This is a genomic window from Micromonospora sp. NPDC049081, assembly GCF_040648835.1.
In the GTDB taxonomy this organism is placed as follows: domain Bacteria; phylum Actinomycetota; class Actinomycetes; order Mycobacteriales; family Micromonosporaceae; genus Micromonospora; species Micromonospora antibiotica.
In genome coordinates this window covers 1-55,682 of record NZ_JBEZEK010000007.1, presented here as the reverse complement: position 1 = coordinate 55,682, position 55,682 = coordinate 1, and the positions used below count along the sequence as shown (strand labels likewise).

Annotated in this window: 55 protein-coding genes (1 of these 55 running past the window's edge); 31 read left to right on the top strand and 24 right to left on the bottom strand. The window is 73.5% G+C overall.

Going from position 1 to position 55,682, the window contains the following annotated elements:
- A protein-coding gene (locus tag AB0B63_RS13025) for a DUF2975 domain-containing protein (RefSeq protein WP_357017765.1) crosses the window boundary here: on the bottom strand, positions 1-113 show its beginning. 367 nt of this gene lie to the left of the window's left edge; the window shows 113 of its 480 coding nt (coding positions 1-113); its start codon is at positions 111-113; its stop codon lies off the left edge, out of view.
- A 68-nt stretch (positions 114-181) separates the two neighbouring features.
- Positions 182-1,660 carry a glutamate--cysteine ligase gene (locus AB0B63_RS13020; protein WP_208566314.1) on the bottom strand — a complete coding sequence of 493 codons (1,479 nt, stop codon included), beginning with the start codon at positions 1,658-1,660 and terminating at the stop codon, positions 182-184.
- A 163-nt stretch (positions 1,661-1,823) separates the two neighbouring features.
- Here AB0B63_RS13020 and AB0B63_RS13015 point away from each other — a divergent pair, with 163 nt between their 5' ends.
- Positions 1,824-2,159 carry a DUF3817 domain-containing protein gene (locus AB0B63_RS13015; RefSeq protein ID WP_357017762.1) on the top strand — a complete coding sequence of 112 codons (336 nt, stop codon included), beginning with the start codon at positions 1,824-1,826 and terminating at the stop codon, positions 2,157-2,159.
- Between the two features lie 194 nt (positions 2,160-2,353).
- Here AB0B63_RS13015 and AB0B63_RS13010 read toward each other — a convergent pair whose 3' ends face one another.
- Complete coding sequence (locus AB0B63_RS13010) at positions 2,354-2,896, bottom strand: hypothetical protein (protein WP_357018173.1); 543 nt, start codon at positions 2,894-2,896, stop codon at positions 2,354-2,356.
- Between the two features lie 175 nt (positions 2,897-3,071).
- Here AB0B63_RS13010 and AB0B63_RS13005 point away from each other — a divergent pair, with 175 nt between their 5' ends.
- The 4 genes from AB0B63_RS13005 to AB0B63_RS12990 all read left to right on the top strand — a co-directional run bounded on the left by AB0B63_RS13005 (position 3,072) and on the right by AB0B63_RS12990 (position 8,958).
- Positions 3,072-4,190, top strand: coding sequence for a Vms1/Ankzf1 family peptidyl-tRNA hydrolase (locus AB0B63_RS13005; protein ID WP_357017759.1), 1,119 nt, complete (start codon positions 3,072-3,074; stop codon positions 4,188-4,190).
- Positions 4,183-5,946, top strand: a complete 1,764-nt coding sequence (locus AB0B63_RS13000) for a thiamine pyrophosphate-binding protein (protein ID WP_357017756.1) — start codon at positions 4,183-4,185, stop codon at positions 5,944-5,946. The genes AB0B63_RS13005 and AB0B63_RS13000 overlap by 8 nt, the downstream gene beginning before the upstream one ends.
- 134 nt (positions 5,947-6,080) lie before the next feature.
- The gene (locus AB0B63_RS12995) at positions 6,081-7,484 is read left to right on the top strand and encodes a hypothetical protein (protein ID WP_357018171.1); all 1,404 of its coding nucleotides are present in this window, start codon (positions 6,081-6,083) and stop codon (positions 7,482-7,484) included.
- Between the two features lie 334 nt (positions 7,485-7,818).
- A complete protein-coding gene (locus AB0B63_RS12990; protein ID WP_208566310.1) occupies positions 7,819-8,958 on the top strand; it encodes a SigB/SigF/SigG family RNA polymerase sigma factor in 1,140 nt (379 codons plus the stop codon).
- Positions 8,959-9,034: 76 nt separating this feature from the next.
- Here the strand turns inward: AB0B63_RS12990 and ctaD are convergent, their stop codons facing one another.
- The 4 genes from ctaD to AB0B63_RS12970 form a co-directional block, all read right to left on the bottom strand.
- Positions 9,035-11,041 carry a cytochrome c oxidase subunit I gene (ctaD, locus tag AB0B63_RS12985; RefSeq protein WP_208566309.1) on the bottom strand — a complete coding sequence of 669 codons (2,007 nt, stop codon included), beginning with the start codon at positions 11,039-11,041 and terminating at the stop codon, positions 9,035-9,037.
- Positions 11,042-11,130: 89 nt separating this feature from the next.
- Positions 11,131-11,859 carry an ATP-binding protein gene (locus tag AB0B63_RS12980; RefSeq protein WP_357017751.1) on the bottom strand — a complete coding sequence of 243 codons (729 nt, stop codon included), beginning with the start codon at positions 11,857-11,859 and terminating at the stop codon, positions 11,131-11,133.
- A gap of 112 nt (positions 11,860-11,971) precedes the next feature.
- Complete coding sequence (locus AB0B63_RS12975) at positions 11,972-13,129, bottom strand: glycosyltransferase (protein ID WP_219461098.1); 1,158 nt, start codon at positions 13,127-13,129, stop codon at positions 11,972-11,974.
- 100 nt (positions 13,130-13,229) lie between these two features.
- The gene (locus tag AB0B63_RS12970) at positions 13,230-14,210 is read right to left on the bottom strand and encodes a glucosyl-3-phosphoglycerate synthase (RefSeq protein ID WP_307799087.1); all 981 of its coding nucleotides are present in this window, start codon (positions 14,208-14,210) and stop codon (positions 13,230-13,232) included.
- Between the two features lie 252 nt (positions 14,211-14,462).
- On the opposite strand from AB0B63_RS12970, the gene AB0B63_RS12965 reads away from it, so the two are divergent.
- Positions 14,463-15,497 carry a Gfo/Idh/MocA family oxidoreductase gene (locus AB0B63_RS12965; RefSeq protein ID WP_357017748.1) on the top strand — a complete coding sequence of 345 codons (1,035 nt, stop codon included), beginning with the start codon at positions 14,463-14,465 and terminating at the stop codon, positions 15,495-15,497.
- Positions 15,490-16,578 (top strand): zinc-binding dehydrogenase, encoded by a 1,089-nt coding sequence (locus AB0B63_RS12960; protein ID WP_357017745.1) that lies wholly within the window; start codon positions 15,490-15,492, stop codon positions 16,576-16,578. Before AB0B63_RS12965 ends, AB0B63_RS12960 begins: the two co-directional genes overlap by 8 nt.
- Positions 16,579-16,644: 66 nt before the next feature.
- Here the strand turns inward: AB0B63_RS12960 and AB0B63_RS12955 are convergent, their stop codons facing one another.
- Together AB0B63_RS12955 and AB0B63_RS12950 are read right to left on the bottom strand one after the other, a co-directional pair.
- Entirely contained in the window at positions 16,645-18,531 is a 1,887-nt protein-coding gene (locus AB0B63_RS12955; RefSeq protein WP_357017742.1) for a KedN5 family methylcobalamin-dependent radical SAM C-methyltransferase, read from the bottom strand.
- A gap of 32 nt (positions 18,532-18,563) precedes the next feature.
- Positions 18,564-19,172 (bottom strand): LysE family transporter, encoded by a 609-nt coding sequence (locus tag AB0B63_RS12950; protein WP_208566302.1) that lies wholly within the window; start codon positions 19,170-19,172, stop codon positions 18,564-18,566.
- 649 nt (positions 19,173-19,821) lie between these two features.
- On the opposite strand from AB0B63_RS12950, the gene secA2 reads away from it, so the two are divergent.
- The 4 genes from secA2 (at position 19,822) to AB0B63_RS12930 (ending at position 24,612) form a co-directional block, all read left to right on the top strand.
- Positions 19,822-22,113, top strand: a complete 2,292-nt coding sequence (secA2, locus tag AB0B63_RS12945) for an accessory Sec system translocase SecA2 (RefSeq protein ID WP_357017738.1) — start codon at positions 19,822-19,824, stop codon at positions 22,111-22,113.
- 177 nt (positions 22,114-22,290) lie between these two features.
- Positions 22,291-23,031: a GAF and ANTAR domain-containing protein gene (locus AB0B63_RS12940; RefSeq protein ID WP_208566300.1), complete on the top strand. Its 741-nt coding sequence runs from the start codon at positions 22,291-22,293 to the stop codon at positions 23,029-23,031.
- Positions 23,032-23,246: 215 nt separating this feature from the next.
- On the top strand, positions 23,247-23,750 hold the full coding sequence (locus AB0B63_RS12935; RefSeq protein ID WP_208566299.1) for a DUF2231 domain-containing protein: 504 nt from the start codon (positions 23,247-23,249) through the stop codon (positions 23,748-23,750).
- 100 nt (positions 23,751-23,850) lie between these two features.
- Positions 23,851-24,612 carry a class I SAM-dependent methyltransferase gene (locus AB0B63_RS12930; protein WP_357017734.1) on the top strand — a complete coding sequence of 254 codons (762 nt, stop codon included), beginning with the start codon at positions 23,851-23,853 and terminating at the stop codon, positions 24,610-24,612.
- A 160-nt stretch (positions 24,613-24,772) separates the two neighbouring features.
- Here AB0B63_RS12930 and AB0B63_RS12925 read toward each other — a convergent pair whose 3' ends face one another.
- Positions 24,773-25,165: an ankyrin repeat domain-containing protein gene (locus AB0B63_RS12925; protein WP_208566297.1), complete on the bottom strand. Its 393-nt coding sequence runs from the start codon at positions 25,163-25,165 to the stop codon at positions 24,773-24,775.
- A 180-nt stretch (positions 25,166-25,345) separates the two neighbouring features.
- On the opposite strand from AB0B63_RS12925, the gene AB0B63_RS12920 reads away from it, so the two are divergent.
- The 9 genes from AB0B63_RS12920 to AB0B63_RS12880 all read left to right on the top strand — a co-directional run bounded on the left by AB0B63_RS12920 (position 25,346) and on the right by AB0B63_RS12880 (position 31,706).
- Entirely contained in the window at positions 25,346-25,798 is a 453-nt protein-coding gene (locus AB0B63_RS12920) for a cysteine dioxygenase family protein (protein ID WP_208566296.1), read from the top strand.
- Positions 25,799-25,890: 92 nt separating this feature from the next.
- The gene (locus tag AB0B63_RS12915; protein ID WP_208566295.1) at positions 25,891-26,382 is read left to right on the top strand and encodes a rhodanese-like domain-containing protein; all 492 of its coding nucleotides are present in this window, start codon (positions 25,891-25,893) and stop codon (positions 26,380-26,382) included.
- A gap of 138 nt (positions 26,383-26,520) precedes the next feature.
- A complete protein-coding gene (locus tag AB0B63_RS12910; RefSeq protein ID WP_357018167.1) occupies positions 26,521-27,024 on the top strand; it encodes a winged helix-turn-helix domain-containing protein in 504 nt (167 codons plus the stop codon).
- A gap of 282 nt (positions 27,025-27,306) precedes the next feature.
- A complete protein-coding gene (locus AB0B63_RS12905; protein WP_208566293.1) occupies positions 27,307-27,915 on the top strand; it encodes a winged helix-turn-helix domain-containing protein in 609 nt (202 codons plus the stop codon).
- 24 nt (positions 27,916-27,939) lie between these two features.
- Positions 27,940-28,608, top strand: coding sequence for a uridine kinase (locus tag AB0B63_RS12900; protein WP_357017729.1), 669 nt, complete (start codon positions 27,940-27,942; stop codon positions 28,606-28,608).
- A gap of 174 nt (positions 28,609-28,782) precedes the next feature.
- Positions 28,783-29,181: a TraR/DksA C4-type zinc finger protein gene (locus AB0B63_RS12895; protein WP_208566291.1), complete on the top strand. Its 399-nt coding sequence runs from the start codon at positions 28,783-28,785 to the stop codon at positions 29,179-29,181.
- A 486-nt stretch (positions 29,182-29,667) separates the two neighbouring features.
- Positions 29,668-30,096, top strand: coding sequence for a DUF2267 domain-containing protein (locus AB0B63_RS12890; protein ID WP_357017725.1), 429 nt, complete (start codon positions 29,668-29,670; stop codon positions 30,094-30,096).
- 153 nt (positions 30,097-30,249) lie between these two features.
- Positions 30,250-30,429, top strand: a complete 180-nt coding sequence (locus AB0B63_RS12885) for a hypothetical protein (RefSeq protein ID WP_357018198.1) — start codon at positions 30,250-30,252, stop codon at positions 30,427-30,429.
- A gap of 8 nt (positions 30,430-30,437) precedes the next feature.
- Entirely contained in the window at positions 30,438-31,706 is a 1,269-nt protein-coding gene (locus tag AB0B63_RS12880) for a cupin domain-containing protein (protein WP_357017722.1), read from the top strand.
- Between the two features lie 66 nt (positions 31,707-31,772).
- Here the strand turns inward: AB0B63_RS12880 and AB0B63_RS12875 are convergent, their stop codons facing one another.
- The 5 genes from AB0B63_RS12875 to AB0B63_RS12855 form a co-directional block, all read right to left on the bottom strand.
- Positions 31,773-32,432: a hypothetical protein gene (locus AB0B63_RS12875; protein WP_357017719.1), complete on the bottom strand. Its 660-nt coding sequence runs from the start codon at positions 32,430-32,432 to the stop codon at positions 31,773-31,775.
- A complete protein-coding gene (locus AB0B63_RS12870) occupies positions 32,429-35,113 on the bottom strand; it encodes an FtsK/SpoIIIE domain-containing protein (RefSeq protein WP_357017716.1) in 2,685 nt (894 codons plus the stop codon). Before AB0B63_RS12870 ends, AB0B63_RS12875 begins: the two co-directional genes overlap by 4 nt.
- The gene (locus AB0B63_RS12865) at positions 35,106-36,191 is read right to left on the bottom strand and encodes a hypothetical protein (protein WP_357017713.1); all 1,086 of its coding nucleotides are present in this window, start codon (positions 36,189-36,191) and stop codon (positions 35,106-35,108) included. The genes AB0B63_RS12870 and AB0B63_RS12865 overlap by 8 nt, the downstream gene beginning before the upstream one ends.
- A 9-nt stretch (positions 36,192-36,200) precedes the next feature.
- Positions 36,201-36,461 carry a hypothetical protein gene (locus AB0B63_RS12860; RefSeq protein ID WP_208566284.1) on the bottom strand — a complete coding sequence of 87 codons (261 nt, stop codon included), beginning with the start codon at positions 36,459-36,461 and terminating at the stop codon, positions 36,201-36,203.
- A 202-nt stretch (positions 36,462-36,663) separates the two neighbouring features.
- Entirely contained in the window at positions 36,664-37,041 is a 378-nt protein-coding gene (locus AB0B63_RS12855; protein WP_208566283.1) for a hypothetical protein, read from the bottom strand.
- Positions 37,042-37,163: 122 nt separating this feature from the next.
- On the opposite strand from AB0B63_RS12855, the gene AB0B63_RS12850 reads away from it, so the two are divergent.
- From AB0B63_RS12850 to AB0B63_RS12840, 3 genes are read left to right on the top strand one after another with little or no spacing between them, the layout of a single operon-like run.
- Positions 37,164-39,716, top strand: a complete 2,553-nt coding sequence (locus AB0B63_RS12850) for an ATP-dependent Clp protease ATP-binding subunit (protein WP_208566282.1) — start codon at positions 37,164-37,166, stop codon at positions 39,714-39,716.
- 13 nt (positions 39,717-39,729) lie between these two features.
- Positions 39,730-39,894, top strand: coding sequence for a hypothetical protein (locus tag AB0B63_RS12845; RefSeq protein ID WP_208566281.1), 165 nt, complete (start codon positions 39,730-39,732; stop codon positions 39,892-39,894).
- Complete coding sequence (locus AB0B63_RS12840) at positions 39,894-40,238, top strand: DUF3140 domain-containing protein (protein ID WP_357017708.1); 345 nt, start codon at positions 39,894-39,896, stop codon at positions 40,236-40,238. Before AB0B63_RS12845 ends, AB0B63_RS12840 begins: the two co-directional genes overlap by 1 nt.
- Positions 40,239-40,366: 128 nt before the next feature.
- On the opposite strand, the gene AB0B63_RS12835 is transcribed toward AB0B63_RS12840, so the two are convergent.
- From AB0B63_RS12835 to AB0B63_RS12825, 3 genes are all read right to left on the bottom strand, one after another.
- A complete protein-coding gene (locus tag AB0B63_RS12835; RefSeq protein ID WP_208566279.1) occupies positions 40,367-40,603 on the bottom strand; it encodes a hypothetical protein in 237 nt (78 codons plus the stop codon).
- Between the two features lie 19 nt (positions 40,604-40,622).
- Entirely contained in the window at positions 40,623-41,621 is a 999-nt protein-coding gene (locus AB0B63_RS12830; RefSeq protein WP_357017704.1) for a LysR family transcriptional regulator, read from the bottom strand.
- A gap of 85 nt (positions 41,622-41,706) precedes the next feature.
- On the bottom strand, positions 41,707-42,327 hold the full coding sequence (locus tag AB0B63_RS12825; protein WP_357017701.1) for a hemerythrin domain-containing protein: 621 nt from the start codon (positions 42,325-42,327) through the stop codon (positions 41,707-41,709).
- Between the two features lie 290 nt (positions 42,328-42,617).
- Here AB0B63_RS12825 and AB0B63_RS12820 point away from each other — a divergent pair, with 290 nt between their 5' ends.
- Together AB0B63_RS12820 and AB0B63_RS12815 are read left to right on the top strand one after the other, a co-directional pair.
- Positions 42,618-43,946 (top strand): M20/M25/M40 family metallo-hydrolase, encoded by a 1,329-nt coding sequence (locus tag AB0B63_RS12820; protein ID WP_357017698.1) that lies wholly within the window; start codon positions 42,618-42,620, stop codon positions 43,944-43,946.
- A gap of 47 nt (positions 43,947-43,993) precedes the next feature.
- Entirely contained in the window at positions 43,994-44,656 is a 663-nt protein-coding gene (locus AB0B63_RS12815) for a hypothetical protein (protein WP_357017695.1), read from the top strand.
- Between the two features lie 156 nt (positions 44,657-44,812).
- On the opposite strand, the gene AB0B63_RS12810 is transcribed toward AB0B63_RS12815, so the two are convergent.
- The 6 genes from AB0B63_RS12810 to AB0B63_RS12785 form a co-directional block, all read right to left on the bottom strand.
- Positions 44,813-45,004, bottom strand: coding sequence for a DUF5703 family protein (locus AB0B63_RS12810; RefSeq protein ID WP_088646215.1), 192 nt, complete (start codon positions 45,002-45,004; stop codon positions 44,813-44,815).
- A 172-nt stretch (positions 45,005-45,176) separates the two neighbouring features.
- Positions 45,177-45,746, bottom strand: coding sequence for a DUF3105 domain-containing protein (locus AB0B63_RS12805; protein ID WP_208566274.1), 570 nt, complete (start codon positions 45,744-45,746; stop codon positions 45,177-45,179).
- A complete protein-coding gene (locus AB0B63_RS12800; RefSeq protein ID WP_357017691.1) occupies positions 45,743-46,951 on the bottom strand; it encodes a hypothetical protein in 1,209 nt (402 codons plus the stop codon). Before AB0B63_RS12800 ends, AB0B63_RS12805 begins: the two co-directional genes overlap by 4 nt.
- On the bottom strand, positions 46,948-48,051 hold the full coding sequence (locus AB0B63_RS12795; protein WP_208566272.1) for a ThiF family adenylyltransferase: 1,104 nt from the start codon (positions 48,049-48,051) through the stop codon (positions 46,948-46,950). Before AB0B63_RS12795 ends, AB0B63_RS12800 begins: the two co-directional genes overlap by 4 nt.
- A gap of 70 nt (positions 48,052-48,121) precedes the next feature.
- Positions 48,122-48,244, bottom strand: coding sequence for a hypothetical protein (locus AB0B63_RS12790; protein ID WP_255470009.1), 123 nt, complete (start codon positions 48,242-48,244; stop codon positions 48,122-48,124).
- 572 nt (positions 48,245-48,816) lie between these two features.
- Positions 48,817-49,788, bottom strand: a complete 972-nt coding sequence (locus tag AB0B63_RS12785) for an aldo/keto reductase (RefSeq protein WP_208566271.1) — start codon at positions 49,786-49,788, stop codon at positions 48,817-48,819.
- 370 nt (positions 49,789-50,158) lie between these two features.
- Between AB0B63_RS12785 and AB0B63_RS12780 the strand changes: the two genes are divergently transcribed.
- The 6 genes from AB0B63_RS12780 to mshC all read left to right on the top strand — a co-directional run bounded on the left by AB0B63_RS12780 (position 50,159) and on the right by mshC (position 55,630).
- Positions 50,159-51,211 (top strand): LLM class F420-dependent oxidoreductase, encoded by a 1,053-nt coding sequence (locus AB0B63_RS12780; RefSeq protein ID WP_357017686.1) that lies wholly within the window; start codon positions 50,159-50,161, stop codon positions 51,209-51,211.
- Positions 51,208-52,044 carry an undecaprenyl-diphosphate phosphatase gene (locus tag AB0B63_RS12775; protein ID WP_208566269.1) on the top strand — a complete coding sequence of 279 codons (837 nt, stop codon included), beginning with the start codon at positions 51,208-51,210 and terminating at the stop codon, positions 52,042-52,044. Before AB0B63_RS12780 ends, AB0B63_RS12775 begins: the two co-directional genes overlap by 4 nt.
- 80 nt (positions 52,045-52,124) lie before the next feature.
- Positions 52,125-52,829, top strand: a complete 705-nt coding sequence (locus tag AB0B63_RS12770; protein WP_208566268.1) for a histidine phosphatase family protein — start codon at positions 52,125-52,127, stop codon at positions 52,827-52,829.
- A 104-nt stretch (positions 52,830-52,933) separates the two neighbouring features.
- A complete protein-coding gene (locus tag AB0B63_RS12765) occupies positions 52,934-53,512 on the top strand; it encodes a DUF3090 domain-containing protein (protein ID WP_208566267.1) in 579 nt (192 codons plus the stop codon).
- Positions 53,509-54,324 (top strand): SCO1664 family protein, encoded by an 816-nt coding sequence (locus tag AB0B63_RS12760; protein ID WP_208566266.1) that lies wholly within the window; start codon positions 53,509-53,511, stop codon positions 54,322-54,324. Before AB0B63_RS12765 ends, AB0B63_RS12760 begins: the two co-directional genes overlap by 4 nt.
- 67 nt (positions 54,325-54,391) lie before the next feature.
- On the top strand, positions 54,392-55,630 hold the full coding sequence (gene mshC, locus AB0B63_RS12755) for a cysteine--1-D-myo-inosityl 2-amino-2-deoxy-alpha-D-glucopyranoside ligase (RefSeq protein WP_357017681.1): 1,239 nt from the start codon (positions 54,392-54,394) through the stop codon (positions 55,628-55,630).
- Positions 55,631-55,682: the final 52 nt, after the last annotated feature.

The following is a 55,682-nucleotide window of genomic DNA, read 5'->3' as shown; positions in this document are numbered from 1 at the left end:
GCCAGGTGGGCGAACTGGCCGGGCAGCGACATGGTCTGGAACAGCACCAGCACCGCGAACAGGACCACGAGGAAGCCTCTGAGGGCGGTGACCGCCCAACGCGCTGTCGTCATGTATCGACTATCGCTCGGAAGCTATCGAAAGTCAATCGACTCGGCGGGTGGGCGGTGACCCGACACCGTCAGGGAACCGGCCACTCGTGGACCGGCTGGTTGCTGTGCATCAGCTCGACGTAGTGGCGGACCACCTCCCGCAAAGCCTCCGGGCGGTCGAGATGGTCGGCGGACTCCAACCGGTGCAACGTCGCCACCTGCCAGCTCGCGCCGTTGCGTCCGGTCAGGCAGCGCTGCTCGATGATGCCGAGCAGCCGGTCACGTTCGGCCGGATCCACCCCCCACCCGTCCAACCCCTGGTGCGCCAATGGCAGCAGCCGGCGCAGCACCAGCTCGGTCGCCGGCAGATAGCCCAGACCCGGCCAGTAGACCTGCGCGTCGATGCCGTGCCGGGCCCCGCTGGTGAAGTTCTCCTCCGCCGCGCTGAACGACATCTGCGACCACAGTGGCCGGTCCGACTCGGCCAGCGCCCGGACCAGCCCGAAGTAGAACGCGCCGTTGGCGATGGTGTCCACCACCGTCGGCCCCGCCGGCAGCACCCGGTTCTCCACCCGCAGGTGCGGGCGGCCCTTCCACACGTCGTACACCGGCCGGTTCCAGCGGTAGATGGTGCCGTTGTGCAACCGCAGCTCGGCCAGCCTCGGCACCCCACCGGCGGCCAGCGTCTGCGCCGGGTCCTCCGGGTCGCAGACCGGCAACAGCGCCGGGAAGTAGCGCACGTTCTCCTCGAACAGGTCGAAGACGCTGTTGATCCAGCGCTCGCCGAACCAGACCCGTGGGCGTACCCCCTGGGCCTTGATCTCCTCCGAGCGGGTGTCGGTGGCCTGCTGGAACAGCGGCACCCGGGTCTCCCGCCACAGCTCCCGGCCGAAGAACAGCGGGGAGTTCGCGCCCAGCGCCACCTGGATCCCGGCGACCGCCTGGGCGGCGTTCCAGTAGGCGGCGAAGTCGACCGGGCTGACCTGCAGGTGGAACTGGGTGCTGGTGCAGGCCGCCTCCGGGGTGATGGTGTCGGCGGTGGTCGCCAACCGCTCCACCCCGCTGATCGCGATCCGCAGGTCCTCCCCACGGGCGGCGAAGATCTGCTCGTTGAGCAGCGCATAGCGCGGATTCGCCGACAGCGCCCCGGCGGTCAGGTGCCCCGGCTCCAGGGTCGGCAGGATGCCGATCATCACCATGTGGGCGTCGACCGTGCGGGCCTTCTCCTCGGCGGCGTTCAGGCTGGCCCGCACGTGAGACTCGAACTCGGCCGTGCCGGTGCCGACGAGTCGTCGGGGCGCCACGTTGATCTCCACGTTGAACTGGCCCAGCTCGGTCTGGAAACTGGGATCGGCGACGGCGGCCAGCACGTCGGCGTTGCGCATCGTCGGCCGGGAGTCGTCGTCGACCAGGTTCAGCTCGATCTCCAGGCCGGTCATCGGCCGCTCGACGTCGAAGCGGGACTCCCGCAGCATCTCGGCGAAGACGTCCAGACACCGGCGGACCTTCTCCCGGTAGCGGGCCCGGTCCTCCCGGCTGAACGTGCGCGCTCCGACTTCCTCACCCATGGCCACCCGCCCTGTCACCGTTGGTCCTGTCAACCTCGCACGTCCCGGACGGACCGGGAAGACCCGAAGGACCCCCTACGTACCCATCGGGGGCCCGGGTGATCCCCGTCGCCCGCCGGTCGTCACGCGCCGGCCGCCGACGGCGGCTGGCTACCATGACCCGATGCGCGAGAAGGTGACCCGGTTGTTCGTGGCGGCGGCGATCGCCGAGGCGTGCTCCTGGCTGGCCCTGCTGGTCGGCATGGCGGTCAAGTACGGCCCGCCGGACAACGAGATCGGCGTCAAGGTCTTCGGGCCGATCCACGGCGCGCTCTTCGTCGCGTACGGCCTCCTGGTGCTCGCCGTCGCCCGGCTGCACCGGTGGTCCCTCGGGGTCACCGTCGTCGCCCTGGTCTGCGCGGTGCCGCCGTTGGCCACCCTGTTCTTCGAGCGCTGGGCCGCCCGCCGGGGCCTGCTGCGGACCACCGGGGAGCAGCGTCCGTTGACCCCCGTCGGCTGACCGCCCGCGTGCGCGCCCGGCGGGGACACCCCGCGACGGGCCGACGCCGGGAGTCGACCGGGCCGGAACCCACCCACGAGGGCCGGGACCCACCCACGAGGGCCGGGACCCACCCACGAGGGCCGGGACCCACCCACGACCGGCCGCCGGCCGGGCCCGGCCGGCGGGGCGGGTGACGATCGGACGGGTCGCCGTCAGGTGAGGACCACGGCGGCGGCGACCAGCAGCACCAGCACCGCCCCCAGCACCGCCTGGATCAGCAGCGGCGGGCCCAGGTGGCTCCACACCGTGGCGGTACGCGGGGTGAGCAGCTGACCGGTGGTCAGGTTGACGATCCGTTCGATGCGCGGCGGCAGGTCGACGTCCTGCGGCTGCAGGGTCAGCTGCACCCAGTCGGACGGGTGCACCGCGCTCTGCGGCAGGTGCCCGTGCAACTCCACCTCATAGAGCAGGCCCTTGTCGTCGCGCACCCGCAGCGGTGTGACCAGGAATTCCGGACCCTTTTTCAGGTCCTTCCAGGTGCGGCGCGCGCCCCCGCCGGCCCGGGAGAGGGCGGTCCGCACCAGCAGCACCAGCAGACCTGCCACGCTCGCCGCGGTCAGCACCGCCACCAGCACCGGCTGGCCGATCCTGACCTCGCGGGGGTAGCCGTCCATGAATCGGACCACCCGCCCGGTGAGTATCCGCTGGGTGGGGCGTACCACCCGGTTTCGGAGTTCGCTGTCCATGTTCACCACCGAGAGTCCCTTTCCGTTCACTGATGGTATCCAGCAAACGGGTCGAACGACGTGAATGAACCGGAGAGTCACGACACGGACGACGGTGGGTGAGGCGCTTCGGCTGGTGGTCGGGCCGAGGTGACATCCCGGGCAGCCCGGGTAAGCGGGCGGCCGAGCCGGAAAGGGGTCGAGCATGCAGCTGTCCTTCCTGCGCCCGCTCTACGACCGTCCCGGGCCGTGGTGCTCGGTCTACCTGGACGCCTCCCGGGACACCCAGGACGCGCGTCCGGCGTTGGACCTACGCTGGCGGGCCCTGGCCGAACAACTCGCCGCCGACGGCGCCGACGAGCCGACCATCGCGGCCCTGGACCGGGTGGTCCGGGGTCACGACCCGATGCCCGGCGACTACGGGCTGGCCGCGTTCGCCAGTCGGGGCCGGGTGGTGCTGTCCGAGTACCTCGCCGCGCCACCACTGCGCGACCTGGCCGCGTACACGCCGCTGCCGCACGTGATGCCCCTGCTGGCGCAACGCGGGGAACAGGTGGCCTGGGTGCGGGTCCTCGCCGACCGCACCGGCGCGGACGCGGTCGCGGTCAGCGCCGGTGGGGTGCCCCGACGGGCCCACGTCAGCGGCCGGCAGACCTATCCGCTGCGCCGGGTGCAACCCGGCGGCTGGTCCCAGTCCCGCTACCAGCGGGCCGCGATGGAAGCCTGGCACCACAACGCCGGGGACGCCGCCGCGGCCACCGCCGAACTGGCCGACCGGGTCGGCGCGGACGTGGTGGTCGTCGCCGGGGACATCCGGGCCACCGGGATGATCACCGCGCAGCTGCCGGCCCGCTGGCAGGACGTGGTGGTGCGCACCGACGCCGGCTCCCGGGCCGGTGGCGCCGACCCGGCCGCGATGGACGACGTCACCGTGCAGACCATCGCCGAGGTCGCCGACCAGCACGTCACCGCCGCGCTGGACCGGTTCGGCACCCAGGAGGACGTCGGTGCGGGGCTGGCCGCCGTGGTGGCCGCCCTGCAACGCAACCAGGTCGACACGATGCTGCTCGTCGACGACCCGTCGGCCGTCGGTGAGCTGTGGATCGGACCCCGCCCGACCGACATCGCCACCGCACCCGGCCAGCTCGCCGCCGTGTCCGACCCGCAACGGGTCCGCGCCGACGCTGCACTGGTCCGGGCGTTGGTCGGCACGGACGCGGACCTGACCGTTCTCGGGCCGGACGAGGCCCCCGAACTGGCCGACGGGGTCGGTGCGGTGCTGCGCTACGTCGACCCGGCCACGCCGGGACGCGACCATGGCTGACCGTACGGTCGCGCAGCTGGTGGTGGACCGGTTGCGGGCCTGGCGGGTGCCCCGCGCCTTCGGCTGCCCGGGGGACGCGATCGCCCCGGTGGTCGAGGCGCTGGACACCGCGGGCGGGGACCCGGAGTTCGTCCCCGCCCGGCACGAGGAGGCCGCCGCCTTCATGGCGACCGGGCACGCCAAGTTCACCGGCGGCATCGGGGTCTGCGTGGCCACCCAGGGCCCCAGCGCGGTGCACCTGCTCAACGGTCTGTACGACGCGAAACTGGACAGCCGGCCGGTGGTGGCGATCCTCGGGGAGGACGTCACCGGACCGCTCGGTGAGGTGCACGAGGAGATCGGGCTGAGCCGGCTCTTCGGCGACGTCTGCCACCAGTTCGTCCGCTACGGCCGTACCCCGGCCCAGGTGCCGGCCCTGCTCGACCAGGCGTTGCGCACGGCCGCGGCGACCCGCAGCCCGACCTGCGTGGTGCTGCCCCGCGCGTTGCAGCTCGCCGTGGTGCCGGACCTGCAACCGGACACGGTGGGGGTGCTCAACGCGACGCCGGGCGAACCGCTGGCCCGGGTGCTGCCCCACCAGGCGGACCTGGACGCCGCCGCGGCGCTGCTCAGCGTCGGAGCGCGGGTGGCGATCCTGGTCGGGCAGGGCGCCCGGGGTGCCGCCGGGCAGATCGCGGCGCTGGCCGACCGGTTGGGTGCCGGCGTCGCCAGCTCACTGCCGGGCAAGCCGGTGCTCGACGAGCGGCTGCCGTTCCACACCGGGGTGCTCGGTGCGGTCGGCACCACCGCCGCCGCCCAGCTGATGGGTGGCGCGGACACCCTGCTGCTGGTGGGCACCAACGACCCGTGGACCGACTACCTCCCGATGCCCGGTCAGGCCCGCACCATCCAGATCGACATCGACGGGCGACGGATCGGCAGCCGGTACCCGGTGGACGTGCCGCTGGTCGGCGACGCCACCGAAACCCTGCACGCGCTGCTGGCCCAGGTCGCCGACCGGCCCAACCGGCAGTGGCGGGCCACCGTCGAGGGCTCCGTCGAGCGGTGGCGCGCGGAGGCCGCCGCCCGCGCCGCCGAACCGGCCGAACCGGTCAACCCGCAGCTGGTGCTGCACGAGCTGTCCACCCGGTTGCCCCGCACGGGGTCGGTCGCCGTGGACGTCGGTTCGGTGCTCTACTGGTACGCCCGCCACCTGGAACTGCCGCCCGGGGTAGACGCGCAGCTCTGCGGCGCACTCGGCTCGCCGGGCTGCGCCGTGCCGTACGCGCTCGCCGCGAAACTGGAGCGCCCGGACGAGCCGGTGATCGCCTTGCTCGGTGACGGCGCGATGCAGCTCAACGGGCTGGCCGAGCTGATCACCGTGGCCCACCGCTGGCAGGGGTGGGCCGATCCCCGGCTGGTGGTGCTGGTGCTCAACGACCGCGACCACCGCGGTCTGGACCACCGCGGGTGGGTGCCGGGCGTGGCCGGGCGGCGGGCCGACGTGCCGTACGCCGGTTGGGCCCGGCTGCTCGGGTTGCACGGTGTCCGGGTGGACCGGCCGGAGCTGGTCGGCGCGGCCTGGGACGAGGCGCTCGCCGCCGACCGCCCGTGCGTGCTGGAGGCGGTGGTGGACCCGGGCGTGCCGCTGCAGGTGCCGGAACCGGCCCTGGCCGACCTGCGGGGCCTGTTCGCCGACGGCGACGCCGCCCGACGCGTCCGGGACCGGATGATGTCTGCCGAGCGGTCGGTCGTCGAGGCCGAGGACCTCGTCTAGCACCGTCGTCGCCGGTGCACCCCCGGGGTCGAAGATTGCGCCCGACGGGGCGGGATGCCCCGTTTAGACCCCAGAGGGAGGGGAAGCCGGGCTGCGTGGTGAGTGATCGAGGCGGGGTGGAGCCGGCGTCGGTGGTGCCGGCGGGACCGACGGCCCAGGGTGCGGGGCTGGCCGGCGACCGGGTCGTGGCGGTGGGTAGCCCCGCGCGGGTGCTGGTGGCCGCCGCCGCCCGGGCCCTGCGCGGGGTGGACTGCGCCGACCTGGGCCAGCCGAGCCGGCCGTCACGGTTCACCCCCGCGCCGGAGCCGGTACGCCGGGCCGTCGCCGGGCGGGTCGCCGGCGAGGTGGCGCTCACCGCCGCACAGGTCGGCGAGGTGGACGGGGAACGGGTGGCCCGGTGGATCGTCGACCAGTACCCCCGGGAACGGTATCCGGCGCTGGTGCTGGGCTCCCCGCACGCCGCCGCGGTGCACCTGGCCGTGGCGCTCGGGGTGCCCTGGCTGCCCACCGGGTTCGAGATGACCGCGCACTGGACGCGCGGCGCGGTGGACCGGCCCGGTGCCGCCCTGGACCAGGGTGCCGCGTTCGCCGCCCGGGTCCTCGCCGGCAACCCCGACCTGCACGTCCGCCAGGTGCACTGCCCGGCGAGCCGGGGCACGCTGGCCGGCGTCGCGATCAGCCTGGTGGCCCGGTGGCGGGCGTTACCGGTGGCGTACGCCCGGTTCCTGGCCGACCGGCTGACGCCCCGGGCGGTGCTGCTGCTGGTCGGTGACGGCCGTCGGTGGCCGGTGTCGGACTCCGGGCAGGGGCACAGCTTCCAGCTCGGCTCCCCGGCCAGCGGGCTGGAACCGGTGGACTTCCACACCGACTCACCCACCCTGCGTCAGGTGCTGCGGGCGGTCGGCGGGACCGGGCAGGGCTGGGAGCCACCGGCGGTCACCGCCGCCCGCGAGCCCGCCGAGCACGGGGTGGAACCGGGCTTCACCCGCACGCTGGACCACTGGGCCCGTAGCCGGGGGCACGAGCTGCGTCAGGTGCAGACGCCGCACCCCGGGGCGCTCAGCGCGGCGACCGCCGACCTGTACCGCCGGTGGCTGCGTCGGGCCGGCAAGACCGGCGACCGGTTGGTGGTCGAGTGCGGCCGGCTGTTCGATCCGTGGCAGGTGGTACGGGCGGGGCTGGTGCCGTACTGGTGTGAGAACGCGACCCGACGCAGCGTCGAGGAGGTGGAGTGGTGGCTCGCCGGCAGCGAGCCGTTCAGCTCGGTGGACGTGCTGCCCGAGTCGCCGGGGATGCGCTCACCAGCGCTGGCCGGGCTGCCGCAGTGGCTGGCGGTGGCGGCGTTCGGCCGTCGTCGCCGGGCCCTGGACCGCACCGCCGCCCGCGGTTACCCGGTCGCCTCGGTGGCCACCCGGCGGGCCACCGAGGTGCTGCGCGGTCAGCCGTACGACCTGCCGACGCCGCCGCCGCTGAGCGTGGCCGACGCGTTGGCCGGGCTCCGGGACGCGGGTGCCCCGCTGGGGTTGGCCGTGTCCTGACCGGCCGGCCCGTCCGGCGCCGACACCGCCCGCTCCGGCGGGCGACGGGCAGCCGGTAACCCGGAAAGGGGACGCCCGGGGTGTCCGCGCCGTCGGGCCGGACCGGGCACACCGAAACATCCTCGCGAACCCGGGGCCGCGTGGTTGAGTACCTGGGGAGCGGGAAGACCGCTCGCCGCGACGGTGCGATCACGCCGGGTGGCGACCGGTCATCGCCTCCGCGCGTCCGGCGATCCCGGCGCGGCACGTGACCCCACTTCCGACCCGGTGCGTGGTGCCACCACGCGCACGACCGGCTCGATCCGGGCGGGGGACCTTCCTGAGGGAGGCGCGGATGTTCGGACAGACCACCACGACCACACCACCTCCGACCGAACGGGGTCTGGAGGATCTGGACGCCGCCGCGCTGGCGTACGCCGCGCGGATCGCCGGCCTGCCACCGGAGCGTCGGGGCGAGGCCCGCGAGGACCTGGTCCGGTTCGCCCTGCCGTTCGCCGGCCGGCTGGCCCGCCGCTACCGGGGGCGGGGCGAGCCGTTGGAGGACCTGGAGCAGGTGGCCCGGCTCGGCCTGGTCAACGCCGTCGACCGGTACGACCCCGAGCGGGGTTCGTTCACCGCGTACGCGGCGATCACCATCGTCGGTGAGATCAAGCGGCACTTCCGGGACCGCACCTGGGGGGTGCACGTGCCCCGGCGGTTGCGCGACCTGATCCTGGAGGTCGGGCAGGCCACCTCGGCGCTGACCAGCGAACTGTCCCGGGCGCCGAGCGTGGCCGAGCTGGCGGCCCGGCTGGAGACGCCGGAGGAGGAGATCCTCGCCGCCCTGGAGTCGGCGGCCGGCTACAGCCCCGCCTCGCTCAACGCACCGGTCGGCGGGGAGAGTTCCGCCGAGTTCGGTGACCTGGTCGGCGAGTCGGACAACGCGTTGGAGTCGGTGGACGACCGGGTGACGGTCAGCGGGCTGCTGCACCGGCTGCCCTGGCGGGAGCGGCGCATCCTGGCGATGCGCTTCTACGGCAACCAGACCCAGGCCGAGATCGCCGCCCGGTTCGGCATCTCCCAGATGCACGTGTCCCGGCTGCTGTCGCGGGCGTTGACCTGGCTGCGTCAGGCGATGCTCGCCGACACCCCGCCGCCCTGGCAGAACGGCACCGCCGAGACGGAGACCGGCCGGAACCGGATCGCGGTCAGACGCACCGCGGAGCGGACGGTGGTCGAGGTCGGGGGAGAGATCGACCGCGACGGCGCGGACCAGTTGCGCCGGATGATGCTGGAGGCGGTCGCCGGGCAGCCCCGCGAGCTGGTGGTGGACCTGGACGGAGCGGGCGGGGTCGACGCCGGTGGCATCGCCGCACTGGTGGCCGGCCGGGACGCCGCCATCCGGACCGGGGTGCCGCTGCGGCTGACCCGGGCCCAGCCGGCGGTACGACGGTCGCTGGCCGCCGCCGGCCTGCCTGCCACCGTGGACGCCTGACCCGGCTCCGGCCGGCGGGGGACGAACGTCGGGCCGGCACCCCCGAACGGGGTGCCGGCCCGACGACCGTTGCGGGTCAGCGCCGTCCGGGGTCGTCGTCGTCCGTGCTGTGCGGGTGCCGCCACCGTTCGGGGGTGTCGGGGTTCGCACCGCCGGGGCCGTCGTCGTCCGGGGCGTCGGAGTGCGCGAAGCCGGGACGGCGGACGTCCTCCGGTTCGGGCACCTCCACCGGGCGGGCGCCGGACTGCGGGGCGGGTTGGTACTCCACCGCCTCCCGGGCCCCGTGCGCGCCTTCGGCCGCCGGTGACTCGGGTACGTGCCGCTCGTGGTGCAGCTCGTCGTGCAGGTGCTGCGGTGGCCGGGTGGTGCGTTGCGGCAGGTCCCGGCCGAGGTCGGCGACGAGGGGGCCGTACTTGGCGTCGAAGGCGGGCCGCTCGGAGCGGATCCGGGGCATCCGGTCGAAGTTGCGCAACGGGGGCGGGCAGGTGGTGGCCCATTCCAGGGAGTTGCCGAAACCCCACGGGTCGTCCACCGTCACCAGCGCGCCGTAGCGCCAGGACTTCCACACGTTGTAGAGGAAGAACAGGGTGGACGCGCCGAGCACGAACGACCCGACGGTGGAGATCATGTTGAGCGTGGTGAAGCCGTCGTCGGGCAGGTAGTCGGCGTACCGGCGGGGCATCCCCTCGTCGCCCAGCCAGTGCTGCACCAGGAAGGTGGCGTGGAAGCCGATGAACATGGTCCAGAAGTGCAGCTTGCCGAGCCGTTCGTCGAGCAGCCGGCCGGTCATCTTGGGAAACCAGAAGTAGACCCCGCCGAACGCGGCGAACACGATGGTGCCGAACAGCACGTAGTGGAAGTGCGCCACCACGAAGTACGAGTCGGTGACGTGGAAGTCCACCGGCGGGCTGGCCAGCAGCACCCCGGTCAGGCCGCCGAGCAGGAAGGTGACCAGGAACCCGACGGCGAACAGCATCGGCGTCTCGAAGGTGAGCTGCCCCTTCCACATGGTGCCGATCCAGTTGAAGAACTTCACCCCGGTGGGCACCGCGATCAGATAGCTGAGGAAGCTGAAGAACGGCAGCAGCACCTGGCCGGTGGCGAACATGTGGTGCGCCCAGACGGTCATCGACAGCACGGTGATCGCGACGGTGGCCAGCACCAGGCCGGTGTAGCCGAAGATCGGTTTGCGGCTGAAGACCGGGATGATCTCGGTGATGATGCCGAAGAACGGCAACGCCACGATGTAGACCTCGGGGTGGCCGAAGAACCAGAACAGGTGCTGCCACAGCATCGGTCCGCCGGTCGCCGGGTCGTAGACGTGGGCGTCGAGCAGCCGGTCCGCGCCCAGCGCCAGCAGCGCGGCGGCCAGCAGCGGGAAGACCAGGATCACCAGGACGGCGGTGAGCAGCATGTTCCACGTGAAGATCGGCATCCGGAACATGGTCATGCCGGGCGCGCGCAGGGTCAGCGTGGTGGTGATCAGGTTGACCGCGCCCAGGATGGTGCCCAGGCCGGAGACGACCAGGCCGACCACCCACAGGTTCCCCCCGATGCCGGGGGAGTGCGTCGCGTCGCTGAGCGGGTTGTACGCCGTCCAGCCGAAGTCGGCCGCACCACCGGGGGTGAGGTAGCCGCCGACGACCATCGTGCCGCCGAACAGGTATAGCCAGTACGCGAACGCGTTGAGCCGGGGGAAGGCCACGTCCGGTGCGCCGATCTGCAACGGGACGATGTAGTTGCCGAAGGCGAACACCAGTGGGGTGGCGAAGAGCAGCAGCATGATCGTGCCGTGCATGGTGAACGCCTGGTTGTACTGCTCGGGGGAGAGGAACTGCATCCCGGGCCGGGCCAGCTCGGCCCGGATGAGCAGGGCGAGCACGCCGCCGATCAGGAAGAACACGAACGACGTGGCCAGGTAGAGCAGGCCGATCTGCTTGGCGTCGGTGGTGCCGAGCAGCCGCAGCAGCTTGTTCCCGGGAAGTGCCGGGCGGACCGGTCCGGGGAAGCCACCGAACCGGGCCGGGGCGAGGATCGCCGGGCCGCGGTCTCGGGCGGGTTCCGTGGTTACCCGTCTGGGCATGGCTCTCTCACCCCGTCGTGACGACAGAAAGGACGGGCGCGACTACCCGTCCCTCCGCCCATGTAACCAGGCGAGAGAGGGAATTTCGGTCAATTCGCGGGCAGGAGTGCCCAAACCACTTTGCCGTCGGCCAGCGGGGAACTGCCCCAGCGCTGCGCCATGTCCCGGATCAGCAGCAAACCCCGGCCGCCCTCGGCGGTCACGTCCGGGCTGGCCGCGCGCGCCACCGCCCGGCTGCCGTCGGCGACCGCCACCCGCAGGTACGGCTGGTGCAGGGTCAACGTGATCCGCATCGGGGTGTGGGCGTGCCGCACCACGTTGCCGACCAGCTCACTGAGCACCAGCGACGCCGGTTCCACCAGGTGCGGGACGTTCCACCGGGCGCAGGCGTCACCGACCAGCTCACGGGCCCGCCGGCAGGCCCCCGCCACCGGATCCAACCGGACCCGCAACCGGGGTGCGGCGGTCGCCCCGGCCAGCCGGGTCGCCTCGGCGCAGTCCTGCCGTACCGGCACCACCCGGCAGGCGGTGGAGGTGGCCAGCCAGGCGGCGGCGTCCGGCGGGGGGGAGCAGAGCACCACCGGCACGGCCGGCCAGTCCGCGGCCTGCCGGGCGGTGGCGGCGAAGACCGACAGCGCCAACCGGTCGGCGACGGTCACCCCGCCCAGGTCGACCACCAACGCGTCCGGCAGCGTGGCCAGGCAGCGGTCCAGCACGGTGTGTACGGCGCGCATGGTGCCCAGGTCGAGTGCGCCCGCGAGGCGTACGACGGTCACGGGTGACTCGTCGTGGACCTCGCAGGTGATCCGGCTGGCCATCGGCCCCTCGATTCCGCTCGCGGTGCTGGGCAGAACCGCCAGGTACCCGCGGTCCCGGGGAACGAAACCGGGCCCGGACCGAGGACGGTCCGGACCCGGTCGGGTCGGTGGTTCAGGCGGCCTGGAGCTGCGGCTTGCGGGCCCCGGCGCGGACCGTCTCGTAGAGCGTGACGTACCGCTGCGCCATCACCGCCGGGGTGAACCGCTCGGCGGCCTCCCGCCGGCACTCGTCCGGATCGAGCCGGCGTGCCGCCAGCAACAGCTCACCCAGCTCCTCCTCGTCGTCGGTGAGCAGGCCGGTCCGCCCGTGCGCGATCAGCTCGGGCAGGCAACCCCGCCCGGTCGCCACCACCGGCGTGCCCAACGCCAGCGACTCCACCACGGCGGTCCCGCCGGGTTCCTCCCAGCGCAGCGGGAACAACGACGCCCGCGCCCCGGCCAGCAGGTCGTCGCGCTCCCGGCCGGCCACCGTGCCCACCCAGCGGACCAGGTCACCGTCGACGTGCGGGGCGACCTGGTCGTAGAAGAACCGCACGTCCGGGTTCTGCCGGGCCTCCTCACCCGCCGCGGCCAGGTCCGCCGGCCGGTGGTACGGCCCGACCGGGCCGGCGAGCACCAGCGGCACCCCGGTGCGCCGGGCCAGCCGGGCGCCCACGTCCTGGCCCTTGCCCGGGTTGATCCGGCCGAGAATGATCGTGTAGTCACCCTTTGCCGGCCGGGGCGCCCGGTCGGCGTGCACGGCCAGCGGGGTGGACAGGTGCACGTGCCCGACCGAGTGCGCCCGCAGTGCCCGGGGTGCGCGGGCCAGTTGGGCGGCGGAGACCCCGTTGACCCGGACCCGCGCCCCGGCGTCGAGGTTGCCGTACAGCTCGGGGTGCTTGGCGAGGTCCCAGTGCAGGGTGTGCAGCACCGGTGGGGCGGCCGGCCCCATCGCCGCGAGGGTGGCCAGCCCGACGGCTTCCACGTGGTCGTGCACCAGGTCGATGTCGTCGCGGCCGTGCACCTGCCGGACCACCCCGGCCAGGTGCGCCTGGGACACCCCGCACACCTGGTTGTAGGGCCGTTGCAACGCCGCGAACTGCCCGTCGTCGTAGACCGAGAACCTCTCGTCCACCGGCAGGGTGCTCGACCCCACCGAGGCCAGCACCACCTTCACCCCGAGCCGGCGCAGCTCCGGCACCAGGGTGGCGATGACGTTCTCGATGCCGCCGTAGCCGGGTGGGGGCACGGACAGCCAGGGGCCGGCGTTCATCAACACGGTGAGACTCATGATCGGGGAATCCTCTCGGGACGGTGGGAGTCCCGGGCGGGTGTCGACCCCGCGCGTCGGGTGGCACTGCCGGTGTCGCGTCGGAGGGCCCGCCGTGTCGTCACGCGGCCACCCGCCGCCGCGGCAGCCGGGGCCGCAGCTCGGCCAGGGGTGGACGTTCCTGCACCGAGACGTCGTTGACGACGATCTCCCGGTCGAGATTCGGCAGCGCCTCCGAGCCGCCCCGACGGAACTGGGTCAGCAGCGCTCCCGGGCTGGTGCCCGGGGCGGCCCAGCCGCGCCGCTGCAACCGCGCCCAGGCGGTGTGCATGATCTGCGCGGACATCCGGCCCAGGGCCGCGGTGTCCTGGTGCCGGTGCTTGCGCTCGCCCAGGTCGACCTGGGCCAACGCGTCCAGGCCGACCAGTTCCAGCAGATCGATCAGCATGGCCGTCTCGACCCCGTAACCGGTGACGAACGGCACCCGTTCCAGCACCTCGCGCCGGCCGGCGTACTCGCCTGCCAGGGGCTGCACGAAGCCGGCCAGCTCCGGCCAGAACAGGTTCAGCAGCGGCCGGGCCATCAGCTCCGTCACCCGTCCGCCGCCGTCGGTCTCGACGCTGGTCGTGCCGACCAGGGGCCGGTGGTAGAAGCCCTTCACGAACTCCACCGACGGATCGACCAGCAGCGGACCGATCAGGCCGGTCACGAAGTGCGGCCGGAACTCCCGCAGATCGGCGTCGATGAAGGCGACGACGTCGCCCTCGGCGGCGGCCAGGCCGGCCCAGAGCGCGTCACCCTTGCCGGTCAGCCGGGGCAGCCCCCGGGTCATCTCGTCCTGACCGACCACCTCCGCGCCGGCGGCCCGGGCCACCTGTGCGGTCCGGTCGGTCGACCGGGAGTCGACCACGATCAGCTCGTCGACCAGGGGAACCCGGTCCATCAGGTGTTCCCGGATCGTCGCGACGATCGCCCCGACGGTAGCTTCCTCGTTGCGGGCGGGCAGCACGACGCTGACCCGGTTCTCTCCCTTCGCCCGCATCAGCCGTCGCGTGGGCCAGTCCTGCGCCGACGTCGTTCGATAGGTGGCCCACGCCTCCACGACAGGAGAGACGATCGGTGTTGTATCCCGCACTGGCAAACCCCCAGATCCATGGCGGAAAACCCGGATGTGGTTTTCCCACCCCCGCACAACCGCTAACCGGATAATCCCTAACAGCTTGATCACGTCGGTTCCACCGGCCGGTTCCCGGCAGGTGAACGCTGTGTTGCGCGACGACCCCGGGGTTTCGCCCCGGCCCACCGGGGGGAGTGCTGACGGCGTTGGTCATGACCGCGTCGAGAGGGCCGAAGAATGCGTACGTGCCGGGTGGGGCTGGTCGGGGCCGGCGGGGTGGCGCAACGCCACGCCCGCGTGCTGGGGAGTTTCGCCGACGTGGAGTTGCTCGGTGTCACCGACGTGGCCCGGGACGCGGCGACGGAACTGGCCGCCGCGCACTCCGCGCACGTCTTCGCCGACGTCGACGAGCTGCTGGCCGCCGGCCCGGACGCCGTCTACGTCTGCGTGCCCCCGTTCGCGCACGGGCCGGTGGAGGAAGCCGTGATCGCGGCCGGGGTGCCGATGTTCGTGGAGAAACCGGTCGCCGCCGACCTGGACACCGCCGAGCGGATCGCCGCCCTGGTCCAGGAGAAGCAGCTGCTCACCGCCGTCGGACACCACTGGCGTCACCTGCACGTGGTGCAGCGGGCCCGGCAGCTACTCGCCGACCGCCCGGTGCGGATGGTCAACGGAGCCTGGCTGGACAAGGTGCCCCCGGTGGCCTGGTGGGCGGTGCGGGACCGCTCCGGCGGCCCGGTCGTCGAGCAGGCCGCCCACGTGCTGGACCTGATCCGCGTGCTGGCCGGTGAGGCCGTCGAGGTGACCGCGTACGGCGACGGCAGCCCGCCGCCGGTCGACGACGCCGACATCGACTCGGTGACCGCCGCCACGCTGCGCTTCGCCTCCGGGGCGGTGGGCACCCTCGCCGCCGCCTGCGTGCTCGGCTGGAAACACCGCGCCGGCCTGGAGATCCTCGCCGACGGGCTGGCCCTGTCCCTGGCCGAGGACGGCCTGACGATCCGCGACGCCGACGGGGAACGCCACCTGGCGGCCGACCCGGACGAGGCCCGGGTCGCCGTCGACCGGGCCTTCGTCGACGCGGTCACCGGCGTCGGCGACGACATCCGGGTGCCGTACGCGGAGGCGCTGCGCACCCAGCGACTGGCGGTCGCGGTCGCGCAGAGCGCCCGCACCGGTCGCCCCGTCACCCTGCCCACCGGCCCGGCCGCCCTGACGTCGGTGGCCGGCGGCGTGCCGGCGACACCCGCGGGGGTGACCGTCGATGCGTGACACGGTGGTGGTGGTCAGCGGACCGGGACGGGTCGAGCTGGCCGAGCAGGAGGCCGGTGAGCTGCGCGACGGCACCATCCGGGTGCGGACCCGCTACAGCGGCATCTCCGCCGGCACCGAGCTGAGCTTCGTCAAGGGCACCAACCCCTACCTCAACGTCACCTTCGACACCGGCCTCGGCCTGTTCCGGCCCGGAACGGCCAGCACCCCGTACCCGGTCACCCGGCTCGGCTACATGCAGGTCGCCGAGGTGGTGCAGAGCCGTACCCCGGCGATCGCCGTCGGCACCGTCGGTGCGATGACCTACGGCCACCGCACCGGGTACGTCGCCGACCCGCTGGCCGAACGGTTCGTGCCGCTGCCCGACGACCTCGATCCGCTGCTCGGCGTCTATGTGGCCCACATGGGCCCGATCTGCGCCAACGGGCTGCTGCACGCCGCCGCCGACCTGTACGGCACCGACGTCCGCTCGCTCGGCGACGGGGTGCGCGGCCGCCGGGTCGCGGTGGTCGGCGGTGGGGTGGTCGCCCTGCTCACCGCCCTGTTCGCCAGGCAGCACGGTGCCGCCTCGGTGGTGGTGGTCGACCCGACGCCGCAGCGCCGCCAGGTCGCCGAGGCGCTCGGCCTGCAGACCCTGGACCCGGACGCCGACGACCCCGCCGTGGTGCTCAAGACCCGGTGGCACCACAGCGCCGGGGACCGGGGCGCCGACGTGGTGTTCCAGTGCCGGGGTCAGGACTGGGCGCTGCACCTGGCGCTGCGCCTGCTGCGCCCCCAGGGCACCGTGATCGACCTGGCGTTCTACCAGGGCGGCGCGGACGCCGTCCGGCTCGGTGAGGAGTTCCACCACAACGGGCTGTCGCTGCGCTGCGCACAGATCGGCCGGGTGCCCCGGGGTCTCGCCCCCACCTGGGACCGGGAACGCCTCTCCGCCGAGACGATCGACCTGCTGCGCCGGTACGGCGACCTGATCCACACCCACCTGATCTCGGCAGTGGTCCCGTTCGCGCAGGGACCCGCCCTCCTCACCGACCTCGCCGAACGCCGTCGCCAGGAACTCCAGGTGGTGCTCACCGGCTGACCGGCACCCCACCGGGGACCGGTCGCGTGCGGTGGGCCGGCCACCGCACGCGACCGGTACCGCAGGTCACCGCGCGTCGGCGGTCACCTGCGGCACGGCCCGGGCGAAGTAGTGCGCCCCGGTCTCGTGGTTGTCCAGGTGCTGGTAGAACCCGCGTGTGCTGCGGAACTCGTACGTCGTCACCGCGGCGCGCGGGGCGGTCAGGTCGCCGTCGGCCAGGGCGGCGAGGACCTCCGCGACCGGCATGGGGAAGGTGACCGGGTCACTGGCGTACTCCTCGCCGTCGACCCGCCAGCCGGCCGGCCGGGCGGCGCCCGGTGGCTGGTAGACCGGGCGGCTCCAGCGCTCGAAGCGGTACAGCTCCCGGCCGAACTCGGCCCAGTCGGCCGGGAAGCGACTGACCACGGCGTCGTTCCACCACCGTTCGATCTGCTCGTCGAGCGCCGGCTCGCTGTAGAGCATCCGGTGTCCGGCCGCGACGGCCGGCGACTCGGCGATGATCGGGAAGCTCTCCCGGAACGCCACCACCGCCGGGTGGGCCGACGCCTCGATGAAGTCCCGCAGACTGTTGATCACCTGGCTCTGGGTGAGCCCGGCGAGTAGGCGGGCCGGCCGCCAGAGCCGCCGGAAGTACTGGTTCTCGCCGAGGATGCGGGCCAGGTACATGAAGCGTTGCATGGCGAAGTTCTCGGCCAGGGTCGAGGTGCGGTTGGCCAGCACGTACTCGAAGTCGTCGTGCTGGCCCCGGACGGTCACGAACCCGTGCAGCTGGCGCTGCTCGCTGTAGCCCGTGTTGGGCAGCAGCAGCAACGGGTAGACCGCGATCCGGGGGACCTTCTCGGCGAGGCGGTCGTAGCCGTCGAAGAACGAGGCGGTGGTCTCGCCGGGCGCTCCCCAGATCAACTCGACGAACGCCTCCATCTTCTCCTGGGCCAGCCAGTCGGCGAGCGCCTCCCACTGGTTGAGCTTCATGTTGCGCCGCTGCATGTCGCCCAGCGCCTCGTCGGACAGCGTCTGGAGGGCGAGCGTGAACGAACTCTTGAACCCCCGGTCCCGCAGGGTCCGCACGATACGGTGGAACCGCTCGGACTTGTTCTTGGCCCAGTTGGCCTCCAGCGCCGTCGGGAAGCCGTACCGGGCGTTGGTGCTCAGCAGGTCCTCGGTGAACTCCTCGTCGGCCTCCAACATGCCGAAGTTGGCGTCGCAGAGGAAGACCGTGGGCACCTGGTGGAAGCCGAACAGGTCGAGTTCCTCGGCGAGGCGTTCCCGGGAGAACGAGCGCACCCGCTGCCCGGTCGCCCCGCCCCAGTAGCAGAACGAGCACTTGTACGGGCAGCCCCGGTTGGTCTCCAGCAGCGCGAACTCGTACGGGAACGCTCCGTTGCGGTCGACCAGGGGGATGGCGCCGGTGAGGAACGGCGAGGGGATCACGTCGAGGTTCTCGATCCGTGGCCGGTCCTCCGTGGTGTGGCAGGCCCCGTCCGGGTCCCGGTAGGAGACCCCGGCCACGGTGTCGAGCGCCGGGTCACCGGGGCGGGCGAGGATCGCGGCGGTCAGGTCACGGAAGGTGAGTTCCCCTTCCCCGTTGACCACCACGTCGACCGCGGGGTGTTCGCGGAACACCCGGGGCCCCTGGTGGCTGACGTGGTTGCCGCCGAAGACCACGGTGCCGCCCGGCTTCAGCTGCTTGTAGAGGTCGGCCAGGCAGGCGAAGTTCCGGTAGTTCCACCCAAGCACCGAGAACGCGAGAATGTCCGGCGGCTCACTGGCGAATATCCTTCGGGCCATTTCGGTGATCGACCAGCCGCCGCGCAGGTTGTGGATCTGCACGTCGGTCTCGGAACCGAGGTCGGGATCGGCGTCGAGGATCGCCTTGAGATATCCCGCCGCCAGTGGCATGGAATCGATGGGCAGGTCCCATGCGCTTTGTTGCACCAATCCGATCTTGAACATGGTGCGGTGTCTCCGTTCGCGAATAGGAGGGACTAACCGCGTACCGCTTCGATGGCGAACAGTGCTGCGAACAGGAGCAGCAGCGAACCGGAGAGCCAATCGATCCATTGCCGACGCTGCGGGGTCAACCAGCGCCGCAGGGAGGATGCCGCGGAGGTGAGGACGATGAACCACACCCAGGAGGCGCTGACCGTGCCGGCGGCGAACACCGGCCGGTCGTCCGGGGTCTGGGTGGCGATGGCGACGCCGAGCACACCCACCACGTCGAGCACCGAGTGGGGGTTGAGCACCGAGACCGAGGCACACCGGGCCACCACCCGGGTCCAGGGCAGACCACCCGTGGCCAGGGCGTCCGGCCCGCGGGTGCTGGTGCGGAAGCACTGCACCCCGAGGTAGCTCAGGAAGCCGACCCCGACGACGAGCAGCACCGTCTTGAGGCCGGGGACGCTCTGCAGCACCGCCGAGGCGCCGGCGCCGCCCAGGACGATGAGGACGGTGTCGCAGACGCCCGCGGCGCCGACCGCCACCCAGGCCCGTGGCATGCCCACGCTGAAGCCCTGGTTGATGAGGAAGATGTTCTGTGGACCGATCGGCGTTATCATGGCCAGCCCGAGCAACAGGCCGGCGAAAAAGATGTCCATACTCCTACCCGTAGCCCCCCGGCGGAATAGTGAGAGTAATGATCGTAGCGGTTCGGGTGCGGCGAATCGCCAACCGTCTTCGGCGTGCCGCACCGGGGTTGCTCGACCGCCCGTCGCGGGCATTGGACAGCGGATCCAGCGGAAGTCGGGATGGCATTCTCCTCCCCCTGGGATGCCTGCCCGGGAGCAACAGCAGTCAATGTACCGGGTGTCCGCCAGCACCCGCGCCCCCGACGCCGGATAATTGCGGCACCCGTGGTGGTGACCGGCGTCCGGATCGCGTCGCCCCGGCGGTTGTGCGGTGGCGATGGGGTGAACTGACCTGCGACTACGGAGGGCTATCGGATCTTCGCCCCCCGTCGCCGTGGGCCCGCCGTCCGCCGCCGAATCCGCCGCTCACACGTCCCATAAGGTGGGAATTGTGGATCGGGAGTGCTCCGGCCACCGCGTCCCCGCCCGGCGGGCCGGACCGGCCCCCGGATCGACGCCCGCCAGTCCACCGCGTCGGTCGCCGCCGGTCGACCGGCGGCCACCCGGACCCGCCGGCACCCGCGCTGACCTGCCCGCACGGGTGGGGAACGGGACACCGGGCCCGCGTCGGGCCAACCGGGCAGCCTTTTCCGCGCTGGTTCGCGTACCGTTGCCGCTCATGGGTGTGTCGCAACGGTTGAAGAGCAGGTTCCGCCGGTTCCTCCAGCGCCCCGGGACGACGGTCGACCTGGCTCCGCTGGAGAAGCTGCTGCCGCGGATCGCCGCGCGCGAGGATGACCTGTCGGCGCTCGACGACGACGCGCTGACCGAGGCCGCCGGTGCGGCCACGGAGTACGCCGAGATCTGTGCCGTCGGCCGCGAGGCCGCCCGCCGGGGCCTCGACCAGCGGCCGTACGACGTGCAGCTGCTCGGCGCGATGGCGCTGCTGTCCGGCAAGGTCGCCGAGATGGCCACCGGTGAGGGCAAGACGCTCACCGCCACCATCGCCGCCTACGGGCACGTCCGGCTGGGCAACGGGCCGGTGCACGTACTCACCGTCAACGACTACCTGGCCCGCCGGGACGCCGAGTGGATGACGCCGGTCTACCGGCTGCTCGGATTGAGCGTGGGCTGGGTCAACGAGGCCTCCACCCCGACCGAGCGGCGGGCCGCGTACGGCTGCGACGTCACCTACGTCTCGGTCAGCGAGGCCGGGTTCGACTTCCTGCGCGACCAGCTCGTCACCGACATCGCCGACCGGGTCCAGCCGCCGCTGGCCACCGCGATCGTCGACGAGGCCGACTCGATCCTGATCGACGAGGCCCGGGTGCCGATGGTGCTGGCCGGCTCGACCACCGGCGAGCAGGACCCGGTGCACGCCTCCGCCGCACTCGTGCGCGGCCTGCGCAGGGGCCGGCACTACACGGTCGCCGAGGACGGCCGCAGCGTCGCCTTCACCACCGAGGGCCTGGCCGCCGTCGAGGCCAAGCTGGGCGGCATCGACCTGTACGACACCGAGCACGTCGGCCAGCTCTCCGCGGTGAACGTGGCGCTGCACGCGCACGCCCTGCTGCACCGCGACGTCGACTACATCGTCCGTGACGGTTCGGTGGAGCTGATCGACGAGATGCGCGGCCGGGTCGCCCAGCGCCGCCGCTGGCCCGACGGCCTCCAGGCCGCCGTGGAGGCGAAGGAGGGGCTGGACGCCACCGCCGAGGGCGAGGTGCTGGGCACCATCGCCGTGCAGGCGTACATCGCGCGCTACCCCAAGCTGTGCGGCATGACGGCGACCGCGGTGCTGGTCGGCGACCAGCTCCGCGAGTTCTTCGGCCTCGAGGTGGCGGTGATCCCGCCGAACACCCCCTGCGTCCGCGAGGACGAGCCGGACCGGATCTACGCGACCCGGGCGGAGAAGGAGGAGGCGCTGATCGACGAGATCCGGCGCTGCCACGAGGCGGGCCGCCCGGTGCTGGTCGGCACCCTCGACGTCAAGGAGTCCGAGGGGCTCGCCGCCGGCCTGCGCGCCGCCGGGGTGCCGTGCGTGGTGCTCAACGCCAAGAACGACGACGAGGAGGCGGCGATCATCGCCGAGGCCGGCGCGTACGGCGCGGTGACCGTCTCCACCCAGATGGCCGGCCGGGGCGTGGACATCCGGCTCGGCGGCAGCGAGCAGGTCGACCAGGAGCGGGTGGCCGAACTCGGCGGCCTCTACGTGATCGGCAGCGGCCGGCACGACAGCCGTCGGGTCGACGACCAGCTGCGTGGTCGGGCCGGCCGGCAGGGCGACCCGGGCGGTTCGGTCTTCTTCACCAGCCTGGAGGACGACCTGGTCGTGCGGCACGCCGGCGACACCATCCCGGCCTCGCCCCGGATGAACGCCGACGGCCTGGTCACCGACGAGCAGGTCGACTACGCGGTGGAGCACGCCCAGCGGGTCGCCGAGGGCGTCAACCACGAGATCCACCGCAACACCTGGCGCTACAGCGTCGTCATCGAGCAGCAGCGCATCGCCCTGGCCGAGCGCCGGGAGCGGCTGCTCACCTCGGACGTGGCCGCGCTGATGCTGCTCGACCGGATGCCCGACAAGGCCGGCGAGATGGACGAGGACCTGCTGGCCCGGGTGGCCCGCTCCATCGCGCTCTACCACACTGACCGGCTCTGGGCGGAGCACCTGGCCGAGCTGTCCGAGGTCCGCGAGGGCGTGCACCTTCGGGCGCTGGGCCGGCTCGACCCGCTCGACGAGTTCCACCGGGCGGCGGTGCCGGCGTTCACCAACCTCATCCCCGAGATCGAGACGCGGACCCTGGCGACCTTCGAGGAGACCGAGTTCGCCGAGGACTGGGAGCCGGACGCCGCCAAGCTGGTGCGGCCCAGCGCCACCTGGACGTACCTGGTGCACGACAACCCGTTCGGCTCGGAGCTGGACCGGTTGATCGCCTCGGTCGGTCGTCGGCTCGCCGCCGCCCGCTGAGCGGCCCGGGGAACCCCTCCGGCGCGAAACGCGCCGGAGGGGTTCCTTTACGCGGTTTCGATCCGGTTTTGCCAGGGTAGTAGCCCGGGGCCCACGACTCGGGGGAGAGATCATCACGATGACACAGGCAACGACGCCGGTGCCGGGCGGCAGCTGCACGACGGAGCCCGTGGGCCGGTGAACCTGGACATGCGGGAGCTGACCATCGACACGCTCGGGGTACTGGAGACGGCCGCCCTGCTGCGGGAGCTGACCGCGGGGCTGATCGCGGTCGACGACTTCGACGAGGCGCTGACCGAGCTGGTCCGGATCGCCGCGGACGCCGTACCGGGGGTGCTCTGGTGCGGTTTCACCGCGCTGCGGGCCGGTGAGCCCGCCGGGGTGGCCGCATCGGACCCCCGGCTGGCCGAGCTGGACGACCTGGGGCACGGTGCGGAGTCACCGGCGATGAGCGCCATCCGCCGCCGCGAGATGATCATCGCGACGGATCTGACCGTCGAGGACCGGTGGGCGGCCTGGACCGACCGCGCCCGCCGGCTCGGCGTGCGCGGGGTGATCTCCGCCCCGGTGGACGTGGACGAGCGGGCGGTCGGCTCGATCAACCTGTACGCCGGCCGGGACGGCACGCTGGGCACCCGGCACCAGCTCACCGCGATGCTGCTCGCCGAGCACGCGGGACTGCTGCTGGCCGCCGTACGGGACCGGGCCAGGCGGGCCGAGCGGGACAGCGAACGTGACGGCGCGCTGCTCGGGGAGAACGTCGTCGGCCAGGCCGTCGGGGTGATCATGACCCAGCGGGGCTGCCCGGCGCCGGAGGCCCTCGACGTGCTGCGCAGCGCGGCGTCCTCACTGGACATCCCGCTACGGGAGGTGGCCGAACGGCTGGTCACCACGGTCTCCCGCCCCCGCGAGTCCTGACGACCGGCCGGTTCGGTCGACCCGCTCGCCGGGGCCGACGTAACAGCATCGACGTGTGGCGATGCCGCCATGTCGCCGATGCCGATCCCGGGACCGCGTCGGCCGACGGTGTCGTTTCTCTCCGGACCCGCGAATCACGGCCCGACCGTTTCGTCGCAGCGGCCTGCGGGTAGCACCCTGGACCGGTGAGCTGAACCGATCCCGGGGAGGAAACGATGGAGAGCCGCCTGAGGGTGCAGGGGCATCCCATCCAACCGATGCTCGTGACGTTCCCGTTCGGGCTCTTCGTCAGCGCCACCGTCTTCGACCTCGCGGACGTGGCCGGTGGTCCGGCCTTTCTCGGTGAGGTCGGCTACTGGACGGGGGTCGCCGCGCTGGTGGCCGCCGGGCTCGCGGCAGTGGCCGGCATGATCGACCTGTGGGACGTACGGCCGGGGCCGCACCGTCGCACCATGATCACCTTCAACATGGTCAACGCCGGCATGGCCGCGCTCTTCCTGCTGGCCTGCCTGATCCGGGCGGACGCCCCGCAGCGTGGCGCGACCGGGGTGCTGCTGGTGACCGAGCTGGTGGCGCTGACGGTCGGTGCGGTCGGCGTCGGGCTCGGTGCCCGGCTGATGCGCCAGTTCGATTCCGGCCTCCCGGAGCCCACCGGCTTCGACGCCTTCGACGCACTCCCCGCCGGCTCCACCGTCGAGATCGCCCGCCCCGCCCCCTGACCGAGTCCCCGCCCCGGCAACGCGCCGGGCGGCGATCCGGGTGGGGTCCGGCGCGGACAATCGGGTTGCTGCTCGCGCCGGGGTGCCGCAGGCTGGGCGGATGGTCGGTCGGAGCTGTGCCGAGTTGATCGCCGAGGCGGCGGCGGCCCCCGTCGACGGCTGGGGGTTCGACTGGCTGGACGGCCGGGCCACCGAGGAACGCCCACCGTGGGGTTACGCCCGCCTGTCGGCCGCCCGGATGGGGGCGGCCCGGTCGGCGTTGGACATCGACACCGGTGGTGGTGAGGTGCTGGCCGAGGTGCCGCAGCCGCCCCCGCTGCTGGTCGCCACCGAGGCGTGGCCGCCCAACGTCGCGGTCGCCCGGCGGACGCTGGAACGGCTCGACGGGCGGGTGGTGCAGGTCGACCCCGACGCGGGCCTGCCGTTCCGGGACGCCGCCTTCGACCTGGTGACCAGCCGGCACCCGGTGCACACCCCGTGGGCGGAGATCGCCCGGGTGCTGCGGCCCGGCGGCCACTACCTGTCCCAGCAGATCGGCGCCGGCACCATGCGCGAGCTGAGTGAGGCGGTGCTGGGGCCGCTGCCGCCGCCGGCCACCCGGCACACCGCCCAGGCGGTGGCCGCCGCCCGGTCCGCCGGCCTCGACGTGGTACGCCTCGATCGGGCCGTCCTGCGGGTGGAGTTCCATGACGTCGGTGCCGTGGTCTGGTTCCTGCGTAAGGTGGTCTGGACCGTGCCGGACTTCGACGTCGAGCGGTACCGGCCGCAGTTGGAGCGGCTACACGCGCGGATCCGGGCCGAGGGTGTGTTCGTCGCCCACTCCCGCCGCTTTCTGATCGAGGCCGACAAGCCGGCCGGGTGACCCCGACCACGCCGACCGGTCGGGCGGGAGGTCCACTCCGGGGGGTCGCCGACGCGGTGTCCGCCTGCCAGGGCACCGCACCGTCGACCGGGCCGAGTCGACCGGGCCCGGGGGCCGCCGCGCCCGTCGCGGCTGGCCGGTGTCCCCGCCGGAGCCGGGGTCAGCGGGTGGCGAGCAGGGTGAGCATCTCCGGCAGGTCGAAGAAGCGGGCCGTCTCCACCGCCGACGGGGTGCCGTGCTCCGGGTCGGCTCCGGCGTCGAGCAGGGCACGTACCGTCTCGGCGTCGCGCCGGAACACCGCTGCGGCGAGCGCCGTCTGCCCCCGGTCGTTGACCCGGGTGTGGTCCGCGCCCCGGGCCAGCAGCACCGCCACGGTCTGCGGGTGGGCGTGGTAGGCGGCCAGGATGAGCAGGGTGTCGCCCCTGTCGTTGGTCATGTTCACCGGTAGCCCGGCGTCGACGTGGCCGCCGAGTTCGGTGGCCTCGCCCAGCCGGGCCAGGTCGAACATGCGGTGGGCGAAGGCCAGCGTCTCGGCGTCCAACTCCTCGGTCACCGGTCCAGCCTAGAGGTCCGGGCGCGGGCGGTGGCGTGGTCGCCGGGTGCCCGCTGTCACCCCGTCCGGATGCCGGAGCGGGCCGGCCCGCACCGCCTGTCCCAGCATGCGGTATTACCTACTAAACCTATAGGCTTTACAGCTTAGAGTGGTGCGGGACGTTTCACCACGGGAGTGACCATGACCAGCATCCACACCGCCGACCTGCTCGCCGTCGCGGGCCGGTACACCGACCCCACCACCTGGACGGTGCCGCTGTGCTTCGACCGCGCCGAGCGGTGGTACGCCCGGCTCGCCTCGGCCGACGACCACGAGGTCTGGGCGCTGAGCTGGCTGCCCGGTCAGGGCACCGACCTGCACGATCACGGTGGCTCATCGGGTGCCTTCCTGGTCGTCGCCGGTGAGTTGACCGAACAGACGGTCTCCGGTGGACGGCTGCGCCCGCACCGGCTCGCTGCCGGGACCGGGCGACGGTTCGGCCCCCGCCACGTGCACGTGGTGACCAACCGGGGCGACCGGCCCGCGGTCAGCGTGCACGTCTACCGGCCCGAACTGCGCCACATGACCCGGTACCACCTCGTCGACGGCCGGCTCCAGGTGGCCGAGGTCGCCCTCGCCGGCGTCTCCTGGTGACGCCCCCCGCCGCTATCCCCGCCCCTGCCGCTGTCCCCGCCCCCGCCCCTGCTCCGCCCGCCCGTCGGCTCGCCCATGGAAGGACCGCGACGATGCCGCAGCACCTCACCCTCACCGAGAGTTGTCCGGCCCCGCCACCGGGTTCGCGTGGCATCGACGAGATCCTCGCCGAGGCCCGCACCCGCCTGCGCCGGCTCGACCCCGAGCAGGCGCACCTGGCCCACCGGGGCGGATCACTGATGGTCGACATCCGGCCGGCCGCCCAACGGGCCGCCCACGGCACCGTGCCGGGCGCTCTGGTGATCGAACGCAACGTCCTGGAGTGGCGGCTCGATCCACGCTGCCCGGCCCGGCTACCCGAGGCGGCCGGCTACGACCTGCCGGTGCTGGTGATCTGCCAGGAGGGCTACACCTCGTCGTTGGCCGCCGTCGCGTTGCAGGATCTCGGGCTGCACCGGGCCACCGACGTGGTCGGCGGATTCGTCGCCTGGCGGATCGCCGGACTGCCCACCCTGGGGCCGGCGCCGTCGCCCCGTACCCCCTCCCTCGCGCCGCCGGTGACCGCCGGCCGGACGCCGCACTGACCGTCGCGCCCCACCGGGCGTGGCGGACGCACCGCCACACAGGAGGCTCCCATGTCCCTCGTCACCCTCACCGCGCGTCCGCACCCACCGGGCCGCCCCGACCGGGTGGCGCCGGGCCGGCCCCGGTCCACGCCGTCGGTGACCATCACCCTGGACCTGACCGCCGGGCCGCTGACGCCCCGGCTGGCCCGCCTGGTCGACCTGCTCGGCGAACTGGTCGAGACGGGGGAGGGGGCGGTCCGGCTCAGCGAGCCGACGGCCCCGCGCCTGCTGTCGTCGGTGCCGCCCCCGCGCCCGTCGCCGGCCACGATGGACCCCTCGCCGGCCGGCGACGACCCGCAGACCCTGCGGATCTTCGCCGGCACCCGGGTGGTGCGCCAGGGCGAGCGGGAGATCTCGCTCACCCGCATCGAGTTCGACCTGCTGCTCTTCCTCGCCGAGCACCCGCACCGGGTCTTCACCCGGCTCCAGCTGCTCGGCAGCGTCTGGGGGTACGAGCACGCCGTCGCCCGTACCGTGGACGTGCACGTCCGGCGGCTGCGCGCCAAGTTCGGCGCGGACACCCCGCTGGTGACCACCGTGTACGGAGTGGGTTACCGACTCGCCGACGAGGCGAGGGTCCGGGTGGACCGCTTCCGCTGACCGTCGGACCCATTCGCGACGCACCCGGCTCAGCCGAGCGGGTGCGTCGCGTCGTCGTGGTGGTGCCCTGACGCGCAGGCACCCCCCGTTTTGGGGCACGTCGGCGCTTCTGCTGTAATCATCTGGCTCGTACGCAGAGCGAGGGACCGGCTGCGAACTGTTCGTCAATTGTCACATTCATGCAACGCGGTCGCCCCTTGACCCCCGTCCAGGGGCCGGGAAGCATCGATGCAGCGGCGTCCCGGGCCGTGCGGAGTTACCCGGACCAGCCCAAGGAGGACCATGTCGGTCAGCCCCGCATCGTCGCGCGCCGGATGGCATACGTCCCAACCCTCGGTCCCGGGCCGACCCCCCGGCGGCCAGCGTCGGCCGGCCAACGGCGTGACCCCCGTGCTCACCGTGACCCTGTCGATCCCGCTGGCCAGCGAGGAGTCGCTGACCCCGCCGGCCCGCCGGCTGCTGGAGGCGGCCCGCGAGATGCTGGAGCGCGGCGAGGGCACCATCACCACCACCGGCGTCCCCGCCGAGCGGCGACCCGACCAGGTCCCGGCCGGCCGGTCCCCGGGTCGGTCCCTCGCGACCACCATCCCGATGCTGCACATCCTGGCCTCCTCCCGTTCGGTGCTGCGCGACGGCGAGCCGCTGCCGCTGACCCGGCTGGAATTCGACCTGTTGCTGCACCTGGTGGCCCACCCCCGTCGGGTGTTCACCCGGTTGCAACTGCTCAACGCCGTGTGGGGCTACGAGCATGCCGGGGTACGCACCGTGGACGTGCACGTCCGTCGGCTGCGCGGCAAGGTCGGCATCGACGTCCCGTTGGTGACCACGGTCTACGGGGTGGGCTACCGGCTCGCCGACGACGCCCGGGTCACCGTCGACCGCACCGGCTGAGGGCCCGCAGGGCACCATGGGGGGATGCGTGTCCGTCCGATCTCGCCCGACCGGCTCGTCGCCGAGTTGACCGAACGGCTCCTCACGGTCGCGTCCGTACCGGCCTCCGCCGGATCCGCTGCGCCGGCCCATCTACGGGTCGCGGTCGACGGCCCACCGGCTGCGGCTCCCGAGCGGCTCGCCGCCGCCCTGATCGACCCGCTGCGCGCCGGGGGCCGCCCGGCGGTGCACCTGCGTGCCGGGGACTTCCTCCGGCCCGCCTCGGTCCGCTACGAAACCGGCCGGACCAACCCCGACGCCTACTACGAGAGCTGGACCGACGAGGCCGGCCTGCGTCGGGAGGTGCTCGACCCGGCCGGCCCCGGTGGCACCGGGCGGGTGCTGCCCTCACTGTGGGACGCGGCGGCCGACCGGGCCAGCCGGGCGGCCTACCGGGTCCTGTCCCCGGGTACGGTGCTGGTGGTCAGTGGGGCGTTCCTGCTCGGTGGGGGACTCCCGTTCGACGTCACCGTGCACCTGGTGCTCTCGCCGGGCGCGCTGGCCCGGCGCACCGAACCGGCACAGCGGTGGACCCTCCCGGCCTTCGCCCGGTATGCCGACGAGGTCGCCCCGGCCTCCTTCGCCGACGTGGTGGTCCGGGTCGACGACCCCCGCCACCCGGCTTGGGTGCAGCGGGACGAAGCGACCGGCTGAGCCCTCCGCGTGGCTCACGGGAGGCGGCGCTCACCGGACCGGGAAACCCGGTGGTTTGCCGGATCGGGAGAGTGGGTAATCGCGGGGCTCATCCGGCACGGATGATCTCAACCGTGCCGTCCGAGTCCGGAGTGCGCCGTTCGGCCGCGCCGGTCCCAGGAAAGGCAGGCAGCGATGCTCGTCCACGACACCGCCGGCACCGCCCGTACCACGGCGGAGGCCGACCAGATCCGGACCTCCCTGCGGGCCCGTTACGACGAGTTGTCCGCGGAGTACGAGCAGGCCGTCGCGCAGAGCCAGGTGCTGCGGCTGGTGGAGGTCGGCGACACCGCCGGCGACGACCAGGCCGACAGCGGCACCAAGACCGCCGAGCGGGACACCGCCCAGTCCCTGCTGCGCACCATCCTCGACCGGCGGGCCCAGTTCGAGCACGCGCTGACCCGGCTGGACGAGGGCACCTACGGCTTCTGCGAGGGCTGCACGGCGCCGATCCCGGTGGAGCGGCTCGAGATCTACCCCTCGGCCACCGCCTGCGTGACCTGCAAGCAGAACCGGGAGCGGCGGGCCGCCTGACCGCAGCCCTCCCGCCACCACGCACCGACCGCCGTCCACCACATGCGGCCGGCCGCTGACCGCGGCCCCGGTGCCGCCACCACCGGCCGGTGACCGACGCCGGTCACCTCCCCCAGGTCGCCTGGTTTCACCTCGTCGGGGTGAGGACGACTCACCCCGCCACCGGGCAGCATCGAAGGTGCCGGCCGGAACTGGCGGACCGGGGCGATGCTCCGGGCCGTGCCGGCCGGCAGGGCCGACCGGTCGCGTCGTGCGGCCGGACACCGAGAACGGGCACGGAGGTGACCGAGATGGCGGTGCGGGTGGTGGTGGACCCACGACGGGGCGCGGTGCTGCACGTCGTCGGCTCGGGTGGGGACACCCGTCGACCGGAACGGACCGGCCGGGGCGGCAGTCCTGCCCGCCAGGGGCGGGGCCCGTCGGGGCCACCCCGACGTGCCGACGACCGTCGGTGGGACGGCGAGCCGAAGGCCGGGAGGTGACCCGATGGCGGAGCAACTGATGTCGGCGTTCGAGTCGTCGGTGGACAAGACCAACCTGATCCTCAAGGACATCGAGCAGGCGTACGGGTGGCCCCGGGCGCGACGCAACCAGTCGTACGCGGCGCTGCGTACGGTGCTGCACCTGCTGCGCGACCGGATGACCGTGCAGGAGTGCGCGGAGTTCGCCGCCCAGTTGCCGGTCCTGGTGCGGGGCATCTACTTCGACGGGTGGCAGCCGGAGAACGTGCCGGTCAAGCTCAACCGGGACGACTTCCTCTACGAGGTCCGGCAGGGTTTCCCGTACGACGTCGAGGGTGGCCCGCAGCGGGTGACGCAGGTGGTGCTGGACGCCCTGCGCCGGCACGTCACCCAGGGCGAGTGGCAGGACGTGAAGTCCGGCATGCCGAGGGACCTGCAACGGCTGATTCCCTGATCCGGGTCGCACGTTGCCCCCGACCCGGGCCCGGCGATCCGTCCCGCGCGTCGGACCGGGCGTCTACGGTGTGGTTAGAGAAGATCGTGTGGGGGGTACCACCCGCACGACAGACCCCGCCCGTGGCGGGGCGGCACACCCGAGGGAGCACCCATGGCACTGAACGACGACGACATCCAGACCACCAGCGGCGGCGGCCTCGAAGGTCCGGCCGACGGCGGCGCGACCCCGGGTCAGCACGACGGTGGCGCGGACGGCAGCGCGGAGGGCCCGGCCGACGGCGGGGCCACCCCGGGTCAGCACGACGGCGGCGCCGACGGCAGCGCCCGCTGACCGGCACCATGACGATCATCGACCCGCCGGGCGGCCACGGCCGCCCGGCGGTCCCGTCTACGGCGACCCGGGCGTTGGCCCGCTGCGTCAGCGTCGAACCGGCCAAGTTCGCCGCGGCCCACTGGGGTCGCGCGCCACTGCTGTCCCGCGCCGCCGAGCTGCCCAACGCCGCCGGGTTCACCGATCTGCTCAGCCCGGACGACGCCGACGAGTTGCTCAGCCGGCGGGGTCTGCGTACCCCGTTCCTGCGGGTGGCCCGCGACGGCCAGTTGGTGCCGGCGGCGCGGTTCACCGGCGGCGGCGGCGCGGGCGCGGAGATCAGCGACCAGGTCCTCGACGAGCGCATCCTGGAGCTGTACGCCGGTGGTGCGACGCTGGTGCTCCAGGGACTGCACCGGCTCTGGCCGGCCCTGGTCGACTTCGCCCGCGACCTCGGTGCCGCCCTGACGCAGCCGTTGCAGGTCAACGCCTATCTCACCCCACCGGGGAGCCAGGGCTTCGCCACCCACTACGACACCCATGACGTCTTCGTGCTCCAGGTCGACGGCCGTAAGCACTGGCGGATCCACCCGCCCGTGCTGACCGACCCGTTGGAGCGCCAGCCCTGGGGCGGTCGGGCCGACGAGGTGTCCGCCACCGCCGACGGCCCGGCCGCACTGGACGTGGTCCTCGAACCGGGCGACGCGCTCTACCTGCCGCGTGGTTGGCTGCACAGCGCCCAGGCACAGGAGTCCCGCTCGCTGCACCTGACCGTGGGTATCCGGGCGCTGACCCGGTACGCCCTGGTCGAGGAGCTGCTGGCGCTGGCCGCCGAGGATCCCCGGCTGCGGGCCGGGTTGCCCTTCGGCACCGACGTCGCCGACCCGGACGCCATCGAGCCGGAGCTGACCGAGACCGTCGAGGCGCTGCGCGACTGGCTGCTGCGGGCCGACCCGGCTGCGGTCTCCGCCCGGCTGCGGGACCGGGCCTGGCCGGCCGCCCGGCCGGCCCCGATCCGGCCGCTGGCCCAGGCCGCCGCGCTCGACGGCCTCACCGCCGACAGCCGGATAGCACCCCGGGGCGGCCTGCGCTGGCAGCTCACCGCCGACGCCGACCGGGTGGCGCTGCGGCTGGTCGACCGCACCGTCACCCTGCCCGCCCAGTGTGCGGCGGCGCTGCGTGCCCTGCTCGGGTCCACCGGTCTGCGGGTGGGCGACCTGCCCGGTCTCGACGACGACGCCGACCGGTTGGTGCTGGCCCGTCGATTGCTACGCGAGGCGGTCGCCGTACCGCTGTGAGCGCCGGCCCGGCCGGGCCGGCGAGTGGTCCGACCCGCGCCCCGGGCCGGGCGGTCCGGGGCGTGGTCAGCGGGTCGACACCAGCAGCAGGACCGTGGTCAGCACCCCGGCGGCCAGCACGACCGCCAACGGGCGGGGGCCGAGCAGCGCGTGCCGGCGGTCGGCGAGCCGCTTCGCCGGTGCCAGCCCGGCCACCGGGCCGAGCAGCGTCACCACCAGCGCCAGCACCGGCATCCCGACGGCCAGGTCACCACCGTAGCGCTGGCCGAGGGCCCGGGCGCCGGCCCCGAGGGCGTACGCGACGACCGCCCCGGCCACCCCGCAGAGGGCGAGCAGCGGGTTCACCGACCCGGGCAGCTCACCGCGTTGCCCGGTCCGGTCCAGCAGCTCGCGTACGCCGTGCAGCAGCGGCACCGGGTCGCCGGTGACGTCCCGGGCCGGCCCCGGCGGGTCGCCGAGGCGGCGGGTGCCCAGCAGGGAACGCAGCTCGGCCCAGAGGTGACCGACCTCGGTGTCGACCCGCTCCAGCATCGACCGGGCGTCGGTGGCCTCCTGCTCGGCGTCCCGCAGCTGGGCGCTCGCCTGGGCCACGGCCCGTTGCGCGGCGGCGCACTGCTGGTCGTGCCAGGCCTGCGCCTCGGCCCGCTGGGCGGCCACCCGGCCGGTCAGTTCGGCGAGCCGGCGCACGTGCGCGGCGTAGGTGTCACTGGCGACCGGTTCGTTCATCGGGACGGACCATAAGGGATGATCACCTGTCCGGTGCGGTGCACCGCCCGGTCGAAGAAGAGCCCACGCCACGGACGCGGGTACCAGTCCGGCCCGCCGGAGCCCGGGTAGAGCGCCGAGCCCAGCTCGCCACCCTGCACGTCCAGGGCCACCCAGGCGCCGATCTGGTCGGTCCGGGCGGCCGGCCCGCCCAGGTCCGCCCGCATCCGGGCCACCCCCCGCCACCAGGCCAGCACGTGGGTACGCCGTTCCGGCCCGTCGTGCAGGATGCGGCGCAGCCGGTCCAGCCCGGTCGATCCGGTCGAGCCGGTCGCCAGCGCCCCCGCCGCCGCGTCGACGGCGAACAGCAGCAGGTAGTGCGGGGTGGACGGGGTGCCGGGGCGGGTCAGCGCGGTCGCCGTCTCGGCCATCAGCTCGGCCACCGTTTCCTCGTCGTACCAGGCGGCGTCGTCGGCGAGGTCCTCGTAGAGGGCACGGGCCGCCGGGTCGGCGTCCGGGTCGAGGCAGGCGATGGAGAACCGGGCGCTGCCGGGGCGGTGCTGCCGGGCCAGCGAGCGGGCGGCGGCGTCGAGCACCGCGCACGCCTCGTCGACCCGGGTGCCCAGGACGGCGAGGTTGCGGCCGGGTGCCCGGGGCAACCGCAGCGCCGCCGAGCGGGACTGCACGTCGATGATCTCGCCGAGGACGGCGACCGGGCCGCGCGGCGGGAGGTCATCCTCCGGCGGGGTGAGCGCCCGGAAGTCGGGGGCCTCGGCGAGCCGGGGGATCGCGTCGCCGTCGAAGAGCCGCGCCGGGGCGGCGTCGGCGGGCCGCATCCGCCACAGCCGGTGCTGCAACTCGCTCCAGGTCTCCCAGTCGCTGGCCGACGGGATGCGGGCCACCTGGTTGCCCTCGGTCATCCCCGACTCGGCGTTGACCACCGCGTGGTGGCGGGGTAGCGCCTGCGCGGCGTCGTTGCGTTCGGCGAGGATGCGCAGCGCCTTGGGCAGGGCGATCCGCAGGGTGAACTGGGCGACCAGGGCGGGCCGCCCCCACAGCGCCTCGATGCCCCGGACGTCCTGCGAGGCGAGCACCAGGTGGATGCCCTGCGACCGACCGCGTCGGGCCAGGTCCTCCAGCAGGTCGGCGGCCTCCCGGGCCACCACGTCCCGACCGGCCAGCAGCGCCTGGAACTCGTCGACCACCGCGACGATCCGGGGCCAGTGCCCGGTCGGGTCCACCGCGCGCAGCTCGGCCAGCTTGGTCACCTCGTGTTTCTTGGCCGCGTCGGCGCGTCGGCGCAGCTCCTCGGCGAGGAAACGCAGCAGGGCCAGGCCGAACTCCCGGTCGGTGTTCACGTTGATCCCGACCAGCCGCATGTGCGGCAGCCAGCTCGGGTCACGGCGGCCCTGGGCGAACCGGGCGAAGGACACCCCCTCCTTGAAGTCGAGCAGATAGAACTCCAGCTCGGCGGGGGAGTAGCGGGCGGCCAGCGCACCGATCCAGGCGAAGATGAGGTTGGTCTTGCCGGTGCCGGACGGCCCGCCGATCAGCGCGTGCGGGGGATAGTCGCCGAGGGTCAGCAGCACCGGCCGGCCGTGCGGTCCCTCGCCGATCGGGGCGGTGAGCCCGTGTGCCGAGTCGTCCTTCCACATCTGCTCCGGCGGGGGGAGCAGGTCGGTGAAGGGGGTCGGTGGCGGCCCGGCGTTGACCCGGGTGGCGACCTCCCGGCAGGTCTCGGTGACCAGGGTGGCCGGTGGGGGCGGGTCGAGGCGTACCGGGGGGCCGGGTGGGTCGCCGATGCGGACCCCGCCCGGGCCGGTGACGATCCGGGTGAGGCTCGGGTCGTCCGGCAGGTCGATGCCGCGTGTCACCAGGTGCACCCCGCAGGCCGCGCCGGTGCGCACCACCCGGTCGAGCTGGCCACGTTCGTGCCGGGACAACTCGTCCCCGCCGAGCAGTACCGCCACCCGCCACGGTTCGGGGCGTCGGCCGGTGGCCACGGCCAGGGCGCGCAGCGAGCCGTACTCGCCGGCCAGCACCGTCTCGTTGATCCGGCGGATCTGTTCCACCAGGTCGTCGAGGAGCCGGGCCAGCCCGCCCGGCCCGACGAAGGTGAGCAGCCCGGCGGTGCCGAGCGGGGCGAAGCCGGCCAGGCCGCCACCGAGGTGTTCGGGGTCGTAGCCGTAGAGCCGGACCGCGCCCGGCTCGGCCCGGCCGACCCCGCGCAGCAGCAGCGCCGACACCACCGCGTCGGCACCCTCCCGGTCGTCACCGAGCAGCTGCACGTGACCGGCGTCGAGCAGCGGCACCAGCGCCGGGACGGGTTCCGCCCCGGGCACCCGCAGGGTGCCGACGCGCAGCGGGCCGGGGCTCTCGCCGCGTCCCGCCGGGGTGACCCGCCACCCGGACCACGGCATGCCGGCCGCCCCGGGGGCCTCCCGACGGGCTGCCTCGGTCGCCCGGTGGGCCAGCTCGGCGAGCCGGGCGGCGTGTCGTCGGTCGATCTCGACGAGTCGTCGGTCACGTTCCACGCCGACCCGCTCCGGTACGGCGGTGGCGGCCCGCCGGACCCGGGTCAGCCGGTCCCGGGCGGCGGTCAGCTCCATCTCCGCCGAGGCGAGCCGGGTACGGGTGACGCCGAGCGCCTCGGAGAGCATCCCCCGCACCCGCGCCGCCAGCTGGGCGCGTAGGTCAGCCACGGGGCCCACCGTCCGCCCACGGACTCCTGCGGCCCGGCGCGGGGAACCCGGTGGGTGGCCCCGCCCCCGGCGGCGGGCCCGGCTCGGGCCGGCGGGGTGGGGCCGGCTCGGGCCGGCGCGGCGGGCGTGACCCGGGGTGCCGCTCGGCGGGTGGACGCGGGCGCGAGCGGTCGGCCTCCGGTGCCCGCTCGGGCGGCTGGGGGGCCGGCTGCCTGTCGCGTTCCTCGCGGGGCAGCTCCCGGCCGAGCCGGGCCAGCAGCACCCCGGTGAGCACACCTGCGGTGACGGCGGGGTCGGCGGCGTGGGGTTGCGCGTCGTCCCCCTCACCCCGGCGTGGTGGGGGCATCCGGCAGACCCGGGTGAGCAGGGTGTCCAGCACCGGTGGGGGCAGCCCGGGCAGCAGGTCGCGGACCCGGCCGTCCAGCTCCCGGCGCAGCCGGGGCAGGTCGTCGGCGCGGGGCGGGTGGCCGAGTAGTTCCCCGGCGAGGTCGCGCAGCAGCGGTGGGGCGATCGCGGCCAGGCCGAGGCCGACGTCGGCGTGGGCGGCGCGCAGCTCCCGGTGCAGCCGGTCCCGGTCGCCGGAACGGATGCCGGCCACCACCCGACGCAGCAGCTCACGCGAGTCGGCGACCCGCTCGTCCGGCTGCTCGGCGGGGCCTTCCCGCCCGCCGGTCAGCTCGGCCACCCGGACCGCCCACCAGCGTTTGACGGTGGGGTCCTCCTCGGTGGCCGGTGCCGGTGCGGCGGGCGGTGCGGTGCTCTCGCCCCGGGGCCCGTCGTGGCGTGGCGCGGGACCGTCGGCGCGGGCCGGGGGCGGGCCGTCGGGGGCCAGCCCGATGGCGGCCAGGTATCCGGAGAGCTGCTCCTGGGCGACCCGCAGGGCGTGCCCGGCCGACTCGGCGTGCTCGGTGGCGGCGGCGAGTTCCGGCACCCCCATCGGGTTGGCCGACTCCTGACGTACCCAACGCAGCCGCTCGGTGGCCTGGCCGAACTTCTCCAGGGCCAGGGCGAGCTGGGCCAGCGGGAACTCCTCGGCGGCGGCCCGTACCTGGGCTCCGACGTCCTCGACGATGGACACGACGCCCCGCTACAACGACGACACGTAGAGCTGTGCCTGTTCCACCGCGACGAGTGTCGCGGCGAGACATTCCTCCAGCTCCTGGCCGGCCTGGGTGAGGGAGGCCTGGGCCGCCTCGACGGTCTCGTGCCCGCTGCCCTCCAACGCCCCGGCGAGGGTCTGCTGCGCCTCGGAGAGTTTCTCCCCGGCGGCCTGCACGGCGCTCTGCCCGTCACCGATCTGTTGGAGGGCGATGTCGATCGCGGCCTTCAGCTCGGCGACGCTCGCCACGGTGACCTCCTGGGGGCGGGGAGATCTCCATTACAACGTATCCCCGACGGGGAGAGAACATCCGCCCTGTCGGTGTTGCTGCCCGGGTGTCCGGTTACTGCCCTGACGTGCGGGAAAGCCGTCGCGAGGTCCCGCAAGCGAGACGCCTGATCCCGTCGGCGGGACTGGGTGGGGGTGGTCCCGGACCCCGGACCGCCCCGGATCAGGAGGGCAACCAGCGGGGGCCGTACACCTCGGCGCCCAGCTCACCCACCCGGCCGCGCAGCTCCCGGTCGGCGGTGACCACCAGCCGACGCCGGTCCGGCGCGTCCCGGACCAGGTCGACGATGGTGTCGTCGCCCGAGCCGGGGGCCGCGACGGTGCGTACCCCCGCCACTCCCGGCACGTCGCGGGCCGCGCCCTCCACCACCAGCACCACCTCGACGGGCGCGGGCAGCTCCGGGGGTACGCCGGCGTCGGCCACCGGGACCAGCCGGTCGCGCAGCCGGGCCGCCGCGCCGGCCCGGTCGTGCCACCAGCCGTCCGGTCGGGAGCCGACCACGTTCGCACCGTCGACGATCAGCAGCGGGTTGGTGTCCATGCCCCCCACCCTGCCACCTGCGGGCGTTTGTCGGGGCGACCGTCGGGTAGCCACCGGCGATCGTGTCGCGCCTACGTGTCGCCCTCGGCGACCCTGCCGCGCCCGAGGAGCGGAGGACAGACATGATGGGACCCGGTGACTTCGGCTCCGACCCGTGGGACGAGTTCCTGGCCCGGTACTTCGGCCGGGGTGAGGGCGGACGCCGGCCGGCCCATCGGGTCGACATCACCCGGCTGATGACCGCCGACGCCCGGGAGATGCTGGCCGACGCGGCCCGCCGGGCCGCCCAGAAGCACAGCACCGACCTGGACACCGACCACCTGCTCTGGGCGGCGTTGCAGCGTGACCCGCTGCGGGACCTGGTCCGCCGCGCCGGTGCCGACCCGGACACCCTGGTCAACGCGCTCGGTGGCCGCGCCGACGGCGCCCCGGGCGGCGAGGTGCCACCCAACCTGTCCCTCACCCCGGCGGCGAAACGGGCGTTGCTCGACGCCCACCAGCTGTCCCGGGCGATGGGGGCGAACTACATCGGCCCCGAACACATCCTGATGGCGTTGCCGCTCAACCCCGAGTCGCCCGCCGGCCGGATGCTCGCCGCCGGCCGGATCCAGCCCGAGTCGCTCCAGGCGGCCGGCGCCGAACGCGGCCCGATGGCCGGCCCGAAACCCGACCGGGGCACCCCCACCCTCGACCAGTACGGCCAGGACCTCACCGACCTGGCCCGCAACGACCAGATCGACCCGGTGATCGGCCGCGCCGACGAGATCGAACAGGCCGTCGAGATCCTGTCCCGGCGCACCAAGAACAACCCGGTGCTCATCGGTGAGGCGGGCGTCGGCAAGACCGCCATCGTGGAGGGCCTGGCCGAGCGGATCTGCGACGGCGACGTGCCACAGACCCTGCTCGGCAAGCGGGTCGTCCAGCTCGACCTGGCTGGCCTGGTCGCCGGCACCCGCTACCGGGGCGACTTCGAGGAGCGGCTCAAGAAGGTGATCGACGAGATCCGGGCCCACCGGGACGAGTTGATCATATTTCTGGACGAGATCCACACCCTGGTCGGCGCGGGCGGCGCCGGCAGCGAGGGCGGCATGGATGCGTCCAACATGCTCAAGCCGGCCCTGGCCCGCGGCGAGCTGCGGGTGATCGGGGCGACCACGCTCGACGAGTACCGGCGCAGCATCGAGAAGGACGCCGCCCTGGCCCGCCGGTTCCAACCGGTGCTGGTGCCCGAGCCCGACGTCGAGGACACCGTGGCCATCCTGCGCGGCCTGCGGGACCGCTACGAGGCCCACCACCAGGTCCGGTTCACCGACGAGGCGCTGGTCGCCGCCGCCGAACTGTCCGACCGGTACGTCACCGACCGGTTCCTGCCGGACAAGGCGATCGACCTGATCGACCAGGCCGGTGCGCGGGTACGGCTGCGCACCCGGACCCCCGCCTCGGACGTGCGGGAGTTGGAGCAGCAACTGGAGGACGTGCGCCGGGACAAGGAACAAGCCGTCGCCGACGAGCAGTACGAGAAGGCGTCCGCCCTGCGGGACCGCATCGCCGAGGTGGAGGCGCAGATCGGGCGGGCCCGGGGCGACGGCGGGGACAGTCAGGTCCCGTCGGTCGACACCACGGAGATCGCCGAGGTGGTCTCCCGCTCCACCGGCATCCCGATCAGCCAACTCACCGAGGAGGAACGCGACCGGCTGCTGCGCCTGGAGGGGCACCTGCACCAGAAGGTGATCGGCCAGGACGACGCGGTCACCGCGATCGCCGAGGCGGTCCGCCGCTCGCGTACCGGGCTGGCCGACCCGAACCGGCCGATGGGCAGCTTCCTGTTCCTCGGCCCGACCGGCGTCGGCAAGACCGAACTGGCCCGCGCCCTGGCCGAGGCGCTGTTCGGGGAGGCCGACCGGATGGTCCGGGTGGACATGAGCGAGTTCCAGGAACGGCACACCGTGGCCCGGCTGGTCGGTGCGCCCCCCGGCTACGTCGGCTACGAGGAGGCCGGTCAGCTCACCGAGGCGGTACGCCGCCGCCCGTACGCGGTGGTGCTGCTCGACGAGATCGAGAAGGCCCACCCGGACGTGTTCAACATCCTGCTCCAGGTGCTCGACGACGGGCGGCTCACCGACAGCCAGGGCCGCACGGTCAACTTCAAGAACACCGTACTGATCATGACGAGCAACCTGGGTTCGGAGCTGATCACCGGTGCCCAGCGTACGGTCGGGTTCGGGGTCGGCGCGCAGGGCGACCAGCAGGAGGCCGACGAGCTGCGGGAGCGGCTGATGCGCCGGCTCCAGGAGAACTTCCGGCCGGAGTTCCTCAACCGGATCGACGAGACGATCATCTTCCAGCGGCTGGAGGCCGAGCAGCTACGCCAGATCACCGGCCTGCTGCTGGAGGAGACCCGGCGTCGGCTGCACGCCCAGGACATCCAGGTCGACGTCACGGCGGCCGGCACCGACTGGCTGGCCGAGCACGGCTACCAGCCGGAGTTCGGGGCCCGCCCGCTGCGCCGGGTGATCCAGCGGGAGGTGGACAACCGGCTGTCCCGGATGCTGCTGGAGAACCAGCTCTCACCAGGGCAGAAGGTCACCGTCGACGCGCGGGACGGGCAGCTCACCTTCGACGTGTCCGCCGGCGACCGCGACTACGCGCCCGCCACCACCTCGCATCCCCGATGACCGGAGGGCGGAGATGACCGAACCCGAGGAGACCGAGGAGTACGCCGAGCAGACCCCACCCATCCTCGCGGCCCCGACGGCGAACCCGGGGCGGGTCCAGGTGCCGCCGGAGGGACTCAAGCAGTGGACCGACGACGGGGACCCGGCACCACCCGGGGCACCGGAAGAGGAGGCGTGATGGCACGCGAACAGCGACTCGACCCCGAGGTGGAGGTGCTCTGGGAGGACTTCCACGCCGAGGTGAACGTCCCCTCCGAGCAGCTGCGGCAGTGGCTGCTGACCCGCGGGTCGGGGGAGGAGGCGTTCGGCCCCGACCCGGATCTCGACCTGCCCGAGCCCGGCCGGCAGATCCTGGCCGTGCTGCGCAAGCGCAAGGTCGACCTCACCCCGGCCGACGTGGCGGTGATGCGGATGGCGGTCGACCGGATCCGGTCGTTGGTGGACGAGAAGCCCGGCGACGTCGACGACGAGTGGCGGTACGCCCTGCTCGACCTGGGCCACGACGTCCTCGTCGAACGCTGACCGGGACCGTCGCCCGCCGACCCGGTTCGGATGCCGACCCGGTCCGGCGGGGCCGGGCGGCTCCGAAGGCTGGTCGACGATGGCGCGGGCACCCGGGACGCCGTCCCGGGTGCCCGCTCGTCGGTGGGCTACTCGGACCCGAGGCTGGGCAGTTGCAGGCCGGCGGCGTCGGCGGCGTCCTGCCGCTCGGCCCGGGTCTGCTCCTCCCGGGTGAGCAGCGTCGCGTACTCGGTGATGTCGGCCGGGTCGGGCACCTCGGGCAGGCGACGCAGGAACGTCTCGACGTCGCGGGCGGCAGCGGTGTGCGCGGTGGCCGCCCGGCGCAGCAGTTCCCGCTGGTCGGCGGCCGGATAGAGATCGGTCATGCAGGGCTGATACCCGTCGTCACGCCGTTCGCACCCGCCCGGCCGGGCGGGCCGTGCCGGTGTCCCGGGCCCCGAACTCGGGATGCCGCAGCAACCAGGCCAGGTAGTCGGGATGCGCGGCCAACGAATCGGTGTACGCGGCCACCGCGTCCTCCAGCACCGCCTCGGCGACCCGGGCCGCCGGGGATTCGGGGTGCCAGCCGAGCAGCAGCCGCCAGCGCAGCGGGATGCCCGCGAGCCGACGGGTCACCAGCCCGGCGACCGGACGGAAGGTGGCCTGGCACAACGCCACCGCCTCCCCTGCGTCGACCAGGTCCATGCAGCCGCGCACGTCGGTCTCGTACACCTTGCGGGGGGTGAACCCGGCGCGGGCGCACGCGGCGGCGAAGCAGTCGCCGAAGCAGCCGTCGCCCGGGGCGGCCACCCACTGCTCGTGGCGCAGTTCGGCCAGACCGACCTCGTCCTGGTCGGCCGTCGGGTGGCCGGCGGGCAGCAGCACCAGCACCGGGTCGACCGCCACCTCCTGCCAGGTCAGGCCGAACTCCGCCGGTGGGGTGGCATCGCCGCAGATCCCGGTCAGTGCGAAGTCGAGCCGACCACCGGCGACGAGGGCGGCCAACTCGTCGGCCGACCACGACGCGTAGGTGGTGATCTGGGCGTGCGGCTGCTCGGCGGCGAGCCGGTGCACCAGCCGGCCCAGGATGGGACTGTTCACCCCGCCGAAGCGGTACCGGCCGAGGGCGTCGTCGGCGCCGGCCAGCCGGGCCGCCTCGTCCTGTAGGCCCTTCATCGCCGGCAGCAGCACCCGGGCCCGGGACAGCACCAACTCTCCCAGGGCGGTCGGCCGGGCCCCCCGGCGGTCCCGTTCGAACAACGGACCGCCCAGCGTCCGCTCGATGCGCTGAAGCTGGGCGGTCAGGGCCGGCTGGGCCAGGCCGAGGGCGGACGCGGCCTTGGTCACGCTGCCCGTCTCGGCGATCGCGCAGACCACCCGCAGGTGGCGCAGCTCCAGATTCATATGGTGACGGTATGGCCACTCGTCGATAGACGGAAGGCCCTGAACGCAACCGGCTGGCCGAGCTGAACGGATCGGAGTCGACCGGTCACCGCCGCGCGCGGCGGGTGAGGTCGCTCAGCTGGGTACGCCGGCCGGTCACCGCGTCGCGGAGCTTGTCCACCACTCCGACGGCCGGCTCGACGATCCGGTTCCACGGCGGGGTGGCCGGGGTGCCCGGATGCGGCCGGGTCGGGGCCGCCTCTTCGGCGATCTCCCACCGGTTGCCCAACCGGATCAGCTCGGCGTCGGTGGCCACCTCGCGCAGCGGGACGATCAGCGCGCCGACCGCGGTGACGTGCCGCCGGATCTGGGCCACCACGTCGGCGAGCGTCGGGTCGTCCGGGCCGCGCAGGGCCTTCAGCACGGTGAGCAGCGCCGCGTCCGCCGCGATCTCCCGGTCCACCCGGGCGTCGGCGTCGGGCAGCGCGGCACGGGCGCTGGGCAGCAGGTACTGCTCCTCCGCCGACAGGTGCCGCGACACCGTGGCGGTGAGCACCTGGAGCACCTCCCGCCGACGCTCGACCGCCAGGGTGGGGTCGGTGACCTGCTCGACGAGGTCGAGCAGTTGCCGGTGCTCGGTGTCGGCGAGATCGGCCATGCTCCGCCCACCGGGGCGGTAGGCGTCGTCGGCGGCTGGGGGCAGCGGGGGCAGGGGAACGGCGGACATGACGCCCTCCTCGACGGGGCCGGCACGGGTCGCCGGCCGGTGCGACGGGCGAAACGGGGACGCCAGCGCCGGTACCCGTACCCGGTGACCGGCAAACCCCGGCGGCCGGTGCGGGCACCCCGGCCCAGGTCGTCCGGCGCTGCCGAGCGGGCCGGCCTGCGCTGTCGACCGGGCTCGGCGGCGCAGGCCGGCCGGGCCCGGCGGGTGGTCCCGGTGCGGTCGGCGGGGCGGGACGTGCCAGAGCCGGCCGGGCCGTTCGCGGCGGGACCGGCGACTGGTAGAAAGAGGCGATGACGAGCGATGCCGCCTCCGCCCCGCCCGATCCCACCGTCGAGGTCGTCGACCTCTGCCGTGACCTGCTGCGCATCGACACCACCAACACCGGTGACAACGCCACCAGTGCGGGGGAGCGCCGGGCCGTCGAGTACGTCGCGGAGAAGCTCGCCGAGGTCGGCGTGGCCGCCGAGATCCACGAGTCCGCGCCGGGCCGGGCCAACCTGGTCGCCCGCATCCCCGGCGTCGACCCGGGCCGGGACGCCCTGCTGGTGCACGGGCACCTGGACGTGGTGCCCGCCGACGCCGACGAGTGGTCGGTGCACCCGTTCTCCGGGGAGATCCGCGACGGCTACCTGTGGGGCCGGGGTGCGATCGACATGAAGGACTTCGACGCGATGGTCCTGGCGGTGGTACGCCACTGGCAGCGCACCGGTGTCCGTCCGCCCCGCGACATCGTGCTGGCCTACACCGCCGACGAGGAGGCGGGCAGCGACTACGGCGCGCACTTCCTCGTCCAGCAGCACCGGGACCTCTTCGACGGCTGCACCGAGGCGGTCGGCGAGGTCGGCGGCTTCTCCTACTCGATCAGCGACGCCCAGCGGCTCTATCTGATCGAGACGGCCGAGAAGGGGCTGGACTGGATGCGGTTGCACGCCAAGGGCCGCCCCGGGCACGGCTCGTTCGTCCACGACGACAACGCGGTCACCGCGCTGGCCGAGGCGGTCGCCCGGATCGGCCGGCACCGCTTCCCGATCACCGTCACCCCGACCGTCCGGGCCTTCCTGGCGGAACTGTCCGACGTGCTCGGCGTCGAGCTGGACCCGGACGACCCGGAGACCGCCATCGCCAAGCTCGGCCCGATCGCCAACATCATCGGGGCGACCATCCGCAGCACCGCCAACCCGACCCGGCTCGCCGCCGGCTACAAGGACAACGTCATCCCCGGCCGGGCCACCGCCACCATCGACTGCCGCAGCCTGCCCGGCCAGTCGGAGCTGCTGGAACGGCAGCTGCGCGAGCTGGTCGGCCCGGACATCGAGATCGAGTACATCCAGCGGCAGCCGGCCCTGGAGACCACCTTCGACGGGGACCTGGTCGAGGCGATGTCGGCCGCCCTGCGCGCCGAGGACCCGGGGGCGCGGCCGGTGCCGTACATGCTCTCCGGTGGCACCGACGCCAAGGCGTTCGCGCAGCTCGGGATGCGCTGCTTCGGTTTCGCCCCGCTGCGGCTGCCGGCGGACCTCAACTTCTCGGCGTTGTTCCACGGCATCGACGAGCGGGTACCGGTGGACGGACTACAGTTCGGCGTGCGGGTGCTCGACCGGTTCCTCCGCAACTGCTGAGCAGCACCGGTGCCGCACCTTCCCCCATTTGTTGAAGGGACTGCCTCATGACCGACCAGCACGGTGAGCTGGACGCCGCCCTGGAGCGCGTGATCGACGCGGCCCGCGCCCACCTGACGGCCGTGCGTGCCGCCCAGGGGCGGATCGACGACGACGACGTGTGGCAGGCGTACGTGGCGTTGAACAACGCCTCCTTCGCCTACGACGAGCAGCTGCTCGACGCGTTCGGCGAGGTCACCCCCTGGGACGTGGAGTCGATCGACCCGGACGAGGCCGACGAGCGCTTCGGCGGCGCGGCCGAGGGCGCCGCGGCCACCGATCCGCACCCCCAGGTCATTTCGGTGCGGCAGCGCCGCGACTACCGGGTGCCCAGCGTCTCGGCGCTGCTGCGGGTCGCCGAGGTGGCCCGCCGGGAGGGCACCCCCGAGGACGACGAGCCGGCGCCGGTCGAGGGGGTCGGCGAGGCGGTGCTGGAGCTGTTGCAGAGCGGCGACGGATCGCTGTCCGCCCTGGACGTGCCGGAGCTGGAGCCGCTGGACGGCGTGGTGATGGTCAGCGAGGTGGGCACCCCGGTCGACCTGGAGTCGTTCGACGACGACGACCCGGTGGGCCCGTTCTCCCCGGCCGCCGACGACCGGCTGGTGGGCCGGCTCGACGAGCACCCGTTCCTCGACGAGGACGACCACGACCACGCCGGGCACCAGCACTAGGTGTCGCGCGTGCCGGCCCGGGCTCACCTGACCCGGGCCGGCACGGTGTCCCTCCGCACCCGCCGCGTCGGTGCCGACGGCCAGCCCTCGGTGCCGGTGGCCACTGCCGGGTGCCGGTGGCCTCTGCCGGTGGCGGTGGCGGTGGCGTGCCGGTAGTCAGTAGGACAGGCCCGGCTGCGGCTGGTTGACCCGGCGGCGACGCAGCACCACCTTGCGGGTGCCGTCGCGGAACAGTTGCACCCGGGCCAGCTCCCAGCCGGAGAACTCGGCCTGGATGGCCAGCTGCGCCGCAGCGGTCAACCGGTCGACGTTCGGCGGCAACCGCAACGGCGCGTATTCGTAGTCCATGGCATCCATGCTGCCCAGCCCGGCGGCCGGGCGCCACCCCCCGGGCGGTGCGCCGCGCCACCACCGGGGGCGACCCCCCCCGGTCGGCCCGGCCCCCGTCGACCCGGCCCGCCAGGTCCGCCCGTCGGCCGCCCGGACCGTCAGGTCGCCCTGCTGCGCTCAGCCCCACCCGTCAACCCGACACACAGTCGGTCGCCCCGTGCTGCCAGGAATGGTCGTAGCGGCCGGCGATCCGCTCGATGAACTCCTCGACCGCCCGCTCGTCGAGGGTGTCCAGCCGGTCCAGCCGCTGCCAGCCGGTCAACCCGATGCCGTGACCCAGCGGTGGGTAGGGGGCCACCACCACGTCACGGGGATGCCGGCGGCCGAGCCGCTCCAGCTTCTCGACGTCGCCGGGCGGGACGTCCGGGGCGTACTGCACCAGCACGTGGCCGTGTTCCAGCGCGTGCACCTGGAGTTCCTCCGGCACCGCGTCGCGGTAGATGCCCGGCACCACCACCCGGGGCGAGTGCGGCCCCGACGTCGGCGGGAGCGTCCGGTACGGCTCGTGCGGCGCACCCTCGTACGCGATGTGCCGGTCGCCCTCGAACGGTTGCGCGGTGCCGGGCAACCGGTCGCAGGGCAGCGCCGCCTCCCCGCCGACCAGGTTGATCAACACCCCCACCCCGAGGCTGGACATGGTCGCCACACTGAGCACGGTGACCACCACGCTGACCACCGGGCCGAGCCATCTGCGGTTCACGTGGCCAACCTTCCGGCGCGGTAACGATTACGCACGATCACCCCGACTGGAAGCAGAATGTTGAGCGAGGCGAAAGCCGCCAGCGCAATTCCCTCCCACCAGTAGGCACTGCCGAACGGTGCGCCGGTCAGCACCCCGGCGGCCCACCCCAGGGTCACTTTCGCCCCCGGTAGCAGAAAATGGATGGCGAACCAGACCATCCAGATTACTCCGGCGACATACAACAATCGGTACCAGCGGGACACCCGCAGATCCCGGGCGTGTGCGTCACGCAGCACGGCGCGTTCGGCGGGGGTCAACCGGCGAATCCATTTCTTGACGCTGAGCCGGGTCACCTCGTGCAGGTTGCGGCAGCCGGTCGCGGTGGCCATCACCAGGTACATGTCGGTGCGCAGATAGGCAAGCGTCTGGAAGGCCAGCTTGACGGCCTGACTGAACACCACCATGGCGAGGAACCGCACCATCCCCGGCGGCAGTTCCAGCCAGCCCCGCGACCAGGCGAACCGTGGGGCGACGGCGGCGAACAGCAGGATCCCGTCGATGGCCATACCGGCGAGGAACGGGCCGTAGCGGCGTTCCGGCGGCAACGCCCAGAGCCCGGTCAGGTCGGTCTCCAGCACCGGGAAGATCCCCCGGCGTTCCAACCGCAGCTGCGACCGTACGCCGACGGCCGCCCCGGCGAACGCGTGCCACGCCTCGTGCACCACCGTGAGCAGGGCCACCGTGACATTGGTGATCAGCAGGCTGAGCACCACGTCGGGAAAGATGAAGGTGTCCTCGTAGGTGGGCAGCAGCGACGGCTCGGCGACGAACATCGCCAGGGTGGCCAGCAACGCGCCGACGTAGATCGTCCAGGCCACCCGGCCGAACAACGGCCGGACCAGCCGGGCCGGGATGCGCGACACCGACCAGGGTCGGGCCGGCGCCGGCGGCGGCCCCTCCTGCACCCGGATGATGCCCGCCTCGACCAGCACCTCGACGAAGTCCAACGCGTCGACCGGTTCACCCGTCTCGCGTTCCACCTCGTCGGCGGCCTCGGCGACGGTCCGGCCGGCGGCGAACAACGCCACCAGCCGCGCCCCCACCTCGGGCACCACCACGAAGTTTCCGCTGGCCAGGTCGCCGACGACGTACTCGTCGTCCTCCTCCTGGCGGACCACCAGGTGGGTCACCGGAGGGTGGCTGTCCAACCCGAGCACGGTCACCGTTCCTCCTGGAACCAGCCGCAGGTGTCGCACTTCACGCCGGGCCGGGGATTGACCACGTAGTGGTAGGTCAGGTCGGTCAGGCTCAGGTGGAACATCCGGCCCCGGGTGGTCGTCGGGATGCCGGCGAGGTGGTAGACGACGTCGAGGGCGGCCAGGTGCCCGGTCAGGTTGGCGGTGGGGGCGATCACCGCGTGCCCGGTGAATCCGAACAGCTCCTCCGGCTCGGTGCCGTGCTCCTCACGCAGCCGGTCGGTGACGCTCGGCAGGCACGCCTCGCAGCAGGTCTGACCAGGCACGAAGAGACCGATCACCGCCATCGGGCCGGCGTACTGGGCGAGCATCCAGGGGGTGCCGGTGGCCAGGGCGGCCCGGTTGGTCCACTCCCGGATGGCGTGCCGGGGCTGGTCGGCGCAGAGCACCAGCAGGTCGCGGTCGCGCATCAACGCCGCCACGTCCGCCGTCGAGTCGACCCGGGCCTCCTCGCCGGTCACCGTGACGTGGGAGTTCATCAGGCGCAGCCGGGCCACCGCGGTGTCCACCTTGGCGGCGCCGATGTCGTCCTCGGTGTAGAGCAGTTGCCGGGTCAGGTTGCCCGTCTCGACCACGTCGAAGTCGACGCAGTGCACCGTGCCCACCCCGGCGGCCACCAGCGAGGCGGCCACCGCCGAACCGGAGCCGCCGAGCCCCAGCACCACCACCCGGCCCGCCTTGAGCCGGGCCTGCACCTCGTAGCGGGAGGTACGCGGGGTGAGGTCCACCCAGGCGTGGTAGGTGAACGCCCGGTCGTAGCGGTCGATCTCCGCTGGGCTCAGCTCGGGTGGGGGCGGCGCGGCGGCGTCCTCCACGTACCCGGCGTCGATGATCGTCTCCAGCGCGTCGGTCGCCTCGTCGGCCGTCATCTCCGGGTGCCCGGCGAGCAGCGCCGCGACGATCTCGGCCCGGGTGCGGGTGCCGTCCATCAGACCGAGCAGCGCCCAGAGGCTGCCGTCCTCGTCGTCGATCTCCGCGCCGATCCCCAGCTGCCGACCACCGATGTTGATCAGGGTCGGGCGGAGCCGTACCGGCTTGTGGATGCCCTTGATCCGGGGCCGCTGCATCGGGCGAAGACCTCCTGGAAGATGGCCGGCCGGGGCGCGGCACGCCGCGCCCCGGCCGAAACGGGGTGGGTCAGCCGCAGACGTCGTTGCGGCAGCCCGGCTCGCTGATGATGGCGACGGTGGTCTCGAGCCGCTCGAGCTTGCGCACGACGACCTTGGCGGGCTTGCGCTTGACGTCGGTCTTACGGTCCACGGGTCCTCCAACGAAATGGGAGAAACGGCGCGGCGGGGGTCGCTCGCGCCGCAATCATTAGAGCACCGCCATTGGTTCGCCACAATGTTTTCGGCAGCCGGATCAGGTGGCCCGCGAGGGGGGTAATCCCTTTTCGGGCAGGGCCACCGGAAAACGGACGAAAAAGAGCTGGGCCAAAAGCGCGCCAGGGGCGTCGAAGCCCGCCTATTCGGGCGGAACACACACCAGCGGGTGGATCGAATTATGGGGGTGTGACAGTTGGTAAAGGATGATCGGCGGAATTGACGCGCTCCGGTGCGCTTTTGGGGCGTTCCGCTACCTTGTGCGGGGTCGCCGCCGGGGCGTGCTGCGGCCCGACTGCCACACCGTCGGCCCGCTGCGGGCACGGCAACCGACCGGCCGGGCGGCAGCGGGGTCACCTCCGGCACCGCCTCGCGTGGGCGGGCGAGCACGGGCCGACGCCGTCGGGGCACGGCGACGGCCCCACCGGCGTCCGGTAGCGGGCCGGGGTCAGCCTTCTGCATTCCGGCACCGGGACGGTCCGGGTCAGCGCCCGCTCCGGTACGGGCGGGTCAGCCCTCGCGTTCCGGGTAGCCGGCCGGCACGGCGGACACGTCGTCCAGGGCCGTGGTGATCTCCTCCGGCAGGGTCATCCGTTCCACCTGCAACGCGCCGAGCAGCTGGCCGACCGTGCGGGCACCGAGGATCGGCGCGGTCACCCCCGGCCGGTCCCGGATCCAGGCCAGCGCCACCTCCAGCGGCGACACGCCCAGCCCGCCCGCGGCGATGCTCACCGCCTCGACGATGCTGGAGCAGCGCGGCTCCAGGTAGGTGGCGACGAACGGCTCGAAGTGCGCCGAGGCGGCCCGGGAGTCCGCCGGGCGGCCGTTGCGGTACTTGCCGGTCAGCACCCCCCGCCCCAGCGGCGACCACGGCAGCACGCCCAGGCCCAGCGCGGCGCAGGCCGGCAGCACCTCCCGCTCCACCCCCCGCTCCAGCAGTGAGTACTCCATCTGGGTGGCGACCACCGGGGCCCGCCCCGGCCAGGCGGCCTGCCAGGCGGCGGCGCGCGCGGTCTGCCAGCCGGAGAAGTTCGACACCCCGACGTAGCGGACCCGGCCGGAAGCCACCGCGTGGTCCAACGCGGCGAGGGTCTCCTCCAGCGGGGTGTCCGGGTCGTAGCCGTGCACCTGCCACAGGTCGACGTGGTCGGTGCCGAGCCGGCGCAGCGAGCCGTCCAGTGTCCGCAGCAGGTGCCCCCGGGAGCCGTCGCGCCGTCGGCCGCTGCCCGGCCGCAGACCCGCCTTGGTGGCGATCAGCACGTCCTCGCGGGGGACCAGGGTGCCCAGCAGCGAGCCGAGCACCGACTCGGCGTCCCCGTCGGCGAACACGTCGGCGGTGTCGACCAGGTTGCCGCCCGCGTCGAGGAAACTCTTCAGCTGGGCCGCCGCGTCGTCGGCGTCGGTGTCCCGGCCCCAGGTCATGGTGCCGAGCGCGAGCCGGGAAACCGCCAGCCCGCTTCGGCCGAGCGGTCGCTGTTGCATGGGTGAACCTTATTTCGAACCCGGCGCAACCGATATCCTTGCTCCCGGCATCTCTGCCTGTCGGGTCGCCGATCCGACCGTCACCGCCGCCCCCGGTGTCGCGTTGTGCACCCGATGCGCCGATCCGGTCGCTGGTTGTCGACCCCACCCACCCGCCGCGCCCGTCCGACATGGGCCGCCCGTCGCCACCATCCGACGTCGTCAGCCCGGCCGTCACCGCCCGTCCCGCACCGGCCGACGTCGGCGTACCCGCGACCGGCTCGGCCCGCCGGTGTCGGCGGACGCGGTGTGCGGGGGTGAGCCGGTCTCCGGCGGGACCCATGGCATTGCGTAACCTGATGCGACCTGTGGTGCGGGATGGGGAGGATCAGTGCGACTCGGGCTCAGCCTCGGATATCAGACAGCGTGGAGCACGCCGGCGGACCACCTGGCGCTCGCCCAGGAAGCGGACCGCCTCGGCTACTCGGTGGTGTGGGCGGCGGAGGCGTACGGCTCGGACTCCCCGAGCATGCTGGCCTGGATGGCCGGCCAGACCCAGCGGATCGACGTGGGTAGCGCGGTGATGCAGATCCCCGCCCGTACCCCGGCGATGACCGCGATGACCGCGGCGACCATCGACGCCCTCTCCGGCGGCCGGTTCCGGCTCGGCCTGGGCGTCTCCGGCCCGCAGGTCTCCGAGGGCTGGCACGGCGTCCGGTTCGCCAAGCCGCTCGCCCGCACCCGCGAGTACGTCGACATCGTGAAGCTGGCGGTGGCCCGCAAGGAGGTCGCCTACGCCGGTGAGCACTACACGCTGCCGCTACCCGACGGCCCCGGCAAGGCGCTGCGGCTGGGTTTCCACCCGCCACGCGAGCACATCCCGATCTACCTGGCCGCCGTCGGCCCCAAGAACCTGGAACTGGCCGGTGAGATCGCCGACGGCTGGCTGGCGGTCTTCTACGCCCCCGAGTTCGCCGAGGAGCAGCTCGCCTCGGTGCAGGCCGGACGGGCGAAGGCGGGCAGGGAGCTGGCCGGCTTCGACGTGGTGCCGTCGGTGCCGGTGGTGGTCGGCGACGACGTGGCCTCCTGCGCCGAGATGGTCCGCTGGTACGCCGCCCTCTACGTCGGCGGGATGGGCAGCCGGCAGCAGAACTTCTACAACCAGCTGGCCACCCGGATGGGCTACGGCGACGCCGCCCGGCAGGTCCAGGATCTCTACCTGGCCCGGCAGCAGCGGGACGCGGCGGCGGCGGTGCCGATGGAGTTCATCGACCGCACCTCGCTGCTCGGCCCGAAGGAACGCATCGCCGAGCGGATGCGGGAGTACGCGGCCGCCGGGGTGACCACCCTGTCGGTCACCCTGTTCGTGGCCGACCGGGACAGCGGCGTGCAGACCCTGCGTACCGTCGCCGAGGCCCTCGACCTCTCGGGAGTCGGCGAGTGACCTGGGTCGAGGCCATCGTCCTGGGCATCGTCCAGGGGCTCACCGAGTTTCTTCCGGTGAGTTCGTCGGGGCATCTGCGGATCACCTCGGCGATCTTCTTCGACCGGGACGCGGGCGCGTCCTTCACCGCGGTGACCCAGCTGGGCACCGAGGCGGCCGTGCTCATCTACTTCGCCAAGGACATCTGGCGGATCACCCGGACCTGGCTGGTCGGCATCCGGGACACCTCGGTCCGCTCCAGCCTCGACTACCGGATGGGCTGGTACGTGATCGTCGGCTCGATCCCGATCGGGCTGTTCGGTTTCCTGTTCAAGGACCAGATCCGCACCGCCGGGCGCAACCTGTGGGTGGTCTCCACCACGTTGATCGTCTTCGCTTTCGTGCTGGCCTTCGCCGAGTACTGGGGCCGGCAGACCCGTACCCTGGCGAACTTCCGGATGCGCGACGGCATCGTGATGGGCTTCGCCCAGGCCATGGCGCTGGTCCCCGGGGTGTCCCGCTCCGGCGGCACGCTCACCGCCGGCCTGCTGCTCAACCTGACCCGGGAGGCCGCCGCCCGGTACTCGTTCCTGCTGGCCATCCCGGCGGTGGTGATGTCCGGCATCTTCAGCGTCGGGGACGTCTTCGAGCCGGCCGCGCCGGGCACCTCGGTGCCCTCGGTGGCGCAGATGGTGGTCGCCACGATCATCGCCTTCGGCATCGGCTACGCGGCCATCGCCTGGCTGCTGCGCTATGTGGCGCACCACACCCTCTACGTCTTCGTCCTCTACCGGGTGGCGCTCGGCACCCTGGTACTGGCGCTGCTGCTCACCGGCACGATCAGCGCCACCTGACCCGACGGACCCGACGGCCCCCGACACCACCAGCCGGTGTCGGGGGCCGTCGCCGTGCCACCTGCCCCTAGGGTGGGGGCGTGGCGACCCTTCTGCTTCTGCGACACGGCCGGACGACCGCGAACGCCGACGGCGGGCTGGCCGGCCGGCAGCCGGTCGAGCTGGACGACACCGGGCGGGCCCAGTCGGCCGCGGTCGGCGAGCGGCTTCGTGGCCTGCCGTTGGCGGCGGTGGTCACCAGTCCGCTGATCCGCTGCCGGCAGACCCTCGACCTGGCGCTCCCGCAGGCCGCGCCGGTGGTCGAGGAGGGGCTGATCGAGTGCGGCTACGGCGCCTGGGAGGGGCAGCCGTTGAAGAAGCTCGCCAAGGAGAAGCTCTGGCCGGTGGTGCAGCAGCATCCCAGCGCGGCCGTCTTCCCCGACGGGGAGTCGATGGCGCAGATGTCCGCGCGCGCGGTCGCCGCGGTGCGGGCCTGGGACGCCCGGGTCACCGCCGAGCACGGGCCGGAGGCGGTCTGGCTGGCGTGCAGTCACGGCGATGTGATCAAGGCCATCGTGGCCGACGCCCTCGGGGTGCACCTGGACCTGTTCCAACGCATCGTCGCCGACCCGGCCTCGGTCACCGCGATCCGCTACACCTCGCTACGGCCGTTCCTGGTCCGGCTCAACGACACCGGCGGTGACCTGGCCGCACTGGTGCCGCCACCGGCCCGGCGGCGGCGTCGGGCGACCCGACCGGCCGACTCCGACGCGGCCGTCGGCGGGGGTGCGGGGACCGCCGGCTGAGCCGGGCCGTCCGACGTCGCACCCGGGTCGCGCCGTTTCGCGCTCGGCTGATTCGGCGTCGGTGCCTTGCGCGACCGTTCCACGCTCCGGATAGGGTCGTGGGTATGACCCACCAGGTGCACGCCTTCGAGCCGCCGGAGCGGTTCGTCGCCGGGACCGTCGGGCCGCCGGGGGAGCGCACGTTCTTCCTCCAGGCCCGCGGTGGCGGTCGGCTGGTCAGCGTCGCGCTGGAGAAGGTGCAGGTCTCCCTGCTCGCCGAAAAGCTGGAGGAGCTCCTCTCCGAGGCGCAGCGCCGGTTCGGTGTCGAGCTGCCGGAGGCGCCCGTGGCCGTCGGTGACAACGACCCGTTGGACAACCCGGTCGACGAGGAGTTCCGGGTCGGCACCCTCGGGTTGGCCTTCGACGTGGACTCCGCCACCGTGGTGATCGAGGCGATCGCCGCCGGTGAGGGGGAGGCCGAGGTCGAGTTGGGCGACGACGACGAGGCCGACGAGGACGACGACGAGGAACCGGACGAGGACCTCGACCGGCTGCGGGTGCGGCTGACCCCCGAGGCGACCCGCGAGTTCATCGAACGGGCCCGCCGGGTGGTCAACGCCGGCCGTCCGCCCTGCCCGCTGTGCGGGCAGCCGCTCGACCCGGCCGGGCACCTCTGCCCCCGGCACAACGGCTACCACCGGTGACCTCGTCGGAGGTGCGGCGTCAGGACGCCGACGCCGCGCTCCGGCTGCTGTGCGACGGTGAACTGGAGCTGGAAGGGCGGCTGGTCGACGCCTCCAACACCACCCTGCGGGCGATCCTGACCCTGGACGGCCGGACCGCCCGCTGCGTCTACAAGCCGGTGCGCGGCGAGCGCCCGCTCTGGGATTTTCCCGACGGTACCCTCGCCGGCCGGGAGGTCTCCGCCTACCTGGTCTCCCGGGCCACCGGCTGGGATCTGGTCCCGCCGACGGTGCTGCGGGACGGGCCGCTGGGGCCGGGGTCGTGCCAGCTGTGGATCGACGAGCCGGACGACGCCGATCCGTTGGTCGGGTTCGTGCCGGCCGAGGCGGTGCCGCCACGCTGGTTCCCGGTGGCCGCCGCCCGCGACGACGACGGTGCGGCGTACGCCCTGGCACACGCGGACGATCCCCGGTTGGCCCGGCTGGCGGTGCTCGACGCGGTGCTCAACAACGCCGACCGTAAGGGCGGCCACGTGCTGGTGGGTGCCGACGACCGGATCTACGGGGTGGACCACGGGGTCTGCTTCCACGTCGAGGACAAGCTGCGGACCGTCCTGTGGGGGTGGGCGGGCCGCCAGCTCCCGGCGGATGCGGTGCAGGTGCTCGACGCCCTCGCCGGGCAGCTTGCCGGCGAGTTGGGTGAGGAGTTGGCGGAGCACCTGACCCTCGGCGAGGTCGCCGAGGTGGGGGCCCGGGTGGGGCGGTTGCGGGACACCGGTCGTTTCCCGTTGCCGCCGCAGGAGTGGCCGGCGATGCCCTGGCCGCCCATGTGAGCCGTTGTCGTGTTGATCACCCGGGCGACCGTGCCCGGCGGCGGGACGGCTCGTTAGGCTGACGGTCATGGAGTCTTGGGCGGGACACGAGGTGCCACGGCTGCCGGGCGACGGCGGGCCACTGAGCTTGTACGACTCGGCGCGGCGTGGTGTCCACCCGAGCAGCCCTGCCGGCCCGGCCACCATGTACGTCTGCGGCATCACCCCGTACGACGCCACCCACCTGGGGCACGCCGCCACCATGATCACCTTTGATCTGGTGCAGCGGATGTGGCGTGACGCCGGTCTGACCGTCCGGTACGTCCAGAACGTCACCGACATCGACGACCCGCTGCTGGAACGCGCCGAGCGTGACGGGGAGGACTGGAAGGTCCTCGCGATGCGGGAGACCGCGTTGTTCCGCGAGGACATGGAGGCGTTGCGGATCATCCCGCCGGCGCACTACGTCGGCGCGGTCGAGTCGATCCCGGACATCGCCGACCGGGTGCAGGAGTTGCTCAAGGACGGTGCCGCCTACCGGCTCGACGACGGCACCGGCGACGTCTACTTCGACGTCGCCGCCGCCCCGGCGTTCGGCTACGAGTCGAACCTGACCCGGGAGCAGATGCTGGAGATCTTCCCCGAGCGCGGTGGCGACCCGGAACGGGCCGGCAAACGCGACCCGCTCGACCCGTTGCTGTGGCGCGGCGCCCGCGACGGCGAGCCGTCCTGGCCGGGCGGTGAGCTGGGCCCCGGCCGGCCCGGCTGGCACATCGAGTGCACCGTGATCGCGCTCAACCTGCTCGGTGACCGGCTCGACGTGCAGGGTGGCGGCAACGACCTGATCTTCCCGCACCACGAGTGTTCCGCCGCGCACGCGGAGCGGCTCACCGGCACCGCCCCCTTCGCCGACCACTACGTGCACGCCGGCATGATCGGCCTGGACGGCGAGAAGATGTCGAAGTCCAAGGGCAACCTGGTCTTCGTCTCCCGGCTGCGCGCCGACCAGGTGGATCCGATGGCCGTCCGGCTCGGCCTGATGTCCGGGCACTACCGGACCGACCGGGCCTGGACCGACGACGTGCTGACCGCCGCGCAGGAGCGGCTGGACCGCTGGCGGCGGGCCGCTACCGCGCCGTCCGGGCCGTCCGGCGCGGCCTTCCTCGCCGGGGTACGCGAGCGCCTCGGCGCCGACCTGGACACCCCTGGCGCACTCGCCCTGGCCGACGGCTGGGCGGATGCGGCGCTGGCCGGCACCACCGACGACCCGCAGGCCCCCGCCCTCTTCGCCACCACCGTCGACGCCCTCCTCGGCATCCGCCTCTAACCCCGCCCACCCGGACCCCACCCCCCACCCCCACCCCCACCCCCACCCCCAC

Excerpts from the sequence above, each read along its gene's own strand:
- AB0B63_RS13020 (WP_208566314.1), bottom strand. The coding sequence starts at position 1,660 with ATGGGTGAGGAAGTCGGAGCGCGCACGTTCAGCCGGGAGGACCGGGCC.
- AB0B63_RS13015 (WP_357017762.1), top strand. The coding sequence starts at position 1,824 with ATGCGCGAGAAGGTGACCCGGTTGTTCGTGGCGGCGGCGATCGCCGAG.
- AB0B63_RS13005 (WP_357017759.1), top strand. The coding sequence starts at position 3,072 with ATGCAGCTGTCCTTCCTGCGCCCGCTCTACGACCGTCCCGGGCCGTGG.
- AB0B63_RS13000 (WP_357017756.1), top strand. The coding sequence starts at position 4,183 with ATGGCTGACCGTACGGTCGCGCAGCTGGTGGTGGACCGGTTGCGGGCC.
- AB0B63_RS12990 (WP_208566310.1), top strand. The coding sequence starts at position 7,819 with ATGTTCGGACAGACCACCACGACCACACCACCTCCGACCGAACGGGGT.
- ctaD (WP_208566309.1), bottom strand. The coding sequence starts at position 11,041 with ATGCCCAGACGGGTAACCACGGAACCCGCCCGAGACCGCGGCCCGGCG.
- AB0B63_RS12980 (WP_357017751.1), bottom strand. The coding sequence starts at position 11,859 with ATGGCCAGCCGGATCACCTGCGAGGTCCACGACGAGTCACCCGTGACC.
- AB0B63_RS12975 (WP_219461098.1), bottom strand. The coding sequence starts at position 13,129 with ATGAGTCTCACCGTGTTGATGAACGCCGGCCCCTGGCTGTCCGTGCCC.
- AB0B63_RS12965 (WP_357017748.1), top strand. The coding sequence starts at position 14,463 with ATGCGTACGTGCCGGGTGGGGCTGGTCGGGGCCGGCGGGGTGGCGCAA.
- AB0B63_RS12960 (WP_357017745.1), top strand. The coding sequence starts at position 15,490 with ATGCGTGACACGGTGGTGGTGGTCAGCGGACCGGGACGGGTCGAGCTG.
- AB0B63_RS12955 (WP_357017742.1), bottom strand. The coding sequence starts at position 18,531 with ATGTTCAAGATCGGATTGGTGCAACAAAGCGCATGGGACCTGCCCATC.
- AB0B63_RS12950 (WP_208566302.1), bottom strand. The coding sequence starts at position 19,172 with ATGGACATCTTTTTCGCCGGCCTGTTGCTCGGGCTGGCCATGATAACG.
- secA2 (WP_357017738.1), top strand. The coding sequence starts at position 19,822 with ATGGGTGTGTCGCAACGGTTGAAGAGCAGGTTCCGCCGGTTCCTCCAG.
- AB0B63_RS12935 (WP_208566299.1), top strand. The coding sequence starts at position 23,247 with ATGGAGAGCCGCCTGAGGGTGCAGGGGCATCCCATCCAACCGATGCTC.
- AB0B63_RS12930 (WP_357017734.1), top strand. The coding sequence starts at position 23,851 with ATGGTCGGTCGGAGCTGTGCCGAGTTGATCGCCGAGGCGGCGGCGGCC.
- AB0B63_RS12920 (WP_208566296.1), top strand. The coding sequence starts at position 25,346 with ATGACCAGCATCCACACCGCCGACCTGCTCGCCGTCGCGGGCCGGTAC.
- AB0B63_RS12915 (WP_208566295.1), top strand. The coding sequence starts at position 25,891 with ATGCCGCAGCACCTCACCCTCACCGAGAGTTGTCCGGCCCCGCCACCG.
- AB0B63_RS12905 (WP_208566293.1), top strand. The coding sequence starts at position 27,307 with ATGTCGGTCAGCCCCGCATCGTCGCGCGCCGGATGGCATACGTCCCAA.
- AB0B63_RS12900 (WP_357017729.1), top strand. The coding sequence starts at position 27,940 with ATGCGTGTCCGTCCGATCTCGCCCGACCGGCTCGTCGCCGAGTTGACC.
- AB0B63_RS12895 (WP_208566291.1), top strand. The coding sequence starts at position 28,783 with ATGCTCGTCCACGACACCGCCGGCACCGCCCGTACCACGGCGGAGGCC.
- AB0B63_RS12890 (WP_357017725.1), top strand. The coding sequence starts at position 29,668 with ATGGCGGAGCAACTGATGTCGGCGTTCGAGTCGTCGGTGGACAAGACC.
- AB0B63_RS12885 (WP_357018198.1), top strand. The coding sequence starts at position 30,250 with ATGGCACTGAACGACGACGACATCCAGACCACCAGCGGCGGCGGCCTC.
- AB0B63_RS12880 (WP_357017722.1), top strand. The coding sequence starts at position 30,438 with ATGACGATCATCGACCCGCCGGGCGGCCACGGCCGCCCGGCGGTCCCG.
- AB0B63_RS12875 (WP_357017719.1), bottom strand. The coding sequence starts at position 32,432 with ATGAACGAACCGGTCGCCAGTGACACCTACGCCGCGCACGTGCGCCGG.
- AB0B63_RS12855 (WP_208566283.1), bottom strand. The coding sequence starts at position 37,041 with ATGGACACCAACCCGCTGCTGATCGTCGACGGTGCGAACGTGGTCGGC.
- AB0B63_RS12850 (WP_208566282.1), top strand. The coding sequence starts at position 37,164 with ATGATGGGACCCGGTGACTTCGGCTCCGACCCGTGGGACGAGTTCCTG.
- AB0B63_RS12845 (WP_208566281.1), top strand. The coding sequence starts at position 39,730 with ATGACCGAACCCGAGGAGACCGAGGAGTACGCCGAGCAGACCCCACCC.
- AB0B63_RS12840 (WP_357017708.1), top strand. The coding sequence starts at position 39,894 with ATGGCACGCGAACAGCGACTCGACCCCGAGGTGGAGGTGCTCTGGGAG.
- AB0B63_RS12835 (WP_208566279.1), bottom strand. The coding sequence starts at position 40,603 with ATGACCGATCTCTATCCGGCCGCCGACCAGCGGGAACTGCTGCGCCGG.
- AB0B63_RS12830 (WP_357017704.1), bottom strand. The coding sequence starts at position 41,621 with ATGAATCTGGAGCTGCGCCACCTGCGGGTGGTCTGCGCGATCGCCGAG.
- AB0B63_RS12825 (WP_357017701.1), bottom strand. The coding sequence starts at position 42,327 with ATGTCCGCCGTTCCCCTGCCCCCGCTGCCCCCAGCCGCCGACGACGCC.
- AB0B63_RS12820 (WP_357017698.1), top strand. The coding sequence starts at position 42,618 with ATGACGAGCGATGCCGCCTCCGCCCCGCCCGATCCCACCGTCGAGGTC.
- AB0B63_RS12815 (WP_357017695.1), top strand. The coding sequence starts at position 43,994 with ATGACCGACCAGCACGGTGAGCTGGACGCCGCCCTGGAGCGCGTGATC.
- AB0B63_RS12810 (WP_088646215.1), bottom strand. The coding sequence starts at position 45,004 with ATGGACTACGAATACGCGCCGTTGCGGTTGCCGCCGAACGTCGACCGG.
- AB0B63_RS12795 (WP_208566272.1), bottom strand. The coding sequence starts at position 48,051 with ATGCAGCGGCCCCGGATCAAGGGCATCCACAAGCCGGTACGGCTCCGC.
- AB0B63_RS12785 (WP_208566271.1), bottom strand. The coding sequence starts at position 49,788 with ATGCAACAGCGACCGCTCGGCCGAAGCGGGCTGGCGGTTTCCCGGCTC.
- AB0B63_RS12765 (WP_208566267.1), top strand. The coding sequence starts at position 52,934 with ATGACCCACCAGGTGCACGCCTTCGAGCCGCCGGAGCGGTTCGTCGCC.
- mshC (WP_357017681.1), top strand. The coding sequence starts at position 54,392 with ATGGAGTCTTGGGCGGGACACGAGGTGCCACGGCTGCCGGGCGACGGC.